This is a genomic window from Ruficoccus amylovorans (assembly GCF_014230085.1).
GTDB lineage: Bacteria > Verrucomicrobiota > Verrucomicrobiia > Opitutales > Cerasicoccaceae > Ruficoccus > Ruficoccus amylovorans.
In genome coordinates this window covers 1-55,624 of the sequence record NZ_JACHVB010000013.1, presented here as the reverse complement: position 1 = coordinate 55,624, position 55,624 = coordinate 1, and the positions used below count along the sequence as shown (strand labels likewise).

General features: G+C 60.0%; 56 protein-coding genes (1 of these 56 cut by a window edge). 37 read left to right on the top strand and 19 right to left on the bottom strand.

Translation table 11 applies throughout. The annotated features are described in order from the left end of the window. From rpsE to H5P28_RS03340, 19 genes are all read left to right on the top strand, one after another. On the top strand, window positions 1–319 hold the 3' portion of the coding sequence (gene rpsE / locus H5P28_RS03430; protein WP_185674315.1) for a 30S ribosomal protein S5. It extends 308 nt beyond the left edge of the window; only the last 319 of its 627 coding nucleotides appear in the window; its start codon lies off the left edge, out of view; it ends in the stop codon at window positions 317–319. A 33-nt stretch (window positions 320–352) separates the two neighbouring features. Further along, a complete protein-coding gene (rplO, locus tag H5P28_RS03425) occupies window positions 353–826 on the top strand; it encodes a 50S ribosomal protein L15 (RefSeq protein WP_185674314.1) in 474 nt (157 codons plus the stop codon). Between the two features lie 45 nt (window positions 827–871). Continuing rightward, window positions 872–2,374: a preprotein translocase subunit SecY gene (secY, locus tag H5P28_RS03420; RefSeq protein WP_185674313.1), complete on the top strand. Its 1,503-nt coding sequence runs from the start codon at window positions 872–874 to the stop codon at window positions 2,372–2,374. Between the two features lie 36 nt (window positions 2,375–2,410). Then, window positions 2,411–3,169 (top strand): type I methionyl aminopeptidase, encoded by a 759-nt coding sequence (gene map / locus H5P28_RS03415; RefSeq protein WP_343075466.1) that lies wholly within the window; start codon window positions 2,411–2,413, stop codon window positions 3,167–3,169. 72 nt (window positions 3,170–3,241) lie between these two features. Next, window positions 3,242–3,616, top strand: a complete 375-nt coding sequence (gene rpsM / locus H5P28_RS03410; protein ID WP_185674311.1) for a 30S ribosomal protein S13 — start codon at window positions 3,242–3,244, stop codon at window positions 3,614–3,616. A gap of 16 nt (window positions 3,617–3,632) precedes the next feature. Continuing rightward, window positions 3,633–4,172 carry a 30S ribosomal protein S11 gene (gene rpsK / locus H5P28_RS03405; RefSeq protein WP_185674310.1) on the top strand — a complete coding sequence of 180 codons (540 nt, stop codon included), beginning with the start codon at window positions 3,633–3,635 and terminating at the stop codon, window positions 4,170–4,172. A gap of 80 nt (window positions 4,173–4,252) precedes the next feature. After that, entirely contained in the window at window positions 4,253–4,861 is a 609-nt protein-coding gene (gene rpsD / locus H5P28_RS03400) for a 30S ribosomal protein S4 (RefSeq protein ID WP_185674309.1), read from the top strand. Window positions 4,862–4,927: 66 nt separating this feature from the next. Beyond that, window positions 4,928–5,983 carry a DNA-directed RNA polymerase subunit alpha gene (locus H5P28_RS03395; RefSeq protein ID WP_185674308.1) on the top strand — a complete coding sequence of 352 codons (1,056 nt, stop codon included), beginning with the start codon at window positions 4,928–4,930 and terminating at the stop codon, window positions 5,981–5,983. A gap of 23 nt (window positions 5,984–6,006) precedes the next feature. After that, the gene (gene rplQ, locus H5P28_RS03390) at window positions 6,007–6,564 is read left to right on the top strand and encodes a 50S ribosomal protein L17 (RefSeq protein ID WP_185674307.1); all 558 of its coding nucleotides are present in this window, start codon (window positions 6,007–6,009) and stop codon (window positions 6,562–6,564) included. Window positions 6,565–6,646: 82 nt separating this feature from the next. After that, the gene (locus tag H5P28_RS03385; protein ID WP_221773347.1) at window positions 6,647–6,880 is read left to right on the top strand and encodes a hypothetical protein; all 234 of its coding nucleotides are present in this window, start codon (window positions 6,647–6,649) and stop codon (window positions 6,878–6,880) included. Window positions 6,881–6,894: 14 nt separating this feature from the next. Further along, the gene (gene guaA / locus H5P28_RS03380) at window positions 6,895–8,433 is read left to right on the top strand and encodes a glutamine-hydrolyzing GMP synthase (protein ID WP_185674306.1); all 1,539 of its coding nucleotides are present in this window, start codon (window positions 6,895–6,897) and stop codon (window positions 8,431–8,433) included. 79 nt (window positions 8,434–8,512) lie between these two features. Then, window positions 8,513–9,256: a LolA family protein gene (locus H5P28_RS03375; protein ID WP_185674305.1), complete on the top strand. Its 744-nt coding sequence runs from the start codon at window positions 8,513–8,515 to the stop codon at window positions 9,254–9,256. Continuing rightward, entirely contained in the window at window positions 9,256–10,560 is a 1,305-nt protein-coding gene (gene hisD, locus H5P28_RS03370) for a histidinol dehydrogenase (protein WP_185674304.1), read from the top strand. Before H5P28_RS03375 ends, hisD begins: the two co-directional genes overlap by 1 nt. Further along, window positions 10,557–11,663, top strand: a complete 1,107-nt coding sequence (hisC, locus tag H5P28_RS03365) for a histidinol-phosphate transaminase (protein WP_185674303.1) — start codon at window positions 10,557–10,559, stop codon at window positions 11,661–11,663. The genes hisD and hisC overlap by 4 nt, the downstream gene beginning before the upstream one ends. After that, the gene (hisB, locus tag H5P28_RS03360; RefSeq protein WP_185674302.1) at window positions 11,645–12,253 is read left to right on the top strand and encodes an imidazoleglycerol-phosphate dehydratase HisB; all 609 of its coding nucleotides are present in this window, start codon (window positions 11,645–11,647) and stop codon (window positions 12,251–12,253) included. Before hisC ends, hisB begins: the two co-directional genes overlap by 19 nt. A 146-nt stretch (window positions 12,254–12,399) precedes the next feature. Further along, on the top strand, window positions 12,400–12,927 hold the full coding sequence (locus H5P28_RS03355) for a hypothetical protein (RefSeq protein ID WP_185674301.1): 528 nt from the start codon (window positions 12,400–12,402) through the stop codon (window positions 12,925–12,927). Window positions 12,928–13,007: 80 nt separating this feature from the next. After that, window positions 13,008–13,637 (top strand): imidazole glycerol phosphate synthase subunit HisH, encoded by a 630-nt coding sequence (gene hisH / locus H5P28_RS03350; protein WP_185674300.1) that lies wholly within the window; start codon window positions 13,008–13,010, stop codon window positions 13,635–13,637. A 54-nt stretch (window positions 13,638–13,691) separates the two neighbouring features. Further along, window positions 13,692–14,993, top strand: a complete 1,302-nt coding sequence (locus H5P28_RS03345) for a citrate synthase (protein WP_185674299.1) — start codon at window positions 13,692–13,694, stop codon at window positions 14,991–14,993. 148 nt (window positions 14,994–15,141) lie between these two features. Continuing rightward, on the top strand, window positions 15,142–15,549 hold the full coding sequence (locus tag H5P28_RS03340; protein WP_185674298.1) for a GFA family protein: 408 nt from the start codon (window positions 15,142–15,144) through the stop codon (window positions 15,547–15,549). Between the two features lie 9 nt (window positions 15,550–15,558). Here the strand turns inward: H5P28_RS03340 and H5P28_RS03335 are convergent, their stop codons facing one another. Next, window positions 15,559–16,320, bottom strand: coding sequence for a VC0807 family protein (locus tag H5P28_RS03335; RefSeq protein ID WP_185674297.1), 762 nt, complete (start codon window positions 16,318–16,320; stop codon window positions 15,559–15,561). A 29-nt stretch (window positions 16,321–16,349) separates the two neighbouring features. Here H5P28_RS03335 and H5P28_RS03330 point away from each other — a divergent pair, with 29 nt between their 5' ends. Beyond that, complete coding sequence (locus tag H5P28_RS03330) at window positions 16,350–17,006, top strand: phosphopantothenoylcysteine decarboxylase domain-containing protein (RefSeq protein ID WP_185674296.1); 657 nt, start codon at window positions 16,350–16,352, stop codon at window positions 17,004–17,006. A gap of 4 nt (window positions 17,007–17,010) precedes the next feature. After that, entirely contained in the window at window positions 17,011–18,189 is a 1,179-nt protein-coding gene (locus tag H5P28_RS03325; RefSeq protein WP_185674295.1) for a sensor histidine kinase, read from the top strand. Here the strand turns inward: H5P28_RS03325 and H5P28_RS03320 are convergent. From H5P28_RS03320 to H5P28_RS03310, 3 genes are all read right to left on the bottom strand, one after another. Next, entirely contained in the window at window positions 18,186–18,326 is a 141-nt protein-coding gene (locus H5P28_RS03320; protein ID WP_185674294.1) for a hypothetical protein, read from the bottom strand. The two genes, H5P28_RS03325 and H5P28_RS03320, sit on opposite strands and share 4 nt — an antisense overlap. A 39-nt stretch (window positions 18,327–18,365) precedes the next feature. Further along, window positions 18,366–19,985: a S8 family peptidase gene (locus H5P28_RS03315; RefSeq protein WP_185674293.1), complete on the bottom strand. Its 1,620-nt coding sequence runs from the start codon at window positions 19,983–19,985 to the stop codon at window positions 18,366–18,368. Window positions 19,986–20,111: 126 nt separating this feature from the next. Continuing rightward, on the bottom strand, window positions 20,112–20,657 hold the full coding sequence (locus H5P28_RS03310) for a lytic transglycosylase domain-containing protein (RefSeq protein WP_185674292.1): 546 nt from the start codon (window positions 20,655–20,657) through the stop codon (window positions 20,112–20,114). Between the two features lie 200 nt (window positions 20,658–20,857). On the opposite strand from H5P28_RS03310, the gene H5P28_RS03305 reads away from it, so the two are divergent. Then, a complete protein-coding gene (locus H5P28_RS03305) occupies window positions 20,858–21,652 on the top strand; it encodes a TatD family hydrolase (protein WP_185674291.1) in 795 nt (264 codons plus the stop codon). Between the two features lie 37 nt (window positions 21,653–21,689). On the opposite strand, the gene H5P28_RS03300 is transcribed toward H5P28_RS03305, so the two are convergent. The 3 genes from H5P28_RS03300 to H5P28_RS03290 form a co-directional block, all read right to left on the bottom strand. Next, window positions 21,690–22,328, bottom strand: coding sequence for a hypothetical protein (locus H5P28_RS03300; protein ID WP_185674290.1), 639 nt, complete (start codon window positions 22,326–22,328; stop codon window positions 21,690–21,692). Window positions 22,329–22,752: 424 nt separating this feature from the next. Then, complete coding sequence (locus H5P28_RS03295) at window positions 22,753–23,994, bottom strand: DUF1501 domain-containing protein (protein ID WP_185674289.1); 1,242 nt, start codon at window positions 23,992–23,994, stop codon at window positions 22,753–22,755. Window positions 23,995–24,003: 9 nt separating this feature from the next. After that, window positions 24,004–25,494, bottom strand: a complete 1,491-nt coding sequence (locus tag H5P28_RS03290) for a DUF1800 family protein (protein WP_185674288.1) — start codon at window positions 25,492–25,494, stop codon at window positions 24,004–24,006. Between the two features lie 98 nt (window positions 25,495–25,592). Between H5P28_RS03290 and H5P28_RS03285 the strand changes: the two genes are divergently transcribed. Next, a complete protein-coding gene (locus tag H5P28_RS03285) occupies window positions 25,593–26,183 on the top strand; it encodes a DUF4136 domain-containing protein (RefSeq protein WP_185674287.1) in 591 nt (196 codons plus the stop codon). Between the two features lie 127 nt (window positions 26,184–26,310). Here H5P28_RS03285 and alr read toward each other — a convergent pair whose 3' ends face one another. Continuing rightward, a complete protein-coding gene (gene alr, locus H5P28_RS03280) occupies window positions 26,311–27,444 on the bottom strand; it encodes an alanine racemase (protein WP_185674286.1) in 1,134 nt (377 codons plus the stop codon). A 181-nt stretch (window positions 27,445–27,625) separates the two neighbouring features. Then, window positions 27,626–29,020, bottom strand: coding sequence for a signal recognition particle protein (ffh, locus tag H5P28_RS03275; RefSeq protein ID WP_185674519.1), 1,395 nt, complete (start codon window positions 29,018–29,020; stop codon window positions 27,626–27,628). A 336-nt stretch (window positions 29,021–29,356) separates the two neighbouring features. Here ffh and serA point away from each other — a divergent pair, with 336 nt between their 5' ends. After that, on the top strand, window positions 29,357–30,961 hold the full coding sequence (serA, locus tag H5P28_RS03270) for a phosphoglycerate dehydrogenase (protein ID WP_185674285.1): 1,605 nt from the start codon (window positions 29,357–29,359) through the stop codon (window positions 30,959–30,961). Between the two features lie 30 nt (window positions 30,962–30,991). Next, window positions 30,992–31,600, top strand: coding sequence for a glycerol-3-phosphate 1-O-acyltransferase PlsY (gene plsY, locus H5P28_RS03265; RefSeq protein ID WP_185674284.1), 609 nt, complete (start codon window positions 30,992–30,994; stop codon window positions 31,598–31,600). A gap of 482 nt (window positions 31,601–32,082) precedes the next feature. Here the strand turns inward: plsY and H5P28_RS03260 are convergent, their stop codons facing one another. From H5P28_RS03260 to H5P28_RS03235, 6 genes are all read right to left on the bottom strand, one after another. Then, entirely contained in the window at window positions 32,083–32,517 is a 435-nt protein-coding gene (locus H5P28_RS03260) for a 6-pyruvoyl trahydropterin synthase family protein (protein ID WP_185674283.1), read from the bottom strand. Beyond that, a complete protein-coding gene (queC, locus tag H5P28_RS03255; protein WP_185674282.1) occupies window positions 32,511–33,221 on the bottom strand; it encodes a 7-cyano-7-deazaguanine synthase QueC in 711 nt (236 codons plus the stop codon). The genes H5P28_RS03260 and queC overlap by 7 nt, the downstream gene beginning before the upstream one ends. 135 nt (window positions 33,222–33,356) lie before the next feature. Then, the gene (locus H5P28_RS03250; RefSeq protein WP_185674281.1) at window positions 33,357–33,569 is read right to left on the bottom strand and encodes a hypothetical protein; all 213 of its coding nucleotides are present in this window, start codon (window positions 33,567–33,569) and stop codon (window positions 33,357–33,359) included. Between the two features lie 219 nt (window positions 33,570–33,788). Beyond that, the gene (trxB, locus tag H5P28_RS03245; protein WP_185674280.1) at window positions 33,789–34,730 is read right to left on the bottom strand and encodes a thioredoxin-disulfide reductase; all 942 of its coding nucleotides are present in this window, start codon (window positions 34,728–34,730) and stop codon (window positions 33,789–33,791) included. A gap of 95 nt (window positions 34,731–34,825) precedes the next feature. Continuing rightward, a complete protein-coding gene (locus tag H5P28_RS03240; RefSeq protein ID WP_185674279.1) occupies window positions 34,826–35,452 on the bottom strand; it encodes a peroxiredoxin in 627 nt (208 codons plus the stop codon). 222 nt (window positions 35,453–35,674) lie between these two features. Further along, complete coding sequence (locus H5P28_RS03235) at window positions 35,675–38,359, bottom strand: MGH1-like glycoside hydrolase domain-containing protein (RefSeq protein ID WP_185674278.1); 2,685 nt, start codon at window positions 38,357–38,359, stop codon at window positions 35,675–35,677. A gap of 178 nt (window positions 38,360–38,537) precedes the next feature. Here H5P28_RS03235 and H5P28_RS03230 point away from each other — a divergent pair, with 178 nt between their 5' ends. Beyond that, entirely contained in the window at window positions 38,538–39,932 is a 1,395-nt protein-coding gene (locus H5P28_RS03230; protein WP_246455699.1) for a replication-associated recombination protein A, read from the top strand. Between the two features lie 247 nt (window positions 39,933–40,179). On the opposite strand, the gene H5P28_RS03225 is transcribed toward H5P28_RS03230, so the two are convergent. The 3 genes from H5P28_RS03225 to H5P28_RS03215 form a co-directional block, all read right to left on the bottom strand. Beyond that, on the bottom strand, window positions 40,180–40,896 hold the full coding sequence (locus tag H5P28_RS03225) for an anti-sigma factor (protein WP_185674277.1): 717 nt from the start codon (window positions 40,894–40,896) through the stop codon (window positions 40,180–40,182). Continuing rightward, the gene (locus H5P28_RS03220; RefSeq protein WP_185674276.1) at window positions 40,893–41,483 is read right to left on the bottom strand and encodes an RNA polymerase sigma factor; all 591 of its coding nucleotides are present in this window, start codon (window positions 41,481–41,483) and stop codon (window positions 40,893–40,895) included. The genes H5P28_RS03225 and H5P28_RS03220 overlap by 4 nt, the downstream gene beginning before the upstream one ends. Window positions 41,484–41,685: 202 nt before the next feature. Continuing rightward, window positions 41,686–42,618 (bottom strand): cation diffusion facilitator family transporter, encoded by a 933-nt coding sequence (locus H5P28_RS03215; RefSeq protein ID WP_185674275.1) that lies wholly within the window; start codon window positions 42,616–42,618, stop codon window positions 41,686–41,688. Window positions 42,619–42,755: 137 nt separating this feature from the next. Here H5P28_RS03215 and H5P28_RS03210 point away from each other — a divergent pair, with 137 nt between their 5' ends. The 4 genes from H5P28_RS03210 (at window position 42,756) to H5P28_RS03195 (ending at window position 48,918) form a co-directional block, all read left to right on the top strand. Beyond that, complete coding sequence (locus H5P28_RS03210) at window positions 42,756–43,553, top strand: thiazole synthase (RefSeq protein ID WP_185674274.1); 798 nt, start codon at window positions 42,756–42,758, stop codon at window positions 43,551–43,553. Between the two features lie 404 nt (window positions 43,554–43,957). Beyond that, window positions 43,958–45,310, top strand: coding sequence for a sigma-54-dependent transcriptional regulator (locus H5P28_RS03205; protein WP_185674273.1), 1,353 nt, complete (start codon window positions 43,958–43,960; stop codon window positions 45,308–45,310). A gap of 28 nt (window positions 45,311–45,338) precedes the next feature. Further along, the gene (locus H5P28_RS03200) at window positions 45,339–47,171 is read left to right on the top strand and encodes a GspE/PulE family protein (protein WP_185674272.1); all 1,833 of its coding nucleotides are present in this window, start codon (window positions 45,339–45,341) and stop codon (window positions 47,169–47,171) included. 790 nt (window positions 47,172–47,961) lie between these two features. After that, window positions 47,962–48,918, top strand: a complete 957-nt coding sequence (locus H5P28_RS03195) for a rolling circle replication-associated protein (RefSeq protein ID WP_185674271.1) — start codon at window positions 47,962–47,964, stop codon at window positions 48,916–48,918. A gap of 145 nt (window positions 48,919–49,063) precedes the next feature. Here H5P28_RS03195 and H5P28_RS03190 read toward each other — a convergent pair whose 3' ends face one another. After that, on the bottom strand, window positions 49,064–49,336 hold the full coding sequence (locus H5P28_RS03190; RefSeq protein WP_185674270.1) for a BrnT family toxin: 273 nt from the start codon (window positions 49,334–49,336) through the stop codon (window positions 49,064–49,066). A 136-nt stretch (window positions 49,337–49,472) separates the two neighbouring features. Between H5P28_RS03190 and H5P28_RS19685 the strand changes: the two genes are divergently transcribed. From H5P28_RS19685 to H5P28_RS03155, 7 genes are all read left to right on the top strand, one after another. Continuing rightward, the gene (locus tag H5P28_RS19685) at window positions 49,473–50,093 is read left to right on the top strand and encodes a hypothetical protein (protein WP_246455694.1); all 621 of its coding nucleotides are present in this window, start codon (window positions 49,473–49,475) and stop codon (window positions 50,091–50,093) included. Between the two features lie 295 nt (window positions 50,094–50,388). Next, window positions 50,389–50,988, top strand: a complete 600-nt coding sequence (locus H5P28_RS03180) for a DOMON domain-containing protein (protein WP_185674268.1) — start codon at window positions 50,389–50,391, stop codon at window positions 50,986–50,988. 254 nt (window positions 50,989–51,242) lie between these two features. Beyond that, complete coding sequence (locus H5P28_RS03175; RefSeq protein WP_185674267.1) at window positions 51,243–51,911, top strand: type II secretion system protein; 669 nt, start codon at window positions 51,243–51,245, stop codon at window positions 51,909–51,911. Next, window positions 51,883–53,040 carry an SGNH/GDSL hydrolase family protein gene (locus H5P28_RS03170; protein ID WP_185674266.1) on the top strand — a complete coding sequence of 386 codons (1,158 nt, stop codon included), beginning with the start codon at window positions 51,883–51,885 and terminating at the stop codon, window positions 53,038–53,040. The genes H5P28_RS03175 and H5P28_RS03170 overlap by 29 nt, the downstream gene beginning before the upstream one ends. Before the next feature lie 203 nt (window positions 53,041–53,243). Beyond that, window positions 53,244–54,248: a LacI family DNA-binding transcriptional regulator gene (locus H5P28_RS03165; RefSeq protein WP_185674265.1), complete on the top strand. Its 1,005-nt coding sequence runs from the start codon at window positions 53,244–53,246 to the stop codon at window positions 54,246–54,248. Window positions 54,249–54,397: 149 nt separating this feature from the next. Continuing rightward, window positions 54,398–54,664 (top strand): transposase, encoded by a 267-nt coding sequence (locus H5P28_RS03160; RefSeq protein WP_185673679.1) that lies wholly within the window; start codon window positions 54,398–54,400, stop codon window positions 54,662–54,664. Beyond that, on the top strand, window positions 54,658–55,572 hold the full coding sequence (locus tag H5P28_RS03155; RefSeq protein WP_185673678.1) for an IS3 family transposase: 915 nt from the start codon (window positions 54,658–54,660) through the stop codon (window positions 55,570–55,572). Before H5P28_RS03160 ends, H5P28_RS03155 begins: the two co-directional genes overlap by 7 nt. Window positions 55,573–55,624: the final 52 nt, after the last annotated feature.

The following is a 55,624-nucleotide window of genomic DNA, read 5'->3' as shown; positions in this document are numbered from 1 at the left end:
TGCCCGCGCCAACCAGGAAGACATTTGCCTGAAGGGCCGCACCATCCCGCACGAAGTGCGCGGTGAGCATGACGGCGGTCTCGTTATCCTGCGCCCGGCCTCCGAAGGTACCGGTGTCATCGCCGGTGGCGGTATCCGTGCCGTGCTCGAAGCTGTCGGCATTCAGGACGTGCTGTCCAAGTCGCTCGGGTCGAACAACCCCGGCGCTATGGTTAATGCCACCCTGGAGGGTCTTCGCCAACTGCGCAGTGCCGAGCAGATCGCCCGGATCAAGCAGGCTGGCACCAAGAAGGAAGAGCCGGCTGCAACGCTGGCTTAATATCCATTCGTCTACGAGAGGAAATCCCTTATCATGAAACTTCATTCCCTGAGCAACAATCCCGGCGCTACCCATCGCAAGAAGCGCAAGGGCATCGGCCCCGGCACCGGTCTGGGCAAGACCTCCGGTCGTGGCCAAAAAGGTCAAAAGGCCCGTTCGGGCGCGAGCATTCGCCCCGGTTTTGAGGGTGGCCAGATCCCGTTGTACCGGACGCTTCCGCACCGCGGCTTCAACAACTACAAGTTCCGCAAGGAATACGAAGCTGTGAACGTCAGCGTGCTCGAAAAGCTCGACGCGACCGAGATCACCGTCGAAAGCCTGAAGAAGGCTGGTATCGTCGCCCGCAAGTCGAAGCTGGTCAAGGTGCTTGGCCACGGTGAGCTGACCCGCGCCATCACGGTGACGGCGGACAAGTTCTCCGAAAGCGCCAAGCAGAAGATCGAAGCCGCCGGCGGCAAGGTCATCCTGACCCAGCCCGCCGAGGAAGCGCCTGCGAAGGGGGAGTAAACTCCCTCCGGGCCTTCGGCCTGTGACCTCAACACTGCTGCACCGATGCTTAACGCTTTCCTCAACTGTTTAAAGATCCCCGAACTGCGGAGCCGGATTCTCTTCACCTTCGGCATGGTGTTCGTTGCCCGCGTGGGCGCGGCCATTCCATTGCCCGGGTTTAATCCGAAGCCGCTTCAGAACTTCTTCGAGTTCCAGGCCTCCGCCACTGACGGGGTCTTGGGACTTTATAACATGTTCACGGGGGGCGCTCTGCTAAACGGGGCCGTGTTTGCCCTGGGCATCATGCCGTACATTAGCGCGTCGATCATCTTGCAGTTGATGGCGGCGGTGGTTCCGACCCTCGCCCGCCTCCAGCAGGAGGGCGAAATCGGGCGGCAAAAAATCACCCAGTACACCCGCTACCTCACTATTGGTATCGCGGTTGTGCAGGGCCTGCTGCTGAACCTCGCGCTGATCCGCTATCCGGACCGCGTTTTCCAGGGCTTCGATGTCAACCAGTGGGGGGCGATTGTGATGATCGACCCGACCTGGTTCCTCATCACCTCTACGATCTTCCTGACCGCCGGCACCATTCTGCTGATGTGGATCGGGGAACAGATTACCCAGAACGGGATTGGCAACGGTATTTCACTGCTGATCACGATCGGTATTCTGGCCCGCTTCCCGAGCGCGGTGGTGTCGGCCTGGCGTCTGGTCACGGCGAAGGCCGGGGCCGAAGCCAGTATGAGTGTGCCCAAGGCAGTATTGATGCTTATCCTGTTTGTGGCCGTAGTAGCCGGTATCGTGGCCGTCACACAGGCGGTACGAAAAATACCGGTCCAGTACGCCAAACGTGTCGTGGGCCGAAAGGTCTTCGGCGGGCAAAGCTCGTTCCTGCCGCTGAAGGTGAACTACTCCGGTGTTATGCCGGTCATCTTCGCCAGCGCCATCATGCTATTCCCGGCTCAAATCCTGAGCAGCCTGGCGGGTGTCTTCAACAGCGCCTTTCTCGAAAACCTGGCCAACACTTTCAGCATGACCGGGGTGGGGTATTACATCACCGAGGCTGTGCTGATCATGGGCTTTAGCTATTTCTGGGTCTCGATCATGTTCAAACCGATCCAGATCGCCGACGACCTGAAGAAAAACGGCGGCTACATCCCCGGCGTACGCCCCGGTGAGCCGACGGCCCGCTTCCTCGACTTCGTCATGACCCGCCTGACCCTGGCCGGTGCTATTTTCCTGACCGTGATCGCCCTGTTCCCGAACCTGATCATGGCGACCCAGCGGATTCCGCAGGACATCGCCCTGTTCTTCGGTGGTACCGGTACGCTGATCGCCGTGGGTGTCATGCTCGACACCATGCGTCAGGTCGAAACCTATTTGCTCCAGCGCCATTACGACGGCTTCCTCAAGAAGGGCCGTAGCCGTTCGCGCTCCAGCTCACGCACCCGCCAGATGGTGGATTCCTCCGAACTCAAGAACCTGGGCACCTTCTGGATCATGCTCGGCATACTCTTCGTGGTCGGTATTGTGTGCTGGGTGCTGCGTACCCAGGCGCTCTAATTTATCATGTTGCGCCGAGCCGGATACCAGCCCCCCGTGAAGACCGCGGCCGAGATTCTCGCCATGCGCGAGGTCTGTGCCGTAGCCGCCACGGTGCTGGACAAGCTCTGTCAGTTGGTCAAACCCGGCGTCAACACCTACGATCTCGACCAGGAAGGCCGTCGCCTGATGGATGAGATGGGTGCCGAGAGTGCGTGCTACAACTACACGCTCGGGCACAAAGTTTTTCCCGCCTACACCTGCCTGTCGGTTAACGACGAGGTGGTGCATGGCATCGGATCGCTCAAAACCGTTCTGGCCGAGGGGGACAACATCACCGTCGATGTTGTCGTCCGTTTCAACGGCTGGATCGGTGACAACGCCCGCACGGTCATCGTGGGGGAGGGGAGCGACGAAATGAAGCGCCTCGTGCGCACAACCGAAGAGTCCTTTTACAAGGGCTTGGAAATGGCCCGGCCCGGCAAGCGGGTGGGGGACATTTCCAACGCCGTCCAACGCTACGTCGAGGGACAGGGGTATTCGGTGGTGCGCGACTTTGTCGGCCACGGCGTCGGTACCGGCATGCATGAGGAGCCTCAGATTCCGAACTACGGACGCCGCAACACCGGAGAGCGTCTGCGCCCCGGCATGACTCTGGCCATAGAGCCAATGGTCAACGCCGGCAAGCCCGCCATCCGTATGTCCAATAACGGCTGGACCGCCCTCACCAAGGACGGCGAACCGGCTGCTCACTACGAGCACACCGTGCTCATCACTGAAAACGAACCGGAAATCTTAACAATTCCGAAAAAATAACTTTGCAATCCGGAAATTTTTGTTAGTCTTCCCGTTTTCCCAAATTCCAGGATCCATCAACTTTAGCATTTTATGCCGCGTTTACTAGGTGTAGATATCCCTGCCAACAAAAAGATCGAGTACTCACTCCAATACATTTATGGAGTGGGCCCTCGTCGCGCCCGCCTGCTGTGCGAGGAAGCCGGCATCGATCCGAACGTCCGCGCCCATGAGCTGAGCGAAGAAGACCTTAACAAGGTCGTCAACCTCATCACTCAGAAGGGCTTCAAGGTCGAGGGTGACCTGCGTCGTGAAGTCACCGGCAACCTGAAGCGCCTCCAGGCCATCCGCTGCTACCGCGGCATCCGCCACCAGCGCGGTCTGCCTGTCCGTGGCCAGCGTACCCAAACCAACGCCCGTACCCGTAAGGGCGCCCGCCGCACCGTTGGCGTGATTAAGAAGAAATAACTTTTCTGGTCCATCCATGAGCGAAGAAGAAAACAAAAAGGCCGCCGCGGCGGAAGAAGTCTCCCAACAGGCGGAAGCCTCCAAGCCTGAGGCTGCTGAAACCGAAGCCGCCAAGGTCGAGGAATCCAAGTCCTCGCAGCCGACCGCCCAGGATCTCCTGAGCGAAGGCCTCGGTGATATCAAAATCCGCAAGGCCAAGGGCAGCAAGAACATCCACAGCGGTGTCTGCCACATCCTGGCTACCTTCAACAACACGAAGGTGACCTTCTCCGACGGCGCCGGTAACGTGATCTCCTGGTCCAGCTCAGGCAAGTGCAACTTCCGCGGCTCCCGTAAGTCCACCGCTTACGCCGCTCAGGTCGTGACGCAGGACGCCGGCCGCGTCGCTATGTCGCACGGACTGAAGGAAGTGACCGTCAAGGTCAAGGGTCCCGGCATGGGCCGCGACTCGGCCATCCGAGCTCTCCAGTCCCTCGGGCTGAACGTCCTCACCATTGTTGACGTGACCCCGATCCCCCACAACGGTTGCCGCGCTCCGAAGCGTCGCCGCGTCTAATTCATTTCTTTTCACACTTTCCGCCGGGGATGGCAAGCCGGCGGGCTTAACCCGACTGCCAATCAGATAGATTACACCACATGGCTCGTTATACCGGACCTACCACCCGCATCAATCGCCGCTTCGGTCAGGCGATCTTCGCGCCCAGCAAGGCGTTCGAACGCAAGCCGCACCCTCCCGGCATCCACGGCCCGCGCCTGCGCCGCAAGACCTCGGACTTTTCGACCGGTCTGAACGAAAAGCAGAAGTTGCGCTACATGTACGGCCTGACGGAAAAGCAGTTCCGCCGCACCTTCGACAAGGCCAAGGCCCAGCGCGGTGTGACCGGTGAAATTTTCCTCCAACTGCTCGAAACGCGCCTCGACAATGTGATCTACCAGCTTGGGCTGGCCCGTTCACGCCAGGCTGCCCGTCAGTTCGTCTGCCACGGTCACATTCAGGTCAACGGCCACAAGGTTGACATCGCCAGCTACGAAGTGAAGCCGGGCGACATCATCGAAGTGCGCGACCGTACTTCTTCGCGCCAGCTTGCCACCCGCAATCTGGAAGACAGCCAGTACCGCACGATCCCGGCTTGGCTCGCTCTCGACCACGACGCGCTTCGCGCCACGGCCAACCGCCTCCCCGTCGCCGAGGAGATGGAGCAGGGCATCAACCTGCAGGTCATCGTTGAGTTCTACAGCCGCTAAACCGTACCGTAACTGGTGCGGTTTACCGCTGTTTCTCCTTAAAAAATCACCCATTCCTTTATACCTATGAGCACTGTCGAAGAAGCCACCGTCGCCGACCAGAATTCCGCTCCCGCCAACTCGCTCAAACGCCTGGGCAAGTTTGAGCTTCCCAAGCGGCTGGTCAAGGATGAGGCCACCGCCACCGACACGTATGCCGCCTTCACCGCCGAGCCGTTTGAAACCGGCTACGGGCACACCATCGGCAACTCCCTTCGCCGCGTCCTGCTTAGCTCGATCGAAGGTGCCGCCATCAGCAGCATCAAGATTGACGGCGTCGATCACGAGTTCCAGAGCATCGACGGCGTGGTCGAAGATGTCACCGACATCGTCCTGAACCTGAAGAAAGTCCTCCTGCTTTGCCATCGTCGCGAAGGCGCCCGCCTTCTTATTGACGTGGACAAGGAAGGCCCCGTCACTGCCGGTGACATCCGTGAAGACTCGAACGTCAAGGTCCTCAATCCCGATCACGTCATTTGCCATCTCGACAAGAAGCGCCGCTTCCTGGCCGAGATCGAAGTCAAGGTTGGTCGCGGTTTCTGCACCGCCGACGAAAACAAGCGCGAAGAGCAGATCATCGGCCTGATTCCGATTGACTCGCTTTTCAGCCCGGTTCGCCTGGTCAAGTACTCGGTGGAAAACACCCGTGTGGGCCAGATGACCGACTACGACCGGCTCATCCTCGAAGTGCAGACCGATGGGCGCATCAGCCCGGACGACGCGCTCAAGGAAGCCGCAGCCATTCTGCGTCACCACCTAGACGTCTTCGACGAGGTCAGCCAGGAGCGGGTCGAGTTCGAAAGCGAAAGCAAGCAGATCAGCGAAGAGCAGAACCGCCTGCGCAAGCTGCTTAACATGAGCGTCAACGAAATCGAGCTCTCCGTTCGTGCGGCTAATTGCCTGAACAACGCCAACATCACCACCGTCGGCGAACTGGCAATGAAGACCGAGCAGGAAATGCTCAAGTACCGTAATTTCGGTAAGAAGTCCCTCAACGAGATCAAGGCCAAGCTCGAGCAGCTCGGTCTGTCCCTCGGGATGAAGCTCGACGAGCGTCTTCTGGAAAAAACCATCAGCGAATAACCTTACTCATACATCTTTAAGTCATGCGCCATAACAAACACCGGCACGTCCTCGGGGTCAAAACGGCCCACCGCAGCGCGCTCATGGCAAATCTCGCGACGGCTCTGTTCACGCACGGCCGCATCAAGACGACCTTGTCCAAGGCCAAGGCCCTGCGCCCCTTCGCCGAAAAGCTGATCACGCTGGCCTGCAAAGCAGCCGCCACCGAAGATCCGGCCCGTAAGCTTCACTACCGCCGCCTGGCCATCGCTCGCATCCGCGACGTGGACGCTGTCAAGAAGCTCTTCGACGAGCGCGCCAGCGAATTCGCCAGCCGCAACGGCGGCTACATCCGCATCTATAAGCTCATCCCCCGTATCGGTGACGCCGCCGACATGGCCCTGATTGAGCTGATCGCCGCTGACGACGAGGGCTACGCCAAGAAGTCCAAGCGCAAGAGCGGTGCCAAGAAGGCGCCTGCCAAGGGCAAGAAGGCTGCCGCCAAGGAAGCCAAGGCCGAAGAAGCCGCCGTTGAGGAGGCTCCTGCCGAAGAGGCCGAAGCTGCCGAAGCCAAAGCCGAAGACAGCGAGGAAAAGAAGTAACGCCGCTTTCGTGCCGGGCATGAAACCTTTCCACTGCGACGCGCCTCCCTGCCGGAGCGCGTCGCTTTGCTTTTAGCCGGACGTGATCGACATTGATTTCTCTGTATTCACATTTCTCTACGTCAGCGCTGGCATGGCGGTCATCCTCGGCCTGTGGTTCTACTACGACCGCCGGGATGTTCGGCTATACGAGCGCATTCGCGTCCGGCATACCTTTCATTGTATCAAGTGTGGCACGCTCTACTCGGAGCGCGGCACGCGCGAAGTCTCTCGCTGCCCGCATTGCGGGTTTGAAAACGCCAAATTGAAATTCTGAGTTAAGAAGCATCCATGTCTCAGATCATCGCAGTCCTCGATTTCGGTTCGCAGTACACGCAGGTCATCGCCCGCCGCATCCGCGAATGTAACGTCTATTCCAAAATCTATCCTTTCGGTGTCAGTACCGCTGAGCTGAAGAAGGACGGGGTTCAGGGTATCATCCTCTCAGGCGGTCCCAGCAGTGTTCTCCTGCCGAAGTCGCCCCGCCCGGACCCGAAGATTTTCGAGCTCGGCGTCCCGGTGCTGGGCATCTGTTACGGGCTCCAGTTGATCGGCCACCTCCTCGGCGGGAAGGTCGAAAAGAGCCGCCAGCGCGAGTTCGGGAAGGGCACGCTCAAAATCCGCAAAAAGGGCAAGCTCCTGGCCGGACTGCCCGCCAGCCTCCAGGTCTGGAATTCGCACGGCGACCGCGTGATCGAGCTGCCGAAGGGCTTCGAGGCCATCGCCTCCACGGAAAACTCCGACGTGGCCGTGGTCCAGGACGCCAAGCGCCAGATTTACGGGATGCAGTTCCACCCCGAGGTGGTGCACTCCGAGCGCGGGATTGAGATTATCCGCAACTTCCTGACGCGTATCTGCGGATGCAAGGGCGACTGGCAGATGTCCGACTACGTTGAGACTGCCGTCCAGGCGATCCGTGAGCAGGTCGGTGACAAGCGCGTCATTCTCGGCCTCAGTGGCGGTGTGGACTCGTCGGTGGCCGCCGCGCTCATCCACAAGGCCATCGGCAAGCAGCTCACCTGCGTGTTCGTTGACAACGGCCTGCTGCGCAAGGGCGAACGCGAAAAGGTCGAGCGCATCTTCCGCGAGCATTTCAAGATCAACCTCAAAGTCGCCAAATCCGGCTCGCGCTTCCTCAAGAAGCTCAAGGGCGTGACCGATCCCGAGCGCAAGCGCAAGATCATCGGCCGCGAGTTCGTCAAGGTCTTCGACGAGGAGGTCACGAAAATCGGCCAGGTGGACTTCCTGGCGCAGGGTACGCTCTATCCGGACGTGATTGAGAGCGTCGCCATCGGGGGCAACCCGGCTGCGCTTATCAAGAGCCACCACAACGTCGGCGGCCTGCCCAAGCGCATGAAGCTGAAGCTGTTGGAGCCGCTACGCGAGCTTTTCAAGGACGAGGTCCGAGCCCTGGGCGAGGAACTCGGCCTGTCGAAGGAAATGGTCTGGCGTCACCCGTTCCCCGGCCCCGGTCTGGGCGTGCGCGTGATCGGCGAGATCAAGTCCTCGTACCTGAAAATCCTGCGCGAGGCCGATGCCATCCTGCTGGAGGAGATGAAGCGTACCGGCTACTACGAAAAGGTCTGGCAGGCGTTCTGCGTGTTTCTGCCGGTCCAGACCGTGGGGGTGATGGGCGACGAGCGCACCTACGACTACGTCATCGCCGTGCGCGTGGTGGAGAGCCAGGATGCCATGACAGCAGACTGGGCGCACATCCCGCACGACATCCTGCAGACGATCTCCTCGCGCATCATCAACGAGGTCAAGGGCGTCAATCGCGTCGTGCTCGATATCAGTTCCAAGCCGCCGAGCACGATTGAGTGGGAGTAGGAAGGGGCTGCTCCGGTAAAACGGAGGGCACTTTTTGTTTCACACATTGTCAGTATAGGCCTATTGGATTGAATTCACCATGACCCGTTACCATACCCTCCTCATTTTTGCCTTCGTATTCACCTCAGCCGCTTTCGGGGGCGAGGTGGAAAATATTCTAACCAAGGCGCGTGAGCGGCTCGGGCCGGAGAAGAAGCTGGAGGCGGTGCAGACGCTGCGCTACGAGGGGCGGGTTTATGGTCCCGATGGCGAAGCGCAGGACTCGCTCGTGCTGACTTTCAAGAAGCCGGACAAGCAACTGTTGGTCGTCGATTCGCCCACCCTGAAGCGTTCGACTGGCGTCAACGGTTTCGAGGGCTTTGTCGAAATCGTCAACAAAGAGGACAAATTCAAGAGCGGAGTTATCGTACTCGACTCCAACCGCGTGCGCCGACTGCTGGCCAACGCGGCCGAAAACCTGTACTTCTTCGAGGGGCCGTTCCACCGCACAGGCGGTGAGATCACACTTGAGGGCACGCAGCAGGTGCGGGGGCGGGATTGCTACAAGATCCGCTTCTCCTACGCCTGCGGCCTGTTCTATATCCGCTACTTTGCCAAGGACAACTACGAGCTCGTCTCCACTATCAACGGCGAGAGCAATCAGGAGATGATCGAGAGCGACAGCGTAACCGTGGACGGCATTGTTTTCCCGAGAAAAGTCGATACCTACGACGAGGAGGGGGATTTGATTCGCTCGGTGGTCTTTGAAAAGATTCTGATAAACGAGCCGGTTGATGATTCTATCTTTGATTTTCCCGCCATACCCGCTTCACTGAAGCCCTAATGGCAGGAAAATTTCTTAACTATGACGCGCCGGGGGTTCCGGCCCGGCTGATCAAGGAGCGCGAAAAGGCGCTCAGCGACACCTCCGTCGCCTCCACGGTCCGCGAGATCCTCGACGCCGTCAGCAAGCTGGGCGACAAGGCCGTGCTGCGCTACACCGAGAAGTTCGACCGGGCGCAGCTTAAGGCGTCCGAGCTGCGAGTTGACCCCGCAGAAATCAAGGCCGCGCCAAAGACCCTGACACCCGCCCGCCGCAAGGCCATCCGCGAGTCCATCGCCGGGGTGAGCGATTTCCACCGGCGCACGCTGCCCAAAGCCTGGCGCGCCAAGAACCGCCACGGCGCCACCGTGGGGGAGGAGTTTTACCCGATTGAGCGGGCCGGTCTCTACATCCCCGGCGGGCAGGTGCCGCTGGTCTCGACTGTCATCATGTCGGCCATCCCCGCCAAGCTCGCGGGTGTCCCGAATATGGTCGTGTGTACACCGCCTCAGGCCGATGGTTCGGTGAACCCTGGCCTGCTGGCCGCGCTGCACTACTGCGGGGTGAAGGAAGTTTACAAGGTCGGCGGCGTCCAGGCGATGGCCGCGATGGCCTTCGGCACGAAGACCATCCCGCGCGTGGATAAGGTTTACGGCCCCGGCAATGCCTACGTGATGGAGGCCAAGCGCCAGCTTTTTGGGCAGGTCGGGGTGGACCTGCTACCCGGCCCGAGCGAGATCCTGGTCGTGGCCGACGCCTCCGCCAACCCGGCCTTTATCGCTTCTGACCTGCTGGCCCAGGCCGAGCACGGCACGGGCAAGGAAAAGGTTTACCTCGTCTCGACCTCGGAAAAGGTTATCAACGCCGTTGAGACCGAGATGAAGAAACAGGTCGTTTCGCTTTCGCACGCCGAGAAGATCAAGGCCGTATTGAAAAAGCACTACACGGCGGTCAAGGTCAGCTCGCTGGAGCAGGCCGCCGAGGCTGCCAACCTCATCGCCCCCGAGCACCTGGAACTCCAGGTGGAGAAGGGCAAGGAACGCAAGCTGATCCGCTCGATCACCACGGCAGGGGCCATGCTCCTGGGCGGGTACACACCGACCGTGCTGGGCGACTTCGTGGCCGGGCCGAGCCACACCCTGCCGACCGACCGCACGGGCCGTTTCTTCAGCGGTCTCCAGGTTTGGGATTTCATGCGGCGCACGAGCATCGTCTGCTACGACCAGCGCAGCGGGGCCAAGGCCTGGCCGACGGTCGAGGCCTTCGGCGAGATGGAGCAGCTTGACGCGCACAGCCGTTCGCTCAAGATACGCCTTGAGTCATGAGCAAGGGCTATAATCCTCTTTCCCGCGCCAATCCCCACATCCGGCGCCTGCACGCGTATGTACCCGGTCAGCAGCCTTCGGGCGGCGACTGGGTCAAGCTCAACACCAATGAGAACCCGTATCCGCCCAGCCCGAAGGTGCTGGAGGCGATCCGGGGCGAGCTGGACGGGGAGGGCACGCGCCTGCGGCTTTATCCGAACCCCTTGTCGATCCCGCTGCGCCAGGCGCTGGCGGCGCACCACGGGCTCAAGCCCGACCAGGTGCTGGCCGGTAACGGGGCGGACGACGTGCTCAACCTGCTCATGCGCGCCTTTGCCGGGCCGGAGCGCGCGGCCGGGATGACGGTGCCGAGCTATTCGCTCTACGAGGTGCTGGCCGAGGTCCAGCAGGCGAAAATGATCGAGGTGGCCTTTGACCGCTCGATGAAACTTGACCCCAAAGCCATTGGCGATTGCGGGGCGAACATCTTTTTCCTTACCTCGCCTAACGCGCCCACCGGGGTGGGGTTTACCCGCAAGGAGGTGGAGGCCGCGGCCTCGGCTTTCGAGGGGATCCTTGTCATCGACGAGACCTACGCGCCCTTTGCCGGCGAGGATGCGGTCGCGCTGTTGGCGAGGCACCCGAACGTGGTTATTGTGCGGAGTTTTTCCAAGGCCTTTTCGCTGGCCGGACTGCGCGTCGGCTACGCGCTGGCCTCGGCGGAAATCATTGAGGTGCTCGACCGCGTGCGCGAGAGCTACAACCTCGACCGCCTCGCCCAGGCCGGGGCACTGGCCGCGCTCGGAGACGGTGCGTACTACCGGCAGGTGACGGCGGATATCCTCACCGTGCGCTCGCAGATGGCCGAGTGGTACGCCTTCAAGGGCTGGTTCTGCTACGCCTCCGCGACGAATTTCCACTTCGTGGAGCCCAGGAACAGTGCGGGACAGTCCGGGCCGCAGGTGGCCGAGAGCCTTTACAACGCCCTCTGTGCCCGCCGCGTGCTGGTGCGTTACTTCCCGAAGCATCCCTTGACTCAGAGCTTCCTGCGCGTCACTCTGGGCACCGAAAAAGAAATGCAGCGCTACCGCGATGCCGTCGATTCATGGCTGAAAATCAATTAGAACGCCGCTCCGAGCGGAAACGCACGACCAAGGAGACCGACATCTCGCTGAGCCTCTGCCTCGACGGCAGCGGCAAGGCCGAGATCGATACCGGCATCCCGTTCGTGGACCACATGCTCGACCTCTTTGCCCGGCATGGGCTGTTTGACCTCACGGTGACGGCCTCCGGCGACATCGCGGTGGATTACCACCACACGGTGGAAGACCTCGGCATTGTGTTGGGGGAAGCGTTCAAGGAAGCCCTTGGCGATAAGAAGGGCATCGTGCGCTACGGGTTTTTCCTCCTGCCGATGGACGAAACGCTGGTGCGCGTCGCGCTCGATTTGAGCAACCGCCCGCTGTTCGTCTATAAGGTGGAGGCGCCCGTGCTCTTTGTCCGCGACTTCAACATCGCGCTCTTCAAGGAGTTTTTCCAGGCCTTCGCCAACAGTTGCGGCGCGAACCTGCACCTCTGCCTCGAGTACGGCGAGGAGCCGCACCACGTGGCCGAAGCGCTCTTCAAGGGCTTTGCACGCGCGCTCGATATGGCTACGCGGGTTGACCCGCGCCAGGCCGACAGCCTCCCCAGCACCAAGGGCCTCCTCACCTAGGCCGGGTTGCACCCGGTGGCTATGAGGGGGACGGGGTCCCCCTACGCCGCCAGAAAGGCGGCTACCCCGGAGGAAGGCGGGTTGGAGCGACTATGCCCCACGCGTGGTGAGCGGACTGTACGGGCAGCTTTTTATCTATAAGCGGCATGCGTCTCATCCTCAAAGCTGAGTATCCGGCGTTTTTCAAGATTGTCCTGGGAACGGCGGCGATGGTGGTGGCGTACGGGATTTTGCATGACCAATACCTGATACGGGTCAGCGCGCGGCATTTTACGGAATTCCATCCCGCGATCTTCGACACGGAGAACATCACCCTGCTGGCCCTTGGGTTTGCCGTGATGGCGACGTTTGGACCGGGACTGGTGCTGGGGTATTTGATGTACGCGGCGGCTCGCCTGGGACAACGGGTAAGGGCGGAGCCTGGCGGGGTTTTCCTGACCGTTCTCGTTCTGCTCCTGTTGCTGGAGTTGATAGCGGTTTCGACCGGGCAACTCGCTCCTTTGCTGAACGAACATGATTTGCTGCCGTTTCCGCCGGAATTGTATCCTGACTCGACACCTGAAATCCTGATCACCCAGACGACGCAACTGGTTGCTTATCTGTTGGCTCCGGTTTTGAGCGGGTTGGGCTTGGCATGGGTTTACTTTAGGCGGGCGAAAGCAGGGGTGAACTGACGCCGGGTTAGCCACCGGAGCGGCTTTCGCGTGAACCCGGATTTGACAAAGTCGTTGCGGGCGCGCAGGTTGGAGGGCTCATGAGGGATAAAGCCCCAATCGTTACAGTGATCGACCCCGAGATGGGAAACCTGCGCAGCGTCTGCCGCGCCTGGGAATGCGCTGGTGCGCAAATCCGTCTGGCGGCCACGCCGGACGGGGTGGAGGAGAGCGCCGCCGTGGTTTTCCCGGGGCAGGGAGCCATCCCGCACTGCATGGCCCGTCTGGAGAAGACCGGCTGGGCTCAGACAATCCGCGAATGGATCGCGCAGGACCGGCCCTTTTTCGGCATCTGCCTGGGGCTGCAAACGCTTTTCGAGCACTCGGAGGAGGGTGACACGGCGGGGCTGGGCATCTTTCCGGGGCGGGTGAAACGCTTCCGGCTCGGCCCCGAGTACAAAATCCCGCACATGGGCTGGAACGCCGTGCGTTTTCGGGGCAGTCCGCCCCCGTTGACCGACGGGATCGATCTTGAGCGCGACCAGTTTTACTTCGTGCACAGCTACCATGTCGAGACCGCGGAGCAGGGGCTGGTCTGGGGAGAAACTGCGTATGGCTACCCCTTTGTCAGCGCCATCGCGCATGGGAACTGCTATGCAACCCAGTTTCACCCGGAAAAAAGTCAGGCCAAAGGCTTGCAAATGTATGCCAATTTCGTGAAATCTCTCTAAAGAGACGTATTACTTTACCTACGTTATCAACCCAGTTACTAACAAGAATTGCTCATGGAAGACACCGCCACTATTCGTATCGCTAATGAGAATTACACCTTCCCCCTGATGGAAGGAACCGAAGGCGAGAAGGCGATTGACACGCGAACCCTGCGCTCGAAGAGCGGATACATCACCTATGACGAAGGCTATGGCAATACGGGCTCCTGCGAAAGCTCGATCACCTTCATCAACGGTGAAAAAGGCATCCTGCGCTACCGCGGCTATCCCATCGAGCAATTGGCGGAAAGCTCGACCTTCATTGAGGCGGCCTACCTGATCATTTACGGCGAACTGCCCCAGCGCCGCCAGATGACGGAATTCTCCGGCCGGGTCTTGCGCAACGCCCGCATCGATGTCGGCATGCACCGCATCTTCGAAGGCTTCCCGCACAGTTCGCATCCGATGGCCATGCTTTCGGCCATGCTGAACTCCCTGGGCTGCTACTACCCCGAGATGGCGACCAACAACCGTGAGCGCGACCTGGAGTGCTTCGACGAGGCCGCCTCGCTCCTGCTTTCCAAGGTCCGCACCCTCGCGGCCATGTCCTACCGCATGAAGAGCGGCCTGCCCTTCGTTTACCCGAAGCACAGCATGGGCTACTGCCAGAACTTCCTGCACATGCTCTTCTCCGAGCCCTACCACGACTACGTCCCGCACGACGACGTGGTCAAGGCGCTCGACCTGATCCTCCTCCTCCACGCCGACCACGAGCAGAATTGCAGCACCTCGACCGTGCGCATGGTCGCCAGCGGCGGGGCCAACCTTTTTGCCTCGGTCTCGGCCGGGGTCTGCGCCCTGTGGGGTCCGCTCCACGGTGGGGCCAACATGGCCGTGGTCAGCATGCTCCAGAAGATCCACGAATCCGGGGATGACGGCAGCCGCTTCATCGAGGCCGCCAAGCGCGGCGAAGCCCGCCTGATGGGCTTCGGGCACCGTGTTTACAAAAACTACGACCCGCGCGCCCGCATTCTTGGCGAAATCTGCGAAAAGGTCTTCGCCGCCCTGAACAAGAAAAACCCGCTGCTGGACATCGCCCGCCGCCTCGAAGAAAAGGCCCTCAACGACTCTTACTTCGTGGACCGCAAGCTGTACCCGAACGTGGACTTCTACAGCGGTATCATCCTTGAGGCCATCGGCATCCCGCTGGACATGTTCACGGTCATCTTCTCCATCGGGCGCATGCCGGGCTGGATCGCCAACTGGAAGGAAATCGCCGAAGGCACAGGCCGTATCCACCGTCCGCGCCAGATCTACATCGGCAAGAACAAGCGCGACTACATCATGATGAAGGATCGCGCCAAGGTCGCCGAGTAAGCCTCGCCGCGCCCATTCCGATACACGGATTTTTCTCATGCTCCGGTCCGCCTGCCCCGCAGGATGGCCGGAGCATTTTTGTTTCCGCGGTTGAAAATTCCAATTCTGCTCCTGTTCTTTTCAGGCGGATTGCTGTAGAATCGTGGGCATGACAACGTTGCCGTTGACGGGATCGTGCCTGTGCGGGGGAGTGGCCTTTTCCGTGAGGTCGGAGCCGCTGGACTTCCGCTACTGCTTCTGTGAAAGCTGCCGCAAAGCGACCGGAAGCGCCCATGCCTCAAACTTGATTGTCCCGCTCGACGGGCTGATCTGGACACGGGGTGAGTCCTTGATCGGGCGCTTCGTCGAGCAGCGGGCGAACCCGGGCTTTCCGGTCTGGTTTTGTCGTAGCTGCGGGTCGTTCCTGCCCCATATCGGGCGCTCGGGGAAGGTTTATGTCGTTCCCGCCGGATTGATCGACTCGCCGCCAGGCCTGCGGCCCCGGCTCGTCATGTGCCGGGACGAAGCCCCGGACTGGTATCTGCCCGCCGGGGAGTTGCCGGACGCGGAGGGGTAGGGCGGGAACTCAGCTTCCGGCTTTGACGGCGGCCTGTTTTTTGGGGTCCACCAGGAGGTCTTCCATGCCGAGGCCGGTCAGCTCGCGGATGCGCTTGAACAAGTACCACATGGCCAGGAACATCAGCGGCAGGGTGAGCACGGTCATGACGACCCAGGTGATCCAGGTCTGGGTGCCCAGTTCGGCGTTGTAGGCGGCCTGGTCGATGTTCGGGTCGGTCTTGACCACCAGACGTGTGACGGTGAAGTTGACCGCCGCGCTGACCAGAAACGACGAGGCGAAAATCCAGGTGCAGCGCACGAGGATGTCCTGAAAGACGGACTGCTTTTCAGGGGTGTCCAGATGGGCTTCGAGCTTCTCGGTCTCCATCACGGTCGGGTTGAGCAGGAACATCCGGATGACGGGCTTTTTCGTCTTGAGCGAGGCGACGACGGCCACGCCGAAGATCAGCGGCAGGAGTGTTTCCTTGACCGCGAAGACCATCGGGCTGAGCTTGAGCAGGCCGATGCCGCCGGTCAGCAGCACGCTGATAAAGCCGAGGATGGAGAGGCCGTTGACCTTTTTGCGGATCTTCAGATCGTACAGAAAGTAGCCGATGGGGAAGGCCAGCGCCGCGATCAGCACCTGCGAGTCGCTGAGGAAGCCGAACCACTTGTCGCCCTTGGTCAGTAGCAGGATGGGGGCGGCGAGGTTGAAAATGAGGTTCAGCCAGGGGTTTTCCCTGCGCTCGGAGGCTGGCTTTGGAGTGGACTCTTGGGCGGTGTCGCTCATGCTTGGGGACAACCTTCCTGCTGCCTCGTATGAACGCAAGCCCTATCCGTTGCCTGATCACCGCCGGCCCCACTCGTGAGTACTTCGACCCGGTCCGCTTTATCAGTAATCCTTCCAGTGGAAAAATGGGCTACGCCCTCGCCGCTGCCGCCCGTGACGCCGGTTGGCGGGTGGACCTGGTCAGCGGGCCGGTGGCCCTGCCCGCACCCGAAGGGGTGGAAGTCGTGCCGGTGGTCACGGGACGAGAAATGCTCGCCGCCGTGCAGGAGCTTTTTCCGCTCTGCAATATCCTGATCAAAGTGGCGGCGGTTTGCGACATGCGTCCGAAACGGCGTTTCCCCGACAAGGTGAAAAAGGACGAGCTCGCGCTCACGGTGGAGTTCGAGCCGGTCGAGGACATTCTCAAAACCGTGGCCGCCGGGAAACAACCGGGGCAGATCGTGATCGGCTTCGCGGCCGAGACACAGAATGTCGAGGCCTACGCGCGTCGTAAGCTGGCCGAGAAAAAACTCGACTGGATCGTGGCCAATCGGGTTGGCGGGGCCAGGAGCGCCTTCGAGTCCGACCGCAACGATGTGCTGCTCATTGGCAGCGACGGCGAGAAGCTCGCCTTCGGTCCCGGAGCCAAGACCGACATTGCCCACCAGTTGATCGGCTACCTCAACGCCTACCACTTTGTTCACTGAGCCGATGCCAGAGAAAAGCACCCACCTTGACCGCATTCTTGGCCGGATTGACGACTTGGATTCGGACAATCTGGCTACCCTCGTGCGCCGCCTCGTCCGCGAACGCGGCTTGCTGGAGACAGTTTTCAACACCATTCAGGAGGGCATCCTCGTGGTGGACCAATCGGGGCGAGTCGAGTACGCCAACGCCGCCGCCGCGCACCTCATCGGGCTGAAGGAGAAAGACCTCGGGCACGCCGTGCTTTGGAAGGTCATGCCCGATTTGAGCCAGATCCTCGATTTCGACCGTGAGGCCAGCCCGGCCATGATGCCCGCCTCCTCGCGCGAACTTGAGATCACCTATCCGGAGCCGCGTTTCGTGCGGCTCTACGTGGTGCCCTTCGAGACCGAGGAGGAGGAGGAGCGCCAACTGCGTTACGCGATCATCATTTCCGACATCACCGAGGAGAAGACAACCACGGAGGAGCGCATCGCCAACGAGCGCATCTCGTCTATCTTCGATCTCGCCGCGGGAGTCGCCCATGAACTGGGCAACCCGCTTAACTCAATCAACATTCACCTCCAGCTCATGCGTCGCCAGCTCTCCCGGTTGGGGCGCGAGCCCGCTACGGAAAAAATCAAATCCTCGCTCGAAGCCTGCACCAACGAGGTGCAGCGGCTGGACGGGATCATCACGCACTTTCTCCAGGCCATCCGCCCGCAGCCGCCGGACCTGCGCGAGACGGACCTGATCGAAACCCTCTACGACGTGCTCAATCTCCAGGGCCCCGAATTACACAATCTCAACATCCACGTCGATGTCGAGGTACGGGCAGACCTGCCGCCGGTCATGGCCGACCCCGAGCAGCTCAAGCAGGTGTTTTTCAACATCACCAAAAACGCGATGGAGGCGATGGACGCCGGAGGCGATCTCAAGATCACCGCCCACGCCGACGACGATTACGTGACGCTCATTTTCGCCGACACCGGGGTCGGGATCTCGCAGCAGGATTTGCCCCGGGTTTTCCAGCCCTACTACACGAGCAAATCCGGCGGCCACGGCCTGGGGATGATGGTCGTCCAGCGCATCATGCGCGATCACGGCGGCCAGATCGGCATCGACAGCAAGCCCGGCACGGGAACTGTCATCAGCCTGCGCTTCCCGCAGCGCCACCGCCGCATGCGCATGCTCGAGTCCCGCTAACAGGAGATAGCGGCCAGGCTGAGGGGGGCGAGCGCTTCGGACCAGGGCCCGCCGTAGATGTTGTTGCCAAGGTGCTTGGAGAATTTGCCAAAGAGCCAGGGCGAAACCGGTTGGGAGGCGCTACGGCTTATATCCACGGTCAGGCCGGTCTGAGAATTGGGATGGGGAAAAAGGACTTATTCCGCGGTTTGCAGCAGAAGAGTCTCCGTGCGTGAGTCGTTGGCGGGGTGGGAGTCCTCGCCGTTGATGCTGACGGAGGCCCGGATCTCGACACCAGTCCCGGCGGAGAGCAGTTTGGTGCTGACCGGGACCGGCTGGGTGGCGATCTCGCCCGGCTTGAGCGCCCCGAGAAAGTAGCTTTCGCGCTGCTCGCCGACCTGGACATTCAACTGAACCTGACTGAGGTACTCGGTGCCGCGATTTTCCACCGTGATGTCGATCTGGTTGTCCGCTCCGGCCAGCGGTTCGGTCGGGAGGTTGTAGCTGGCCACGGCGGCATCGAATACGCCGCGCCGGTTGCGCTCGAGGATGCGCTCAATGTTGAGCACACCCTCGCCGGTGAACTCGTCCTTGCCAGGCAGGGCGGCATCGTTGGCGTTGTCGAGGACGACACGAACGGCTTCGGGACCGCTCAGGCGGGGGTCTTGCTGGAGCACGAGCGCGACGGCGGCCGCCACGAGCGGGGTGCTGAACGAGGTGCCCGAGACGCTGGCAAAGCGATCGCCGGTCCACGCCACCGGCACCTGCACGCCGGGCGCGGCGATGTCCACTTGCGGGCCGTAGTTGGAGAAGGAGGCAGGCTGCGAAAGCGCGTCAACCGCCGCCACCGCGAGCACCCCGTCGTAGGCGGCGGGGTAGGCGACCTGCCCGGCTCCGTCGTTGCCGACCGAGGCAACGAGTACGACCCCGTGTTCGCGGGCATACTTGATCGCTTGTCTCAGGACCGCGCTGTCGCCATAGGCACCGAGGCTCATGCTGATGACCCGCGCCCCCAGATCGACCGCCTGAACCACTGCCGCCGAGACGCGAAAGGTGTCACTGAGGCCGTCGTCATTGAGCACGGGCAGGCTTAGGATGGTCGTGCCCGCGGCCAGCCCGAGGACGGGGGAGTCCTGCCCGGCGATCAGTGAGGCCACCGCCGTTCCGTGCCCGACGGGATCGCTCTGGCCGACGCGCTCGGGAGAAAGGATGCGGGCGTCCTCCAGGTTGACATGGTCGCTCATCACGCCGGAGTCGAGCACGGCCACGGTCACCCCTTGGCCCCAGCGCGGGTCTGGCTCGGGCACGCCGAGAAAGCTCAGCACGGTCTCGCCGAAGCCGAGGTTGGCCGCGTTGAGGTAGGGCGAGTCGCCGACCGGTGGAGGCGGCGCGATGGGGAAATTATACCCCACCTGGCCGGGGCTGGCGCCGAGGCGTTTCCAGGCCGGGTCGGTGGTGCCGATGCGGATGGCGTTGAGGCCGGGCAGGGTGTTGAGGATGTCGATCCCCTGTTCGCGCAGCCAGGCCAGGGCCTGCTGATACTCGGCCTGGCTGTCAAAAACCAGCGCCACCTCGCCGCGAATCGCCCCGGGCGGCGGTGGCGGATAATCGGGGGTGGCGAGTCCGGCGGGTGTTGAGGGGGCGGTGGAAACAGCGGGCGAGAAACCGGTGTCCGCGTTCGGAGTGAAAACTGCTTCCGGCTGTAAAGCGGACGGGCCGGACGGTGCTTCACGCGAGGAGCGTCCCAGCGACCAGGCCACCCACGCGCTGAGAGTGAGCAGGAGGAGGGCGGCGGTGAGAGAAAGCGCTTTTTTCATGGTGATCGCGCAGGGGTCTAACACCGCATGGTGGCGAAAGTTCGCCCGGCTGGCGACTGAATTTGCCGCTCGCTTTTCGCCGGCAGCGGGGGGCTGCCGGAGGCGTTGTTCACTGAGGAGGCTCGGCTACGGAGTCTTGACCGGCGCGGTGTTACCGGCGAAGAGCTGCTGGTAAATCCTGTTGGAGGGGGCGGGGAGCTGGCTCAGCGAGTAGTTGGCGGCCTTGACCTTGTAGGGGCCGTAGCGGTAGCAGGCAGCCAGCAGGGGATAGGAGAAGTGCCCGTTTTGCTCCAGAAAGTTTTTGCAGAAAGCGAGGTAGTCAATGGCGACATAGACATTGGTGTGCCAGTTCCAGGCCAGTTGGTAGGAGGTGTTGCTGACTTCGTCCCAGGCGATTTCGCTGAGCTGCATCATCCCGTTGGCGTAGCCGGAACTGGCCCGCGGGTTGAGGCTGCTCTCGGCCCAGGCGATGGCGTACACGAACTGAGGGTCGATCCCGCGCTTGGGCGCTTCTTGGGCAATGTACCTCCAGACGCGTTCCGGTGTCGCGGGGCGGGGGGCGGAGGGCCGGGAGGAGAGACCGTTGAGCAGGCCAGTGAGGGAGCCCAGGGTGAGGCAGGTTAGGCAGAACCAGGTGGGGTGGTTAATCAGTTTCTTTAGAAATTGCTTCATGCGCTTGGTCGGAGGCTCAGGGAGAGCATTCGATGAGGGTGTGACGCGCATTGAAGAGAAGGCCCCGCGCTTTGTCAGCGAAATAGCGTTTCTTAAACCGCGCACTCGGGCTGGCTCGTCCAGAGAGGACAGTGAAAACTGTCCGGCGGAGACGCGATTCAGGCTTGGAATGCCGGGGGTGAATGCCAATGGTCGGGGCAATGGAATTGATCGACAGCCATTGCCACCTGGAGCGTTTTTACCGGCAGGGAGAGCTGGATGCCGTGCTCGCCCGTGCGGCCGAGGCCGGGGTTGGCCGGCTGATCGCGATTGGAACCGGCAAGGACGACTGGCCGCTCTACCAGCAATTGGCGGCGGAGCACCCCGGCCGGATTTACTGGGCCGCCGGGCTGCATCCCTCCGATGTGGGCGCGGATTGGGAGGAGCAGGTCGAAATGCTCCCGCAGTACTGGAAAAATGGCCCCCGCCCGGTGGCGGTAGGCGAGATCGGGCTGGACCGCTTCCGCCTGCCCGGCAATGCCGAGGAGGCCGCCGCCGTCATGGTCTGGCAGGACAAGGCTTTCCGGCGGCAGCTCCAGTTGGCGAAGGAGCTGGACATGCCGGTGGTTGTCCACTCGCGCCATGCCTTCGAGGCCAGCCTCGCCGTGATCGACGAGTGCGGCTTTCCGTGGGAGCGCGTGGTTTTTCACTGCTTTGTGGACGGGGCCGGGCCGATGCGGATGCTCAACGAGCGCGGCGGGCGCGGCTCCTTTACCGGGATCGTCACTTACAAGAATGCTCCCGAGGTGCGCGAAGCGTGCCGCGGGCAGGGGCTGGACCGACTGATGGTGGAGACGGACGCGCCCTACCTGGCGCCGGTGCCTCATCGAGGAAAACCCTGCGAACCCTTTATGGTGCGCGATACGGCGGCGTTCATCGCCGGGGAATTGGGCGTGTCGCCGGAGGAACTCGCCGCTATCGCTACGGCCAACACCGAGGCGTTCTTTAATCTTTAGGCCGTGTCTTCAGATTATCTCACGTCGCCCACACAGCCTAGCGCTGAGGCATGGCCAGGGGGCCGTGGCTCATATCGCCGGCGCGCTTGAGTTCGCCGCGCATGGTGAGCAGGGCACGGTTGTCGCCGACCGGGACTTCCTCGTAGCCCTCAACCGTGAGGACGGGGCCTTCCGGGCCGTCCGAAAACGTGTCGGTCACTTTGCGCGCGAGCGGGTCGGCGTCGTCTGCCGGGAGCCAACTGATTTTGCGCCCGTCGTCGCTGACTTTGCCGATAAAGAAGTGCTGGCGTCCCTCCTGGTCGGTTTCCGAATAAATGTTTCCAGCCTCAATATAGGTACGAGATTCGGAAGCGGAGAGTGTGCCCATCGAGGCGAGCACGGCCTGGCCCTTGAGCACTTTGATACCGTCGATCTCGTCCCACCAGTATTGTTGCTCAATCTGGATGGTCTGGATGACGCGGGTCAGGCTGCGGATTTCAATCGTGCCCACCCAACGGCCCTGGTAGCGGTCGAGCACGGCGTTGAGTCGGGCCGTCCGCTCGGCGGGAGACTCGTCCTGAGTCACCGGGGAGGACACAAGGGCGCTGTTTTCCTGCGCGGTGGCGTCGGTCTGGGCGTGAAGCGGTGCGAGGGCGCAAGCGGAGGCCAGCAGGGCGAAAAGGGAGCGGGTGAGCATAGCCCATAAGCATGGTGGAAACTGTCCGCTTGGCAAGCGTCGCCGAAGGTCTACAGAAATGATCACGGAACTCTGGCGGCATTGCCCCATCGAGTACACTCAGGGTTCGATGGGCCTATCTCATTCCTCACCCAGTTTGACATTTAGGAGATTTAACAGGAAGGCCGGAAAGTAAGGAAGGCGATGCTTCCAGTCCTTTGCGACTTTGTGCCTTTGCGGTTTTAAAAAAAAGAACCGGTCAATCCGCAAAGCAAAGTCGTGCCGTCGTCGCATTGCGAGGAGGCTTTATTTCCGACCGCTTTAAAACACAAGCGCGGCCACCAGGCCGAGGCCGAGCAGCAGGACGAGCACACTGAGGGCGGCGGCTTCGCGGCGGGTGAGTTTGAGGAGCATACCGGAAAACTGGCCGAAACGGCGGGCAGGCTCAAACGAAATTCATCGACTTGAAGGGGCGTTCGATCACCTTGGACGGGTCGGCCTGCATCCAGTTTTTCAACACCGTGGAATAGACCTGCCGGAAGTCGGTCGTGTAGGTGAGGTCCTGATTCTTCTTCACGTTGAGATCGGGTCGGGTGCCGACGAGGGGGTTTTTGACGCCCGCGCCCATGACAAAGAGCGGCGCGGCGGTCCCGTGATCGGTCCCGATGCTGGCATTTTCACTCGGGCGGCGTCCGAACTCGGAAAAAGTCATGGTCAGGACCTGGTCCTGCAACTTGTGCCGCTCCAGGTCGAACTGGAATGCCGCCAGCGCAGCGGAGAGGTCGCCGAGGAGCTGCTGGTGGCGTCCGGACTGGTTGGCGTGGGTATCGTAGCTGCCCTGGCGCACGAAGTAAACGCGGGTCTCCAGCCCGGCGGCAATGAGCGCGGCCACGCGCTGGAGCGACTGGCCGAGGCTGCTGCCGGGGTACTTGGCGAGGGGCTTGTATTTACCCAGCACGTCGTTGACCTGGCGCTGCGTCACGATGGTGTCCATCAGGGTGTGCTGGAGGTAGCCGGCGTTGCCGGAGTTGGAGGATGCCTCGATGACGTCTTCGAGCAGGTCGATCTCGCGGTCGGCGGCCTTGCCGACGGAGCCGTTGGCGGGCATGCCGAAAATATTGTGCGGGACGGAGGACTGGCAGGACTGCGGCATCTCGTCGCCTATGTGGACGGCGTTGGGCTCGGAGGAACTGGGCTTACCTGAGCACTCGGCGTCGAAGTAGCGTCCGATCCAGCCGGTCTGGGTGGTCTGGTCGCTGTCCACCGCCGTTTCCCAGATTTCGGTCGAGCGGAAGTGGCTGCGGTTCGGGTTAGGATAGCCGACGTTCTGGACGATGGAGAGTTTGCCGTCCTTCCACAGCTCGCTCATCTTACCCATCGCCGGGTGCAGGCCGGTCAGGTCGTCGAGACGGATAACCTTGTTGGCCGGGATACCGAGCTTGGGCCGCAGGTTGTAATAATGGTCGTCGGCAAAGGGGATGACGGTGTTCAGCCCGTCGTTACCGCCGGCGAGCTGGACGAGCACGAGGATGCTGCGGTCGCGCTCGGCGGCGGGCACCTGGGCGGCGGCGGCGCGGGTCAGAAAGGCCGGGACGAAGCCGCTGAAGGCGAGCAGCCCCAGTCCGCTGGCGGAGGAGCGCAGGAATTCGCGACGGGTCAGCGGCAGGCGGGGGCAGGGATCGTTCATGGCGGACCTTTAACAGAGTTGATACTGGGGGGACTGGAGGATGGCCTGGATGACTTCGCGGACGCACTTGTACTTGCCCCCGGCGTTTTTGGCCAGGTGGTCTTCGAGGTACAGCCGGAATTTCTCGCTCGGCATCTGTGGCAGGTAGGTCTGGCACAGGTGATTGGCAACGTAGCTCGGAGTCTTGTCGTAAAGGTACTTCATGTCCGCGCCAGAGAGATGGAAGTTCTTGTATCCGGCGGCACGGAACTCGTTGAGGTCGGCCAGCGCATCAGCATTGAGCTGGTCCTCGTTTATGCCCCAGAAAATCGTCTGCGCAAGTTGACGGCGGGCCTCCAGAGTGGTGGCGTTGATCCAGTGGCGGCCTCCTACCCAACCGCGGACGTTGGGAGGGTTGAAGAACTCCTGCCCCATGGCGCGGAGGGGGCTGAGGGTACGGTTAATCAGCGGGGGGATGTCCAGCCCGTTGTCCTGATACATGCCCAGGTAATACTGTATGGGGCTTTTGATCAGGTTCATCCGGTACTCGGGGGCGTAAAAGATCCGGCTGGCAAAGAAGGTCTTGAGCAGGAAGCTCATGTCGAATTTTCGAGCGGCCCAGGACTGGCCCAGCTCATTGACGAACGGTTCCGGAAGGGATGCCTCACTGAGGTAGAACTTCACCATCTCGCGCGGAACGAAGGTACGGGCTGCCGGTTGGGTGTACACCAGGTCGATGACCTCGTCGCCGGAAAAATTGCCGGTCTGGCCAAAGACGGTCTTTTCGCCGTTGTCGTGGTACTTCTCGACGAACTTGAAACCCTCCTTGTCAATCCGGTAGCCGGTGAAGGCGCGGGCGGCCTGCTTGATGTCCTGCTCGCTGTAGTTGCCCTCGCCCAGTGTGAACAGCTCGAACAGCTCGCGGGCGAAGTTCTCGTTCGGAGCGCCCTTGGTGCTGCGGTCGAGATTGAGGTACTTGATCATGGCCGGCGAGCGGCTGACCGCCTTGGCCAGGTCGGGGTAGGGGCCGAGCCCCTTGGAGCGCAGGAGCGCCTGATGGTTATAGAGCCGGTCGGATTCCTGAATGCTCTGCCGGTCCACCACGAAAATATCCTGCAGGAAAAGAACGTACTTCTCCTGCACCGAGTGGGCGGGCTCGCGGGCGAACTGGAGCCAGCGCATGCCGAAATCCTGGTAGGCGGCGGTGCGCTGCTGACGCTGTTCGCGTCTGAGTTTGCGCTTTTCTTCCTCGTCTTTGGTTTCACGGATCATGGCCGACATGGCCGGGTTTTGTTCCGTGTAGAGGCGGGTGTCCTCGGGGCGGGGCATGGGGGAGAACTGGCCGAACCACTGGTCCAGGGTAGCCTTGAGCCCCTGCTTGCGCACCCGCTCGACCTCGTCGGTCGTGGAAGAAAAACCGGCCCGCCGCAGCAAATGCCGCGTTTCGTCTTCGCCCCACTCGTCGGGAGGCAATGCCTGCCAAGCCTGGCGCGGCGTGAGGTTTTTTATGCTCGTAGTCACCGCTAGTTAGTATTAACCTCAGTCGTCAGATTTAGTTCCAATAGTCGTCCTGTTATTTTAACCACAAATCTCACAAACGCAAAACGTAAATAATTCTTATGCGCAACCCCATCCGCTCTTCGTTCCTTTCCCTGACTGCCGCCTTGATCGCTGTTTTCGCCTTCAACGGCTGCGATACTGTCAACACCTCCGAGAACGCCGGAGTAATCGCCTCAATGGAAACCTTCCACATGGGGGATGTCAGCGGCTCGCTCAGCCACTTCGGTTCACGCAACCAGCAGGATGCAGTCGTGCTGACTCAGGAGATGGTGGCCCGCCGGCTCGAAGCCCTCGGCTACCGGGAAGTTCCCACTTCGGAACCGGCCGATATGACCATTCTGCCCGGCTGGAGCTTCTACGAGCAGCGCAACCCGGCCCTGAAGAACTCCGAACCGGTCAGCTATGAGCAGTCCCTTTACCAGTCCGGCAGCCAAATGATGGGCCGTCTGGGGGTGGAAGTGCTCGGTGGCAGCGGTCAAGTCCTGTGGAGCTCGATGTCGAGCTGGAGCGTGCAAGCCTCGACCAGCACGACTTCGGATTTCTCCTACGCCGCGGAAATGGCCCTGCGCGGTTTCCCCGAAGCAGTGCGTGACGAAACCGTTAAGGCAACGGCCAGCCCCATCGGGAGTGCCGGTGACGGCGGTTTCTGAAAATAACGCAGGTTATTTATTAACCACAGAGAGCACAAAGGGCACAGAGCTTTTTTAAAGGGATAAGCCCCTGGATCGTTTTCGTGTCTTCTTGTGTTTTTGTGGCGATAGGATTTTTTTACGGCCCTCAAATCTCGCGCGAGGTGCGGTAGAGGCGGGGAACCCGTTTGGTGATGGAGCAGAAGGCTTCCCACGGGACGCAGTCGGCCCAGTTGCTGAATTCCTGCACATCGATGGATTCGTCCCCCTGCCGCCCAATCAGCGTGACTTTGTCGCCGGGGGCGGCCTCAGGGTTGTCGGTCAGGTCAACAATGGTCTGGTCCATCGTCACCCGGCCCAATACCGGGCAGCGTTTCCCCTGAATGATGACCTGAGCCCGGTTGCTGGCGGTGGTCGGCAGGCCGTCGCCGTAACCGGCGGTGATGACGCCGAGGCGGGAGTCACGCTGCAGGTGGAAGGTCTGCCCGTAGCTGATCCCGGTTCCGGCGGGCAGATGCTTGATGATGCCGATGCGGGTGTGAAAGCCCAGCACCGGTTCGGGCTTGAGGGAGGCGAGGATGGAGTTCGGGCTGGGCAGGCAGCCGAATTGCAGCAGCCCGACGCGGACCGCGTTGAAGGGCGAGTCCGGGCTCAGCGTTTCCAGACCGGCGCTGTTGTGGGCGTGGATGAGCAGCGGGCGCGTATCGAGATCAGGGAGGGACTTGAGCGCCTGCAGAAAGCGGCGGCTCTGCAAGCCGGTGAAGTCCGGGTCGGTATCGGCACTGGCAAAATGGGTAAAAATCCCGGCCAATCGCAGGTGGGGCGAGTCCATGATTTGCCGGTAAAGCTCGACCACCTGCTCATGCCACACGCCGAGACGGCCCATCCCGGTGTCGATGACCATGTGGACGGGGAGCCGGGTACGGGCGCGCTCTCCGGCGGCACTGAGACGGGAGACTTCCTCGGCAGTGGAGACGGTGGCGGTTAGCTCGTACTCGGCCAGGTGGTCCTCCTCTTCGGGCAGGACAGGCCCGAGAACGAGGATCGGCCACCCGCGTCCGATTTCGCGCAACTCGGCGGCCTCGTAGACGTTGGCCACGGCAAACATGCTGGCCCCGCTCTGCATCAACCGGGTGACCATTCGGGGCATGCCGTGCCCGTAGGCGTCGGCTTTGACCACGGCCACATACTGCATGTGTGGCGGCAGTGCCGCCCTGATCCGTCCGAGGTTGCGCTCCAGCGCTCCCATGTCGATTTCCGCCCAGCAACGATATTTTTTCATGCGTGGACATAAGCAGAACACGCCCGCCCTCGCCACGCAACGAAGCAATGAAAACGCCTCGTTATTTTCGCTCCCGGCTTGTTTTTTTATTTAACCACAGAGGACACAGGGGGCACAGAGCGCTGCCGCTATGGATGGAGGGCGCTCACTTGAGTTATTCTAGATCCTAACCGGCAGACGCCTACAGACCAAGGCCGGGAGGCAGGCCCTTACCTCCGCCTCCGAGGCCGGAGAGGTCGGGCATGCCGCCTTTGCCGCCGCCCATACCGCCGAACTTTTTCATCAACTTGCGTCCCTTGGAACCGCCCATCATTTTCATCATCTTGCGCATCTGGCCAAACTGCTTGATGAGCTGGTTGACATCGCGCACCGAGGTGCCGGAGCCGTCAGCGATACGCTTGCGGCGGCTGGCGTTGAGGATCATCGGTTTGCGGCGCTCCTGCACGGTCATGGACAGGATGATGGCCTCGGTCTGTTTGAGCCGGTTCTCCTCGGCGTCGCCGATTTCGATCCCGCTCATGCCGGGCATCATTTTCATCAGGGAACCGATGGAGCCCATCTTTTTGACCTGGCGCATCTGCGCGAGGAAGTCCTCGAAGTCGAACTCCGCGCGCTGCATTTTCTCGGCCAGGCGCTGGGCTTCTTTCTCGTCGATGTTTTCCTGTGCCTTTTCAACCAGCGAGACGACATCGCCCATCCCGAGGATGCGCTGGGCCATGCGGTCGGCGTGGAAGATCTCAAAGTCGTCCATCTTCTCGCCCGTACCCATGAACTTGATGGGCACGCCAGTGATGGTCTTCATGGAGAGGGCCGCGCCCCCGCGGGCGTCGCCGTCGAGCTTGGTCAGAACGATGCCGGTCAGGTGGACCGCGTCGTTGAAGTGCTGGGCGACGTTGACGGCCTCCTGACCGAGCGCGGCGTCGGCCACGAGCAGCACCTCGTCGGGGACGATCTTGTCGCGTAGCTTTTTGACTTCCTCGATCAGGTCGTGGTCGATCTGGAGCCGCCCGGCGGTGTCGAAAATGATCAGGTTTGCGTCCTGTTCCTTGGCCCACTCCATCCCGGCGCGGCCGATCTTAGGCACGTCTTTGGAGTTGCGGTCGGTGTAGCAGCGAAAGTTCTCCTGACGGCAAAGGGTCTCAAGCTGGTCGATGGCGGCGGGGCGGTAGATGTCGCAACCGACGAGGGCGGGACGGTAGCCTTCCTTGGCCAGGCGCTTGGCGAGCTTGGCCGAGGTGGTGGTCTTGCCGGAGCCGTGGAGGCCGACGAGCATGATGCGCAGAGGCTTCTTGTCCAGCAGTTGGCCCGCGCCTTCGCCGAGCAGTTTGACCAGTTCGTCATTGATGATTTTGACGATCTGCTGTCCGGGGGTGACGCTGGCCAGCACCTCCTGCCCCATGGCGGCGGCCTTGACATCCTCCACGAACTGCCGCGCGACCTTGAAGTGCACATCAGCCGAGAGCAGGGCGGTGCGCACCTCCTTGAGGGCTTCTGCCATGTTCTCTTCGGTCAGTTTGCCGATGCCGCGCAGGTTGCGCAGGGCTTTCGACATGCGGTCGGTCAGGTTTTCGAGCATGAACCCTTCAGGGTAGGACTCTGGCGGCTTCTGCAAAGGGAAAAATGCGTCCCGGCAGCGAAACTTTCACCCGGTGGACGAGGGCTATCGTATTGAATGGTACAAATTTCCCGCCGACATCTTTGCGCTGGCCGGATAAAAGGTAAAAAGCCCCCGGACCGCCCGCCCCGGGCTTTTTCGTCGTCAACCGTACAATCCTGCCAGCCCATCCCGCCACAGAAAAGCACTCCGCGCAGGAATTTCGACGTCTGGCCGCCGTGAAAACAGGCGATTTTTGCCCGCGCCCTCTCAGGGGTTGCATTTTTCGGGAGCCACGATTAACTCCCACCCTTTGCCATGAAAATACTGGTAGCCGACAAAATATCGTCCATCGGGATCGAATACCTGAAACAGCAGCCTGGCTTCGAGGTCGTCGTGGCCTGGGAGGTCATTCCAGACTGGAAGGCGTCCCCCGAACAAGTCAAGCAGCTCATCGGAGACGTCGAAGGCGTCGCCGTGCGCTCCGAAACAAGGATCTCCGCGGACATCATCGCCGTGGCCCCCAAGCTCAAGGTCGTTGGCCGTGCCGGGGTCGGGGTGGACAACATCGACATCGAGGCCGCCACGGAGCGCGGTATCATCGTCATGAACACGCCCGGCGGCAACACTATCGCCACCGCGGAACTGACCTTTACGCACATGCTTTGCGGCACGCGGCCGATTGCGCAGGCCGCCGCCTCCATGAAGGCGGGCCGCTGGGACCGCAAGCTGTACTCCGGTTGCGAGCTTAACGGCAAGACGCTCGGCGTTTGTGGCTTGGGCCGCATCGGGGCCGAAGTGGCCAAGCGCGCCATCGCCTTTAATATGAAGGTGCTGGCTTTCGACCCGTACCTGACCGAGTCCCGCGCCGACGCGTTGGGCATCAAGAAGGTCGAGCTCGACGAGGTGCTGAGCCAGTCGGACTACATCACTGTGCACATGCCGCTGACGGCCGACACCAAGTACATGATCGACGAGTCCGCCTTCGCCAAGATGAAGGACGGCGTGCGCCTCTTCAATGTCGCCCGTGGCGGCATCATCAAGGAGTCGGCGCTGGCCGAGGCCATCAAGAGCGGCAAGGTCGCCGCAGCCGGGCTGGACGTTTACGAGAGCGAACCGCTGGCTGAGGACAGCGAACTGCGCGGCCTCGACAAGCTCGTGCTGACTCCGCACCTGGGCGCCTCCACCAAGGAAGCTCAGGAAAGCGTCGGGGTGGAAATCGCCCACCAGATCGCCGAAGCCCTTCAGGGCGGGATGGTCCGCAACGCCATCAACATGCCCTCGGTGGACTCCAAGAGCCTCGAAGTGCTCCAGCCCTACCTCACGCTGGGGCAGGCTTTGGGCAGCTTTGTGCAGCAGCTTGCTCCGCCCAACGTGGTCAAGCTCCGCATCACCTACACCGGCAAGATCACTTCGCTGGACACACTCCCGCTCGACCGGGCCGTGCTGCGCGGGTTCATGCGTAAGATTTCCGACCACGTTAACGACGTTAACGCCCCGAAGAAGCTTCAGGAACTCGGTATCGAGCTGGAGACGGTCAAGAGCAACCAGGAGGCCGAGTACACCGAACTGGTCGAGGTGCAGGCCCTCTGCGCCGACGGCAAGACCCGGACTGCTTCCGGCACGCTCTTTGGCAAGGTGCAAAATCCGCGCATCGTCAGCATCGACGGACACGGTGTCGAAGCGACCACCAGCGGCATTCTGCTTGTTTTCAAGAACAAGGACGTACCTGGCATCGTGGGCTTCCTCGGCACCGAGCTGGGCAAGGACAATGTCAACATCGCCAGTATGTCCCTGAGCCGCGACCGTGGCGAAGGCTGGGCGATCAGTGTGTTCGAGCTTGACAGCGTGCCCTCGGAAAAGGCGCAGGCCGACATCCTCAAGCACGAGGCGATCCTGAAGTTCAGGATCATCGAGTTGTAGTTGTTTCCGGATACGCAGCGTTCTCTCCCCATGCCCAACCTGATCGAAATCATCGGAGTGGCCCTCGTCGGCTACCTCATCGGATCGGTGTCCTTCGCCGTGATCATCGCCCGTCGCATGGGCGTCGATATTCTTCGGGAGGGCAGTTGCAACCCCGGCGCGACGAACGTCAAGCGTGTGCTGGGCAAGCGGGCCGGGAACCTGTGTTTCGCCCTGGATTTCCTCAAGGGGCTGGTGGCGGCTGGTTGGCCGTTGCTGCCCTTTGTGGGAGCCAGTGAGCCGGTCCACCTCGGCATTGTCGGGCTGATCGCGGCCATTCTCGGGCACAGTTTCTCGCTGTTTCTGGGCTTCAAGGGCGGAAAGGGCGTGGCCACCACCATGGGCGGCCTGCTCGCGCTCGCGCCGATCGTGCTCGGGCTGGGGATCGTGGCCTGGGTCGTGTTTTTCTACACCACCCGCTATGTGTCGCTGGCCTCGCTGGCCTTTGGCATTAGCCTACCGGTCTGCGGGCTGTTCTTTGTCCACGACACCTGGTTGATGGTTTTCCTCGTCGCGCTGGCGGTGCTCATCGTTGTGCGCCACCGCTCAAATATCCAGCGCCTGCTCAAGGGCACGGAAAACCGTTTCGTGAAGAAATAGCGTTGGCGGCTGCTTTGGTCGCGCTCGTTTTTATTGCCCGTTCCGCAGAAGTGGACGGGCTTTTTTTACCGCAGAGACGCAAAGACGCAGAGATTATCTTCAGGGAATGCTACAACCACAATGGCCCTGGGGTTGTATAATAGACCACTTATACCAGCTTCCAAGAGACATTGATAATGTGAGAGTTTTAACGGGAAGGTCGGAAAGAACGCCAAGTGAGCTCGGAAGAGTAGCCTTCCTCACTTCCCGTCCTTCCTGTTAAAAAAAAACAGTCACAACAGGAGGCTTACCGATTTTATCATTTCAGTATACAACGGTCTGAATCAGGGGGTTACGACGGGCTATTGAAATGCGCAACGCACGCGGACAAACAAGCCTCTGTGCCTTTTGTGCCTCTGCGGTGAAAAAAAGGCATCAGCACTCAACGAGACTCACCGGTTTACCCGCCGGGCAGTAACGCCCCCACAGGTATTTCCGCCCGCTCAATCCGCCGCGCGGTAGGTGGCGGAGTTTTTCGAGTCCTCGTCCACGGTGACTTCCGTGACCCAGGCGCGACCACCGGAGTCGGCCCGCACGAGCCGGTCGAAGACACCGTGCAGGTGCATGGCCAGTCCTTCGCAGGAGCAGCTTGCGACCAGATAGACCTTGAACGCCTCGGGGCAGCCGCTGACGAGTTGCTCGCGCAACGGGTCGTCCTCGTTGAGCACGCAGGCGTGGTCGAGGTTTTCGTCGATCCAGGCGCGCAGGTACTTGAGTTTGCCGAAGTCAACCACGAAGCCGTTGGCGTCGGGGGCGGAACAGGCGAAGGTCACGTGGAGCGTCCAATTGTGCCCGTGCAGGAGCGCGCAGTGCCCGTCGTGGCAGTGCTGGCGGTGGGCGAAGGGGATGTCGGTAAAACTTTTGCGGCAGGTCAGCATGGCGGCAGGTTCCAGTCGTTAGCGATAAGGTCGGCGAGGGCGGGGGCGTTGTCGGCGTAGGGGGTGGGGTCTTCGACGCCGGCCAGGTGGAAGGCCTCCCGGCGCTCGATGCAGGTGCCGCAGCGGCCGCAGTGCTTGTCGCCGCCCTGGTAGCAGGACCAGGTTTTTTCAAAAGGCACACCCAGCTCTGCACCCCGGGCGACGATGCCGGCCTTGGTCATCTGGACGTAGGGCCGGTGGACGAAGACCTCGTGCCAGTCGGCCATGCGGATGGTCTTGTCCAGGGCGTCGGTGAACTCTTCCCGGCAGTCGGGATAGATGGCGTGGTCCCCGGCATGGGCGGCGTAGGCGACGCAATCGGCCTTGCGGGAAATGGCCCAGCCCGCCGCGAGGGAAAGCAGGATCATGTTGCGGTTGGGGACGACGGTCTGCTTCATCGACTCCTCCGCATAGTGCCCCTCGGGCACGGCGATGGCCGGATCGGTCAGGCTGGAGCCGCCAAGCAGGCTGACGACGCCGCTCAGGTCGGCCACCCGATGCTCGATCCCGAGCAGCTGGCAGAGGGCGGCGGCGCAGGTGATCTCCTTGTCGTGGCGCTGGCCGTAGTTGACGGAGAGCGCGGCCACCTCGTGGCCGTTTTTCAACAGCTCATATAAAAGTACGGTCGAGTCCAGACCGCCGGAATAAACTACTATCGCATTCATGGTGAAATTCAGTGTGCGGGCGGCATCCGTGCCGCCCGGCCCCTGGGAATTTCCTAGCAGGGAAGAACGTATCGTGCCGGAAATCGCCCCCGAGTCGATGATAAACGCGAGGGCGATCCTGTGGCGCGGCGAAGCTTATTGCCCGCCGTTGATCGACTCCTGCATCTGCTCGGCCTCGTAGGCGTTGATCTGGCCGTTGCCAGCCCAGTCTTCCACTTGCTGCGACTGGTTGGCGTCGAGGGTTTGGACCTTGGGAGCGTTTTCGTCGGCTTCGACGTTTTTTTCAAATTGTGCGCAGCCCGCGAGCAGGCAAACCGGGAAGAGAGCGAGGACCATTTTGTTGAACATGGCGGCGAGCATGGGCAGGCTCTGTCACTGGCACAAACCAAATTTGCGGCGCGTAGCCGCACTGGACATCATCATACCGCTTCTCTCCAGGGTTGAAGCTTTACGGTTCTTGCGAAGGAACGAAGTTCCGTCTCAAACGTTTTGGGTGAGAGCGAGAGAGGGTGTTTTTTGAAAAAACACCCTCTCGTATAACCCTCAAAGCTACTTGGGACCGGTCGCTTACGCGCCGACGCCGAACTTGTCCGTCAGGTAGCGCTCGGCGGAGATGGCGGCGCGGCAGCCCATCCCGGCGGCGGTGATGGCCTGGCGGTAAACGTGGTCCGAGCAATCACCGGCGACATAGACGCCCTCGATCTCGGTGTGCACGCCGCTGGCGTGGTTGGAGACGATGTAGCCGTCTTCGTCGGTGGGGATTTCGTCGCCCAGGAATGCCGTGTTGGGGATGTGCCCGATGGCGATAAAGAAGCCCTTGGCCTCGATCTCGGAGACTGCGCCGCTTTTGACGTCCTTGACGCGCACGGCGCGCATGTTGCCGGACTCATCCGCGAGGACTTCCTCGGGGACCGTGTTCCAGCGGACCTCGATCTTGTCGTGGGCGAGGGTGCGATCGGCCATGATCTTGGAGGCGCGGAACTCGTCGCGGCGGTGCAGGATGGTGACCTTGCTGGCGAAACGGGTGAGGAAAAGTGCCTCTTCACAGGCCGAGTCACCACCGCCAACCACGATCACCTCCATGCCCCGGTAGAAGGCACCGTCGCAGGTGGCACAGGTGGTAACGCCCTTGCCGCCGTACATCTCCTGTTCGCCGGGGATGCCGAGCAGGCGCGGGCGGGCGCCAGTGGCGATGATGAGCGTACGGGTCTCGTAGGTCTTGCCGGAGGACTTGAGGATTTTTACGTCGCCCTTGAGTTCGACGGACCCGATCACGTCGCTGGCAAACTTCGCCCCAAAGCGGGCGGCTTGTTTGCGGATGTTATCGGTCAGGGTGTAGCCGTCGATCCCCTCGGGGAAGCCGGGAAAGTTTTCCACCTCGGAGGTGGTGGTGAGCTGGCCGCCGGGCTGGGTGCCCTCAATCACGAGCGGCTCCAGGTTGGCACGGGCGGCGTAAATGGCGGCGGTCAGGCCGGCGCAGCCGGTCCCGATGATGATGACGTTTTCCATGATGCGAATTTAAGGGCTTTGGGGGAAGAATTGGAAAGGAAAAACGGCCCACCCCGCGGGGCATTAGCGCCGCGTATGGGCGGGCCGTTAAATGGTTATTTGCTGAGGTACTCGGCCACACCTTCGTGGGTGGCGTTCATGGCTTCCTTGCCCTTTTCCCAGTTCATCGGGCAGACTTCGCCGAACTGCTCGAAGTGCTGGAGCGCGTCCACCATGCGGATGGCCTCGGCGATGCTGCGGCCCAGCGGCAGGTCGTTGACGATCTGGTGGCGCACGACGCCTTCCTTGTCGATCAGGAACAGGCCGCGGTAGGCGACAAGTTCGCCGCTGGCCACGAGGCTGCCGTCCACGTCGATGTCGTAGTCGCCGGTGAGCACGTCATAGGCCGAGGAAATGGTCTTGTTGGTGTCGGCCACGATCGGGTACTCGACCCCTTCGATGCCGCCCTGCTTGCGCGGGGTGTTGACCCATGCCCAGTGGCACTGCTCGGTGTCGGTCGAGCAGCCGATGACCTGCACGTTGCGCTCCTCGAATTGGCCGAGCGCGTCCTGGAAAGCAATCAGCTCGGTCGGGCACACGAAGGTGAAGTCCTTCGGGTAGAAGAACAGGACCACGTACTTGTCCCCCAGGAACTGGTCGAGGGTGAAGTTCTCGACGATCTGCCCCTTGACACAGGCGGCGGCGTTAAAGTTCGGAGCTTTTTTTCCTACTAGAACTGACATGTCTATATGCGTATTGGTATGAAGTGGCGGCGGTTGGTGCCGACCGAAGCCCAACATCGAATCCGGCTTGCTCCCGCTGTCAAGCCGGGGAAGACATCTGCCTAGTCTATTCTATTATGACTACGATAGGCGCAGCCTATAGCGAGTCGGCCAAAAGCCTACCGGACGAATCGCGGGCATCGGCATAAAATTCTCCGGTGATAATGCAAGGGACATGGTTACTCAGGGCTGTGGCTGGGCGTCGGCGCGCTTGTGGCGGCACTTATCCTCCAGCAGCTTGGCCACGAGGCCAGTCCAGCCGGTCTGGTGGGAGGCACCGACGCCCCGGCCGTTGTCGCCGTCGAAGTACTCGTTGAAAAGCACCAGGTCGCGGAAGTGCTTGTCACGGTACTGCCCGGCGTGGAGCCGGTGGACGGGCCGGTCGCCGTGCTTGTCGGGCAGGAAGATCGCACACAGGCGGCGGGAGAGTTCGGCGGCGGCCTGTTGGAGGTTGACCCAGTTGCCGGAGCCGGTGGGCAGCTCGACCTTGAGGTCGTCGCCGTAGTAGTGGTGGTACTTTTCCAGCGCCTCGATCAGCAGGTAGTTGACCGGGAACCAGATCGGGCCTCGCCAGTTGGAGTTGCCGCCGAAGAGCGCGCTGTCGGACTCCGCCGGTTGGTAGGAGACGCTGAAGTCCTTCTCGTGGTAGTTAAGCCGGAACGGGTTGTCGCGGTGGACTTTGGAAAGCGAGCGCAGGCCGTAGGGGGAGAGAAACTCGTTCTCGTCGAAGAGGTAGCGCAGCACCCGCTCCAGGCGCGGGCGCGAGGGGATGGCGAGCATGAGCTTGGGGTCCTCGTGCCGCCCGCCCTCGAACTCCAGGCAGGACATTTCCTTGGAGAAAACCTCGTTGTGGGTGAGGAACCATTGCAGGCGCTTCTTGAAGCGGGGGAGCTTTTCGATGGTGTTGACCTGGAGCACTTCGGCCGCGCAGATGGGCAGCAGGCCGACCATCGAGCGGATGGCCATCGGGATGGTGGTGCCGTCGGCCTGGAGCATGTCGTAGTAGAAGCCGTCCTGCTCGTTCCACAGACCGGTGCCGCCGAGGGTGTTCATGGCCTCGGCGATGGCCACAAAGTGCTCGAAGAACTTCGAGGCCACGCCCTCGTAGGCCGGGTCGTTGGCGGCCAGTTCGAGGGAGATCGAGAGCATGGTCGAGCAGAAGAAAGCCATCCACGCGGTGCCGTCGGCCTGCTCCAGGTGGTAGCCGTCGGGCAGGGGCTTGGAGCGGTCGAAGGCCCCGATATTATCCAGCCCGAGGAAGCCCCCGGCGAAGAGATTTTTGCCGTGCGGGTCCTTGCGGTTGACCCACCAGGTGAAGTTGATGAGCAGCTTGTGAAAGCACTGGGCGAGGAAGTCCAGGTCGCGCGCGCCGCGGCGGCCCGTCATCTTGTAAACGCGCCAGACGGCCCAGGCGTGGACGGGCGGGTTCACGTCGGAAAAGTTCCACTCGTAGGCGGGAATCTGGCCGTTGGGGTGCATGTACCACTCGCGTAGCATGAGGATGAGCTGCTTCTTGGCGAAGTCCGGGTCGATCTTGTCGAACGGGATCATGTGGAAGGCCAGGTCCCAGGCCGCGAACCACGGGTACTCCCACTTGTCGGGCATGGAGATGACGTCGCGGCAAAAGATGTTTGTCCACTCGGCGTTGCGCCCGTGTTGCCGCGACTCCGGGGGCGGGGGCTCGCCGGGGTCGCCGTCGAGCCAGTCCTTGACCACATAGTGGTAAAACTGCTTGCTGTGCAACAGCCCGGCGTAGGCCTGCCGGATGACCTGCTCCTCGTGCGGGTGCAGGCCGTCCTCGCCGATGATGGCGCGGTAATACTCGTCGGTCTCGCGGATGCGGGTCTTGAAGGCCCGCTCGAACTCCGGTCCGAAGGGCTTGGGCGGACGCTTGTCTTTCAGGCTGAGGCGCAGGCGCAGGGTGCGGGTTTCCCCGGCCTTGAGCGTGAGCCGGAAGTGCGGGGCGGCCTTGGTGCCGTGGGCGTCGGGGTTGACGGCGTCGGTCTCGCCCGCGCACAGCAGGTGGTGGAAGGCGTCCTTGGTGAAGGGGCTGGCGTTGGACGAGCCGAAGAGCTTTTCGTTGTTAGACTCGTTTTCGGTAAAGAGCCAGTCAGCCGGCTCTTCCTCGGTTTCCAGAATGAAGGACTCTAACTCGTCGTGGTGGGCCTCGGCACAGCGGGGGCCGGACTGCGCGATGCGGGGCTTGGGCGTGCAGCCCTCGTGCGAGCAACCCCAGCTCCAGGTATTACGGAACCACAGGGTTGGCAACAGGTGGAGCGGAGCGGCGTCCGGGCCGCGATTGACCACGGTGATTTTGATCAAAAGGTCATTCGGGGCGGCCTTGGCGTACTCGGCGAAAACGTCAAAGTAGCGGTCGCTCTCGAAAACGCCCGTGTCGAGCAACTCGAACTCGGGCTGGTTGCGGCCCCGGCGGGCGTTCTCGGCCAGCAGGTGCTCGTAGGGGTAGGCGGCTTGCGGGTACTTGTAGAGGCTTTTAAAATAGCTGTGGGTGGGGCTGGAATCCAGGTAGTAGTAAAGCTCCTTACAGTCCTCGCCGTGGTTGCCCTCCTTACCAGTGAGCCCGAAAAGTCGCTCTTTGAGGATGGGGTCTTTCTCATTCCACAGCGCGAGTGCGAAGCACAGGCGGCATTCGCGGTCGGTGATGCCGAGCAGGCCGTCCTCGCCCCAGCGGTAGGCGCGGCTGCGCGCCTGGTCGTGCGTGAAGTAGTCCCAGGCTTCGCCGTCGGCGGAGTAGTCCTCGCGCACGGTGCCCCATTGGCGCTCGGAGAGGTACGGGCCCCAGCGCTTCCAGTTCTTTTCGCGGTCGTGGGCTTCGTCGAGGCGCTGTCTTTCGGGATTATTCGGCATGGCGGGGTGAGGCGTGTGCTTGAAAAGAGAGAAACCCGGGCGGGCATGTGACAAAAGCATGGCAGCGGGAAATTCGCGGGCCAAGGCGAAAGTTTTTTACTCGCGCTTGCCCTTGGGCGAGTTCGGGTCGAATTTTGGCTGGCAAAGTTTTAATACGTGCACAAAGTTTCACGCCAGCTTGAGCGATAATTTCCAGTCCAGTCTCTTTGAAAATTCCGCCTGCGGTGAGGGCGAGGGCGAACCGGGTTCGCCGGTCTCCGCCGTGCAGCGTCGCCGCCCGCTGGCGGTGCGCATGCGTCCGCGCGACCTCTCCGAAGTGCTGGGGCAGGAGCACCTGCTGGGCAAAGGTTCGCTGCTGCCCAAGCTGGTCAAGACCGACACCTTCGGGAGCCTGCTTTTCTACGGCCCGCCCGGCTGTGGCAAGACCACGTTGGCCGAGGTCATCGCGCAGGAAACGGGGGCCAAGTGTGTACGGCTCAACGCCGTCATGTCCAACGTGGCCGAACTGCGCGACGTGCTCCGCATGGCTCGCTACGACAGCGCGCACGAGACGATCCTTTTCATCGACGAGATTCATCGCTTCAACAAGGCACAGCAAGACCTCCTCCTGCCGGACGTGGAGGCGGGCAACATCCGGCTCATCGGCGCGACCACGCACAACCCGGGCTTTTACATCATCGACCCGCTGCTGTCGCGCAGCCACCTTTTCCGGCTGGAGCCTCTGCCCGAGTCGGCCACCGTGGCGCTCCTGCGCCGGGCGTTGGAGGATGGCGAGCGCGGTCTCGGCTCAACGCGCTGCACAGCCGGGGACGCGGTGCTCATCGGGTTGGCCCGGCTCTGCGATGGTGACATGCGCCGTGCGCTCAACGCTTTGGAAACGCTCGTGCTCAGCCAGCCGACCGGGAGCGAGATCACCCCGGCCGAGCTGGAGGTTTTCGCCCGGGAGCGGCAGATCCGCTACGACGCTGACGAGGACGAGCACTACGACACGATTTCCGCCTTTATCAAGAGCGTGCGCGGCTCCGATCCCGACGCCGCTCTCTACTGGCTGGCCAAGATGGTCGAGGGTGGGGAAGACCCGCGCTTCATCGCCCGGCGGCTTATTATCCTCGCCTCCGAGGACATTGGGCTGGCCGATTCACGTGCCCTGCCACTGGCCACCGCCGCGCTCCAGGCGGTCGAGTTCATCGGAATGCCGGAGGCGGCGCTCACCCTGAGCCATTGCACGCTTTTTCTCGCGCTGTGCCCGAAAAGCAACTCCGCCACCGAGGCGATTTTTCGCGCCCGTCGTGCGATCAAGGAAGGCCCCGTCCAGCCCGTGCCGCTCTGGTTGCGCGACAGCCACAGCAAGGTCGGTAAGCAACTCGGCCACGGTGACGCGTATATGTATTCCCATGATAGCCCGGACCACATTTCGGGGCAGGAGTACATGGTCGATCCGCTGCCTTTGTATTTGCCCAGCCACTACGGCGCGGAGGCCGCGCTGGCCGAACGCCTCGAAAAGTGGAAGGCTCTCAAGGCAGAACGCCGCCAGGCCGGGGACGATGCTTCCAAAGCGGACCCGGCTGACTGAGCGACGGATCGGCTGGGCAGGGAAGTTGCCCCGTAAGCCACCGGGTGGTCGAATGAAGAGGCTCACACGGAGGCACAAAGGCACGGAGATAAGTGGTCGTGTCGGTTGGGTGAGTCCACTTCCAAGCAGACTTGATAAATCAGGGATTTAACAAAAAGGCCGGGAAGTCAGGAATGGGATGCCTCCTGTCTTTCTTTGCGTTTTTTCCGAGCTTCCTGTTGAAAAGCTTGATCTGAAAAGCCTTTTATCAGTACCCCTCAGACGAGGCCATGAGTGGCGGATAGTCCATCATCTGTTCCTCGGCGGGGAGGGTGATGGTGGCTGAAGTGCCGGGCAGTTCAGCCATCTGGCGCAGGCAGCTCATGCGCATGGCCATTTCCTCAATGGAAGCCGGCTGGCCGGCTTCGAGCACGGCAAAGGGATTATTTTGCGAGACCACCTCATACTTCATGACGGGGGTCACGACCCAAGCCTGTTGCTCACCTATACGGGTGGCGACGACGGCGTGCGGGTTGCTGTTTTTCAGGCTCATCAGCCGCTGGATGAGCTGCTCACGCGACGGGGCCGACTCCATCACCACGACGATCTGTCGGGCGTCGAGTTTGTCGCGCAGTTGGGAGACGTCGCGGGCGATGGTGTCCAGTTGGAGCGAGTCGCTGCGGGTCACATAAATAAACGCCCCCACGGACAGGGCCACGGCGGCCGCCATCCCCCCGATCTGGGTCAGGTAGGCGAACAGCTTTTGCGAGCGTGAGGGCTCGGGGATGATGTCGTCAGCCGGATCGGGCACATAGCTGTCGCGGATGATCTGGCTTTCGGCGGCGCGGAGGCTGCGGTACTGCTGAAAGGTGGCGCGGCGCTCGGCGCTGCTGGCCAGTTCCTTTTTGAGTGCAGCAAAGCCCTCGGGGGAAATTTCCTTGTCGAGGTAGAGGTTGACTAGCTGCTCAAAGCGGCTGTCGGTCATTTAAAATCACTCCCCATCTGCTCGCGGAGGCTTTCGCGGGCGCGGGCGATGCGACTTTTAACCGTTCCTACGCTGATGCGCAGCTCTTCGGCGATTTCTTCGTAGGAGAGGTTGTGGACGTTGCGCAGGACGAGGATTTCGCGGTGCTTTTCATTAAGCTGCTGCATGCAGCTCGAAACGCGGTCCACGAACTCCTGGGTCAGCGTGGCTTCGCCGGGGTCTTCGCCTTCGGCAGGGAGGACATCGGCCAGGGTGGCGTCGCTGTCCTGAGTCAGATTCTGATCCAGGGAAAAGGACGCGCTGCGCTTGCGCCGCCACCAGTACCAGTAGCGGTTGTGGGCGAGGTTGGTGGCGATCTGGTAAAGCCAGGTCGAAAAGGCGGAATCGCCACGGAAATTTTCGAGCCCTTTCTGGGCACGGATAAAGGTGTCCTGCGTGACCTCTTCGGCGTCTTCGCGGTTTTTGAGGAGCTGGAAGGCGCGGGCGAAAATCCGGTCCCAGTAGAGGGTCACGATTTCACCAAAGGCGCCGTTGTCGCCGTCCTTGACGCGGGCAACCAGAACCTGATCAGCGGGTGGAGTCTCCATAACAATAGCAATCGGTTAGAGTAAGAGAACCTTAACGAGGGGAGAAAGTTCCATGAGAATGGCATAAAAGCCCGCCTTTGGCAAGTATGCGAAGGCTTCATTCTCCTCCTGAGGTAAAGGCCTCGTTTTGCGCCCGGGAGGTACGCTGAACTTGCCGGATTCAGGACAAAAAGGCACGGAGTGGCGGGTGCCGGGGGACTTCCTATGGCACGGGCTTGTCGGACTGGTCGAGGTCGGAGACTCCGTACTGGCGCAGATGCTCCTCGCTGTCTGGCTCCACATGTATCAGAACGTCAATGACTTCACTGTGGCGGGAAAGGATGTTCTCGCGGACCCGGCGGGCGATTTCATGGCCTTCGTCCACGCTCAGGCTGCCATTGACTTGCAGGTGCAGGTCTACGTCGATCATGTCACCCACCCGGCGTGCCCGGAACTGGTGGTAGCCGACCGCGCCCGGTACGGGCAGGATGTGCTCGCGAATGTCGTTGATAACTTCACGGGAGGGGGCGGCGTCGAGCAGGTCATTGCAGGTCTGGGCGATGATTTTTACCGCCTCCACGCCGAGCCAGCCGCCGAGGATGATCCCGACGAGCTTGTCAAGGAAGGCCAACTGCGGTCCGGCGATGAGAATCGCGATCAGCGCGACGAGCACGAGGGCCGAGGAAAGCGAGTCTGTGCGGTGGTGCAGGGCGTTGGCCATGAGCAGGCGGGACTTTTCCCTGCGGGCGATGCTGCGGGTGCGCAGAAAGAGCCACTCCTTGGCCGCGAGCGAGGCTGCTGCCGCCGCCAAAGCGGGCCAGGTCGGGTCGGTGGCGTCACCGTCGATCAGTTCGTGGACAGAGCTGATAATCAACCCCGCGCAGAAGCCCAGTAGAGCCAGCCCGATGAAAAGCGAGCACAGGCTGGAAAAGCGGTGGTGGCCGTAGGGGTGGTTGTCGTCGCGGGGTTTGGCCGCCATTTTCAGGCCGAAGAGGGCCACCACGTCGGTCGAGAGGTCCACCAGCGAATGCAGGCCGTCGGCGATGAGCGCGGAGGAGTGCGCGAAAAAGCCGACTACACACTTGAGTGCCCCCAGCGAGATATTCATCCAGACGCTGAGCCAGGTTATGCGCAGACCCTCTTGCTTTTTCTCCATGAGAGTCTAATCTTTCACGGATCTGGCAGCCCGAGACAAGGCTGGGATAACAGACCTGCGGATTATTTTTTGCAGGCTTGAATGTTTGTTTTTCCGGTCCGAACATGCCCTGAGCTGCCCATCGAAGGCCATTAGCAATGACAAAAGAATCCTTATCCTGCCAACCGCTTGAGATCGCGGGCCGGAGCTTTAACTCCCGCCTGCTGGTCGGCACCGGCAAATTCTCCTCCAACACGGCCATGCGCGACGCGCTGCGGGCCTGCGGGTCCGAACTGGTCACCGTCGCCCTCAAGCGAGCCAACCTTGAAGCCAAGGCCGATCCCTTCGCGGACATCCTCGATTTTCTGGAGCCCGACCGCTACCTGCTCCTGCCCAACACGGCCGGGGCAATGGACGCCGACGAGGCCCTGCGCCTGGCGCGGCTGTCGCTGGCGGCGGGCCTGCCGCAGTGGATCAAGCTGGAGATCCACCCCGACCCAAACTACCTGCTGCCTGACCCGGTCGAGACCTACAAGGCGGCCAAGGTGCTGGTGGACGAGGGCTGGACCGTGTTGCCTTACATCAACGCCGACCCCGTGCTGGCCGCCCGCCTGCAGGACATCGGCTGTGCGGCGGTCATGCCGCTGGGCTCGCCCATTGGCTCGAACCGGGGGCTGGAAACCCGTGCGCAGATCGAGATCATCATTGAGCAGGCCCGCGTGCCCGTCGTGGTGGACGCCGGACTGGGCGCACCTTCCCACGCCGCCGCCGCTCTCGAAATGGGGGCCGACGCCGTACTGGTCAACACCGCCATTGCGGTGGCTTCGGACCCGTGCCGCATGGGACGGGCCTTTGCCGACGCCGTCGAGGCCGGTCGGGCCGCCTATGAGATGGGTCTCGGACCACAGTCGGGCAAGGCTGTCCCCACCAGCCCGCTGACGGCCTTCCTCGGCTAGTGTTCCGTAGCAAGTTCATGCATTAAATTTGGGGGCTGTGCGCCCCAAACCCCGCAGCAGACGAAGTCTGCACTTTCGATGCTGCCGCATCGCGTCTGGGATTACTGCCTTCAGCGTCGCTGAAGGCAGTAATCCCAGAGGAGCATCCAAACTGAGTTGGCACCCCCAAATTATACCAGGAACTTGACTAATGATACTCTCGGGAGCGTTGCGAGAAAAGTTGTGCGAGCAGCGTGGTTCGGTCATGGCCTGTTTCCGTCGTGCCTTTTCCCGCGACGAAAGTCTCCCTGCAGTGACTTTCGTCGTGTCCCGAAGCCAGATTGACGGTTTCGGGACATTGGGCACTTGCCACGCGGGAAAGACAGCGTAAGATACCTCTCTATCCCGCGACACACGGTTTTCTTATGCCGCAGAAGATACTCGTACTCGACGACGAAGAAAATTACGCAAAAATGCTGCATTCCCTATTGGAGCAGCATCACTTTCTCGTCGATTCCGCGACCAAGCCAGAGGTGGCTCTGCGGGCCTTGCAGGAACATGGTTACGACCTGGTGATTTCCGATTACAAGATGCCGGTCATGGACGGAGCGGACTTCCTCCAGAAGGCCCGCCAGATCAATCCCGACCTGCCCGTGATCCTCGTCTCCGGCCTGATGAACACACCCGAACTGGTCAAGGTCGCCAATATGAGCGTGACCCTGGTGCTGGAAAAACCCATCGACATCCAGCACTTCCTCGGGCACGTGAAGCGTTTCGTTCAGCCTTTGGCGGAAGAGGAATTTCACCGCCAAAAAAGCCTCCAGGCCGCACAGCAGGACGCTGTGGCCGACCGCGAAGGGCGCAGCTACGTGCGCAGTTACCCCAATGACAGCCGCTATGTGGCGGACGAGTCCGCGGGTATGCAGATGTTTCTGGATGAGATCTGGCTCTCGTCCCGCGAGCAGGCCCATGTCTTTATCCAGGCCCCGTCCGGAGTCGAGTTTGAGCTGCTGCTGCGAGAGATTTCCCGCTGGCAGGAGCAGCCGGCGGACCGCCTCATCCTCGTCGATGTCGCCTCCGATGTTTCCGTGCGCACGCGGGATTACCTGCGCGGACTGCAACCGGGCTTCAGTCCGGTGGTAGGCGTGTCCGGCTATGCGCAGGCCAGCTTCGAACGGCAGGAGGCCTGGGTAGATGTCTTTCGCGAAGTGCCCGAGCCCTTCCTTTTCGTCCATTTGATCGATGAATCGCTTTTCTTCGAGGGATCGCCCAGGATCAACCCCGAGCTGAAAGAGCTTTTACTGGAAAAGCACAGTGTTTGGCCCCCGCTGAAAGAGCGCCTGAGCGACCTGGCCGTTTACACGCAGTACCTGCTGCGCACGCACGCTGAGAAGTCCGCTCGTCCGGGGCGCGCGAATCTCTCCGGCAACGCCTTGGCATGCCTGCTCGGCTATGATTGGCCGGGTAACTACCGTGAGCTTTCGGATGTGATCCGGCGCACGGTTGCCCTGGCCGAGGAAGGCCCGGTAACGGGCGCTCAGCTTGCGGCTATCCTGACCCGACTGGGGCGTACAGCTCCGGACGGCGATATACTGACGCTGAAGCAATACCTGCGCCGCGAGCAGAATGCGCTTTTGACGCTCATGCTTCAGGACTCCGACGAGGATTTGGGCAAGCTCCTCCAGCGTCTCGGTGTCGAGCCCGCCCTGGCCTCCGCCGCGCGCAAGCCCCATGAGCTCGGTTTGCTTTATCCCGAATTACTGAGCCCGTCCGCCTAGGCCTCCAACCTCTTCAACCCCGCATCTCATGGCTCTTGCACGCATCCAGGCCGCGATCGTCAACAATCTCAAGGACCTGAATCGCCTGACCCAGCAGCAGGCCGACCAGATCATCCATACCGACAAGGAGCTCTCCGGCGACGAAGTCGAAAAGCTCCTGATGAAGGACTTTGAGATCAGCGAGTTCCAATTACTGGTGGCCAAGAGCCAGGCCTGCGGGCTGAGCCCCTTTAACGCTCACCATTACCGGCGTGATGATCGGACCTTCGAAAGGCTCGATCAGGACTTTTGTAAGGAGAACAAAATCCTCCCCGTCGGTGTGGTCGGCGACTACATGGTCATCGCTCTGGCCAACCCTTTCGACCTCTCCGTTCGCAACCGGGTGCAGGAAATCACACGGCGCAAGGTACACGCCCTGCTGGCCATTGAGCGCGACATCCTGCACCACCTAAAATCAGACGACACGCCCGAAATCCACGTAGCCGAGGGCTTCGGTGATGTGGTCGAGGCGCTCGACATCGAGTTCTCGATGGCCGAGTCCGAGATCGACGACGATGCCGACGCCGAGGAGTCCGCCCCCATCATCCAGCTCGCCAACCGCATCATCGAGGATGCCTACTACTCCGGTGGCAGTGACATCCACATTGAGCCTTCGGAAAAAAGCTGCCGCGTGCGCGTGCGGGTGGACGGCGTACTCAACGAAAAACTCACCCTCCCGCCCAAAGTGGCCGGGGCGCTGCTGGCCCGCCTCAAGGTCATGTCCAACCTCGACATTGCCGAAAAACGCCTCCCCCAGGACGGGCGTATCGTTTTCCAGCAGTTTACCAAGAAGCCGATCAATATCGACCTTCGCGTCTCGACCGCCCCGCTCAACCACGGCGAGGGCGCGGTCATGCGTATCCTTGACAAGACCAAATCGACTTTGCCGCTGACGGCGCTCGGCTTTGAGCAGGAAAACCTCACCATTTACCGCGACCTGATTACGCGCCCCTACGGGATGATCCTGCATTGCGGCCCCACCGGTTCGGGTAAGTCGATGACGCTCTATTCCGCGCTCAACGAGATCAACTCGCCCGAAATCTGCATCCGCACCGCCGAGGACCCGATCGAGTACACGCTCAATGGGCTCTGCCAGATGCAGATGCAGCGCAAGATCGGGCTCACCTTTGCCAACGCGCTGCGCTCTTTCCTGCGTCAGGACCCAGATGTCATCCTGGTCGGGGAAATCCGCGACAAGGAAACCGCCGGGATCGCGGTCGAGGCCGCGCTGACCGGACACATGCTTTTCAGCACGCTTCACACGAACGACGCCCCGAGCACCATTGCCCGTCTGACGGACATGGGTATCGAGCCTTTCATGCTCTCGGCCTCGCTGGTCTGCGTCTGCGCCCAGCGGCTCATGCGCCGGGTCTGCAAAACCTGCCGCCAGTCCTACGAGCCGGTCGGGCGAGAGCTGGACATCCTCGGCAAGGCGCTTGGCTGGAAGGAGGGCGACGGCAACATCTACCGCGCCAACCGCACCGGCTGCCCGAGTTGCAACGGCAAGGGCTACCGTGGCCGAATCGGCATCCACGAGCTGATGCAGACAACCGAACTGCTCATTGAGGCGATCAACAAGGAAGTCGAAACCGCCGAGATCAAGCGCATCGCCATGTACACGGGCATGTACACGCTGCATCAGGACAGCCTGAAAAAAGTCCGCTCTGGCATCACCACGATGGAGGAAGCCATCGCCACCGTCCCGCCCGACCTCGAAGACCTCGAAGCCATGGCCGAGGAGTTCCAGCTCAAGGACCAGCTCAAGGCCAAAGCCCGCGCCGACCGCAAACTTCAGCTCGGCCAGGGGGCGGAGTCTCCATAGCCCGCACCTTCTGGCGGTAAGCGAGCTGCCTGCTTCTAGCTGATTACCCTATCTTTCTTTGGATACAAGGGGCGGGATTAGGCCCGCCTGACACATCTTACGATCAAGGATGAGAGCCGCATAACTGAACTGCCGCATTTTCCGGCCCCGAGGCTATCCACCAAAATGGTGGTCGTTACTGGACTCGAACCCACGCCCGTGGTTCCGCAAGCCATTCGAGGGTAGGGGATAACAAAAATTCGGGAAATGCGTTAACTCCCGAAGCCGCTCCCGGCATATTCGACGGAGGTAAATTCTTCGGTGAGCTGGCCGAGGTCCTGAACGCATGGCCGGACCTACCGGCACACATACGGCGGTCGATTCTCGCGCTGGTCGAGGTTGGTCGGGCCGAGGGGGAGCCGCCCCGTGTAGAGCAAGACAGCGTGCCTCAAGGCTCGCTTGCTCAAGCGCGGAAACAGGCGGCGGGACTGGCTCTAGGCCCAGCCTGTGACGATCACCCGCCAACCGGGGGAGGTGCCCATTGAGCCCCCACAAAAAAGCCCCCGCCATGCGGCAACACGGCGAAGGGCAAACATCGGAAGTGGAAAACCTCTCGAATGGTGCTGATTACATTGAGCAGGGGAATCGCTGTCAAGCTCCCGCGGGGACCGACGGGGCAGTGCGGAGCACGCCGGAGGGCGTGCCCGCACTGCCCGGCGGCCCCGAGGGCGGCGCAGCCGCCCTTCCTTGTCTAAAGAAAAACAACTCAATAACAGAGGTAGCCCATGCGCTGAGACCGCACCCGCCGGAAATGATCCACAAGTTTGACGGGCAACGGATCTGGCTCAACCTGCCGGACGGGACACAGCAGCGCTTTGGTCCCCCCACTCAGGGTGAACTCAAAAAGAACTTCGCGCTGGAAAAGAATATCGAGTACATGGCCAATCACTTCAGGCTCGAACGGTTGGGCTTCCTGACCCTGACCTTTGCCGACAACGTGACAGACTTTCGCGAAGCGCAACGCCACTTCAATTCGTTCCGCTCAAACATCCTTGGCAAGAACTTCGAGGCCTCGGTTGTCGTGGTCGAACCCCAGAAACGCGGGGCTGTGCATTACCATCTGGTGGTTGTCTGCCAGACGGATATTCGCACAGGCTTTGATTTTACGGCTTTTCGGGAGTGTCAGAACGAATACCGCACCAACGGCAAGGCTGCCCGTTTTTATGCGCTGCTTAAGCAATACGCCTCCACGGCTTCCCCTGAACTGCGTCACCTTTGGGCACACCTGCGAGAAGTGGCCGGACACTACGGCTTTGGCCGGTGCGAACTCCTGCCCATCCGCTCCAACGCCGAAGGCATTGCCAAGTACGTCGGCAAATACCTGGAGAAGGGCAGCCAGTTCCGGGGCGAGCAATTCAAGGGTGCTCGCATGGTCCGCTATTCGCGGGGCTGGCGTGCCGTCTCACAAAGTTTCGCATGGCTCGATACCGGCAGGGAGTGGCGTAAGCTCGTCGCCCAGCTCGCTCACATCCTCGGGTGCGAGTCAATGGATGCCCTCTGCCTTCGCCTCGGCAAGAAATGGGCCTATCACGCCCTGAATCTCCTCAAGTCGTTCCCCGATGCCACACCGCTGGAGCTGGCGATTGTCTTGGGAGGGCAGGCGAAAGCATTACGCAACAGCCGCAAGGTGAAAGCGCCTCAAAGCTTTAATCAGGGCAGTAGTTTCCTTACCGCTGAGGGGAGTATTGCGCTTAATTTTGGTCTGTAGGGTGTGCACGTTGATCCCCGCTTCCCGCGCCAGAGCGGAAAGGTTCACGATAGCAGACAACTCCTTAAGTCGGTGAATGTTCAAGACGCTCTCGGTCTCGAAATAGCCGAGCACGTCCTCGCCATCGTCAAAGCGTTCTTCGAGATTATCGCGGTTGGTGCTGCTCATAGAGGTCCCTTTCGTTCTGGCGGGCACGACGCACGCTGATAATGCGTATGTCTTCCCCGCGTTCGGTAAAAATTGCTGTCCAGTGTTTTGAATCAATGGCTCCGATGGCCAAAAAGCGGTCTTCGTCCGGGAAGCGCGAAGGCAACACAATCAGTCCGGCATCGTCCCAAAGCTGTTGGGCTTCCTGAAAGCTGATGCCGTGCTTTGCCTGATTGATCGCGTTCTTGTTCTCATCCCATTCAAAGGCCACTACTACACGATGAGCAAAATTTTGTTCAAGTCAAGATTGTGCCGTGAAATGTTGAGCCGTGGGGGTACGCTTTTTAGGGTCAGTAACTCGAACCCGCCGGTTGACAGCGATTTATGGGATTGATACAAGTGCGGCCTTGAATAGGCAACTGACAACGTTTCTAGGCTTCATGGCGGGCTGGATTGGCCGTCGCCAGCAATTGGTGATCGACTACCTGCTGGAAGAAAACCGTGTTTTGAAGGAGCAGTTCGACGCGACGGGTAAGAAGCTTCGGTTGACCAACGCCCAGCGCCGGAATCTGGCCATCAAGGGCAGAAAGCTCCGTTGGGCGCAGTTGATGCAGTACGCCAGCCTCGTGAAGCCCGAGACCCTTTATGCGTGGTACCGCCGGTTCGTGCAGCTCAAATACACGGCCAAGACGAGGGTAAAGACCGCCGGGCAGAGCCGCATGGAGGCGATTCGAGAGCTTTGCTTGAAATTCGCGGTCGAAAACACCAGATGGGGCTATGGCCGGATTCAGGGGGCACGTCGCCCATACTTAGACTTCCAACGATGGAAGTTCGCTTTACTCACATTGTGTTCGCGGCACACATCATCCACGTTACGGCCTTCGTCTGCCTCACGCAAGATCGCCACGACCTGCTCTTCGGTATATCTTTTTCGCTTCATGTTCTGGTCGGGTTCTACCCGCCAGGGGCTCAAACGCAATGGTACGGTTCTAGGAGGTCACGCCACCCTTGGAATAACTTTCCGATAGACCCAATTTTCTTTTTCGATTCGTAGGCTACGTGGCATAAATCAGAGAGTTGAGAACAATGTACTATGTCCTTGTGCCGAACCACACATATACGTGAAACTCATATTTGCATCACACCCTTGCGTATTAGAGTTGGATTCTCCCCCTGACTTAAACAGGGGGCAGATTGAGACTGTCTAAGCTATTTATAAAATTAAAAACAACCTGCATGGTCAGAATTAATCATCTTTCAACTGGTTTTTGTATCGTAGCATTTTTTCTAGGAGCGTGCTCCATACTGCCTAGTAACCATTACATGGCTTTGTCGATTCCACAAAACTCGTCCGTTTTTTTAAATCTCGCTCAGCCATGGAACAATGAGTTAGACGCGAATTTTAAACCCACTATAGTGGAGCTGAGTTGGCGTTCTGACGCCCTGATTGTCAATGCGCAGCTAACTGATTCCGACGTGATGAGTGCCGCGACTGCAGACAACCAGAGGATGTGGGAACTCGGGGATGTTTTTGAAGCTTTCCTCATGATCGAGGGCCGAGACGATTATGTTGAATTGCACGTTACCCCTAATCACTTTCGGATGCATGTTGCCAAGCCAAATGTCCAAGGTCAACTCTCGCCAGAAGCGGACCCCTTGGCCTTTGAGGAGATGCTCGTTGCCCCTGTGGGATTTTCAAGCCATGTAACGCGGTCAGAGAACGGATGGAAAGTCTCGATGGCAATACCTCCGGAGGTTCTTGGATTGGAGAGGTTTTCAGAGGGGCTGCGCCTAAGAGGAAGTTTTTGTCGTTATGATGCTGCTAGTGATCATGCGCTTATCCTTTCGACTAGTGCTTCTCATCCTGTCATCGCATTCCATCGTCCTGATGAATGGGCGGAACTGGTGTTGGAAATAGAGTGATTGAAATCTCAGGATATTTACCAATTCACAATATCTGCTTGGAACTCTTGAATTGAGAGATAAGCCGCAGTTACTCCGGATATTCGAGCTACCTGCGCTCAGTTGACGAGGTCTCGTCGCAGGGTCTGCTTTTTTCAAATCTAATTCTGCGGGAGATCGTCTTTCTTCGGAGAGTCCCATTAAGTTAAATGTTTAACTCGCTGGCGACTTGTGAGTGGCTGTTGTACTCCACATAGTTACATGCACGACATTTTATGAGAACGTACACCATCAGTCGTCATCGTTATTCAGCTTTTACGCTTTTAGAACTGCTCGTTTCAATTGCAGTTATAGCGATTCTAGCAGCAATCATCATCTCAGCTATGGGTAAAGTCTCCAGTCGAGCACGTAGTGTGAAGTGTCAAAACAATCTTAGGCAGGTTGCTTTAGCAACGTTAACTTATTCTAACGAGAGTGGCGGATCACTCGCACCAATGATGTCGCAGGACTGGGCATCTTATGGCGGTGAGAAGTACCCTGATGCGCCTCTGAATAGATACCTGGATCTACATTCAGACGTATTCTTATGCGACGGTGACATAGAATGGCAGACTGGAATTTATGATTACCAGAAAACGAGTTATGCGGTAAACCAAGCATTATATTTTAATGGTGATGCTGGTTTTATTGTCGGGGAGGGTCCTAAGCTTATTAACATTGAGTATCCATCCAGAACTATTCTGTATGGCGAGACTCTAATGTATCAGGATCCTCGCGGCTTTACGTGGAACACGACATCATGGCATGGCGATCACGGCTCACACCTCGTAAATGTTGTTATGGTAGATGCTTCTGTTGCTACGTTTGTGCCAGAGTCCAGTCCTAGGTCTGGAGTGTTCTCAGATGGTTGGGCAGATGCAGATCGAAGGTATCGCTGGAAGTGAATCTGATGAACGACCTATGTATAAATATAATTTAACATTTATTGCTGTTATGCTAAGTATGTTTTCTATAAGCTCTGCTTTGGACGTTAGATCAAGTCTTTGCGATAATGGTCAATCGCTGCCAGTGTGGGAGCAAGGCTCCTTAATCCAAAACGAAACCGTCCTGTTTCGAGAAGATACCAGCGGGGGATATTATGCAAATTTGCTATTTGAACCTGATGAAATTATCTCTGTTCGTGCAGTAAATGGCACAGTTGAGTATGACGTCGGTATGTTTACAATTAATGGTCGTTCAATTTCGATTAAAGGCAAAATTCTGCACCTCGACGAGTCTGAGGTTTACCCCACTGATTCTGCAAGTGGTACTCAGCCTCATATTGAAGTAGGTCGACTTATAAAATACGGAGAGAGGGATACGTTTCATTCAAAGCAAGTAAATGTGACGTATACCACTTCGAGCGATTGGGATGGTCCGTTGCCGAGTTCACAGTGTAAATATCTCCAGCGGTTTAATCAACGATTGGCGGAGTCTTCGACTGTCAAAATTGTCCTACTAGGTGACAGTATATCCCATGGTGCGAATGCTTCGGCAACGACTCCCGTTTTCCCGAACCAGCCTCCGTATATAGAACTTGTTGCCAATCGTTTGGGTTCGCAATGCAAGTCAAGTATTGAAGTGGCGAACTTGTCGGTAGGCGGAAAAAATATTTTTTGGGCTGAATCCCAAGTCGGTTCTGTTGTGAAAGAGAACCCAGATTTAGTTATCATTGCATTCGGAATGAACGATGCCTCAAGCGATATGTCTGTACGCGACTTTGTGATTACATTATCGAGGATTATTGATGCTATCAAAACATCGGACTCCGATGCTGAGTTTTTGGTCGTATCAGGTATCACTCCTAACCCTGATTGGTCTATGAGTAAAATGGATAGGCGCCAGCCATTTCACCAAGCAATGAGGGTCTACTGCGATGAGAATGATGTCGCGTTCTGTGACGTTTATTCTGTGTGGAATTACCTCGTTGATCGGAAAGGTTACCTTTCTCTTTCAGGTAATGGTGTAAATCATCCAAATGATTATGGTCATCGTCTTTACGCGGATATTATCCTGAAGGCGATAACCAAATGAACGTTGTAAAGCTTTGATTCGCAGTTACCCCTGCCTTTAATCGCTTAGATGACGAGCTTGTCGAGAAACGTCGAACTACGTCATGTGTAGATTGCAAGACTGCTCGGCATTGTGCTTTCAATGTCGTTGATCCCGGGGCATTTTAGTCTGCACGCGCAAAAGCTTCTTGAGTATACGCCTTCGTTACATATTGATTGTGAGGTATGCGTGTAACTCTTTTAGATATTGCAAAAGCTGCAGGAGTGAGTGTCGCTTCGGTTTCCATGGCTTTGAGGGGGCGAGGCAATCTCTCTTCAGCCACACGCGAAAGAATCAAGGCGTTAGCTGAGGAGATGGGATATGTGCCAGATCCAGCTTTATCGTCATTGAGTAATTATCGAAAAGGAAATCATGTCGTAAAAGCAGCTATCGGATTTGTCACTTCTTGGCCTACGCGTGATGGTTGGAAGGAGTCATTTTTTTTGCAAAAAATGCACAAAGGTTTGGTGGATGAGGGGCTTCGGTTTGGTTACAATATTGAAGATTTTTGGCTAGGAGAGAAGCAGATGACTGCAAAGCGCATGTCTCAAATTATTTTTACTAGAGGCATTCGAGGTATTGTGTTACCGCATCAGCGTAAACCTAGAACGCGCATAAAACTTGAGTGGGATAAGTTCGCTGTTGTGGCTCATCGTTCTGCATTAATCTTGCCTAGATTTAATTATGTAAGTGCGGATGAATATCAAGGTGTGAGACTGGCATTTCATCACCTAAGGCATCACGGCTATCGTGTACCTGGACTGATTATGAGCCGTACTTATGATGTACTCTCTGCGAATCTTTGGCGTGCGGGTTATCTTGTCGAGGTTCAAGCTTATCATCCCAAGAGTGTTGGAATTCCAGTTTTCTATTTGGAGCAAGATTCTGATTTGAACGAGTTGAAGAAATGGTTGTTTACTTATAAACCGGATGTTTTGTTGGGCGCAAATTATGTATTCAGCTTGCTTCTGCAATGTGGCGTTTCCATCCCTGATGAGCTTGGTTTTATCTCGTTGGATTTGGTAAATGCAGATGGAACAATAGCAGGTATTGATTCTAATGCGGAATTATTAGGTAGGCATGCGGTGCATATGCTTCATCTTGATATGCAAACTTCTAATTTTGGAGTCCCGGAAGTTGTTCGTGGATTAAATGTTGATGGTAGTTGGGTTGATGGGGCGACTCTTTAATATTCGATTTCAAGAGTTATTACCACTGGTTGCAAGAACACCTGGCCTAGTCCACCCGCCGATAACCGTAGCGTGGGTTGATCTGGCGTGACCTCCTAGAATCGTACCATTGCGTTTGAGACCCTGGCGGGTAGAACCCGACCAGAAGTATGAAACGAAAGAGATACACCGAAGAGCAAATCGTGGCGCTCCTGCGCGAGGCAGACGAAGGCCGCAGCGTGGACGATGTTTGCCGCGAGCACAATGTGAGCAAAGCGAGCTTCCATCGTTGGAAGAGCAAGTACGGACAGATGGAGCTGCGCGATGTGAAGCGTCTGAAGGAGCTTGAGCGCGAGAACGCCGAGCTGAAGAAACTGGTGGCCGACCAGCTTTTGAACATCAAAGTACTGGAGCAGGTAAACGCAAAAAAATGGTAAGCCCGGGGCACAAGCGCGAAGCGGTGCGCGAGGTGGCCGAGTCGGGAACGTGCTCGTTACGGGCCGCCTGTCGGTATCTTCGTCTGCACTGGTCGAGCTTCTGCTACCGGGCTAAAACCGCCACCGACAAGATGGTTCGCCTCGTGCGTGCGATCATCGCGGTGAGCCGGACCAACCCGCGCTACGGTTATCGTCGCGTACGAGCGCTGCTGGCCAACGAAGGCTGGCAGGTCAGCCGCAAGCTGGTACAAAAGGTACGCCGGGCTGAAGGGCTGGGCGTGAAGCCGCCGCGCCCCCGGCAACGGCGTCAGGGCAAGTCCACCGGCAAGATCCCGACCGCGGCGACGCATCCGCGGCACGTGTGGAGTTGGGACTTCGTGGCGGATCGCACCGACAATGGAGCGCCTCTGCGGGTGCTCAGTCTGATCGACGAGTTTACCCGCCAGTGCATCAGCCTGACGGTGGCTCGCGGGCTGAAGTCAGCCGACATCGTCGCGGCCTTGGACAAAGCCATCGCCAAGCACGGTGCTCCCGAGCACATCCGTTCCGACAACGGGCCGGAGTTTATCGCTACGGCGACCAAGGACTACCTGGAATCCAAACGCATCAAAACCCTCTACATCGAGCCGGGCTCGCCCTGGCAAAACCCTCACGTGGAGAGCTTCCACAACCGCCTGCAGGACGAGTGCCTCAAGCAGGAGTGGTTCCTCTCCCTGACCGAAGCGCGCGTCGTCATCGAAAACTGGCGACGCAAATACAACAGCCAGCATCCGCACAGCCGTTTGGGCTTTATATCCCCCGACGCCTTTGCCAAACTCTGGCATCAAACCAAGGCAGTGCTTGGCTCCGTTCGCCCTACGGGCTCACTGCACCAAGCACTCCCGCAAACCATAACCCAACCAACATAATCCTACCCAGCCAGCGTCTCATCGCTCTGGTACGAAAAGTGGGGGCCGACCA

Bases quoted from the DNA above. Each gene is read 5' to 3' on its own strand.
- H5P28_RS03305 (WP_185674291.1), top strand. From the start codon at position 20,858: ATGGAATTGATCGACAGCCATTGCCACCTGGAGCGTTTTTACCGGCAG.
- H5P28_RS03295 (WP_185674289.1), bottom strand. From the start codon at position 23,994: ATGAACGATCCCTGCCCCCGCCTGCCGCTGACCCGTCGCGAATTCCTG.
- H5P28_RS03160 (WP_185673679.1), top strand. From the start codon at position 54,398: ATGAAACGAAAGAGATACACCGAAGAGCAAATCGTGGCGCTCCTGCGC.
- hisH (WP_185674300.1), top strand. From the start codon at position 13,008: ATGAGGGATAAAGCCCCAATCGTTACAGTGATCGACCCCGAGATGGGA.
- H5P28_RS03355 (WP_185674301.1), top strand. From the start codon at position 12,400: ATGCGTCTCATCCTCAAAGCTGAGTATCCGGCGTTTTTCAAGATTGTC.
- plsY (WP_185674284.1), top strand. From the start codon at position 30,992: ATGCCCAACCTGATCGAAATCATCGGAGTGGCCCTCGTCGGCTACCTC.
- H5P28_RS03180 (WP_185674268.1), top strand. From the start codon at position 50,389: ATGGCTTTGTCGATTCCACAAAACTCGTCCGTTTTTTTAAATCTCGCT.
- H5P28_RS03315 (WP_185674293.1), bottom strand. From the start codon at position 19,985: ATGAAAAAAGCGCTTTCTCTCACCGCCGCCCTCCTCCTGCTCACTCTC.
- H5P28_RS03210 (WP_185674274.1), top strand. From the start codon at position 42,756: ATGACAAAAGAATCCTTATCCTGCCAACCGCTTGAGATCGCGGGCCGG.
- H5P28_RS03235 (WP_185674278.1), bottom strand. From the start codon at position 38,359: ATGCCGAATAATCCCGAAAGACAGCGCCTCGACGAAGCCCACGACCGC.
- H5P28_RS03335 (WP_185674297.1), bottom strand. From the start codon at position 16,320: ATGAGCGACACCGCCCAAGAGTCCACTCCAAAGCCAGCCTCCGAGCGC.
- H5P28_RS03345 (WP_185674299.1), top strand. From the start codon at position 13,692: ATGGAAGACACCGCCACTATTCGTATCGCTAATGAGAATTACACCTTC.
- H5P28_RS03325 (WP_185674295.1), top strand. From the start codon at position 17,011: ATGCCAGAGAAAAGCACCCACCTTGACCGCATTCTTGGCCGGATTGAC.
- H5P28_RS03330 (WP_185674296.1), top strand. From the start codon at position 16,350: ATGAACGCAAGCCCTATCCGTTGCCTGATCACCGCCGGCCCCACTCGT.
- serA (WP_185674285.1), top strand. From the start codon at position 29,357: ATGAAAATACTGGTAGCCGACAAAATATCGTCCATCGGGATCGAATAC.
- H5P28_RS03170 (WP_185674266.1), top strand. From the start codon at position 51,883: ATGCAGATCGAAGGTATCGCTGGAAGTGAATCTGATGAACGACCTATG.
- H5P28_RS03285 (WP_185674287.1), top strand. From the start codon at position 25,593: ATGCGCAACCCCATCCGCTCTTCGTTCCTTTCCCTGACTGCCGCCTTG.
- H5P28_RS03200 (WP_185674272.1), top strand. From the start codon at position 45,339: ATGGCTCTTGCACGCATCCAGGCCGCGATCGTCAACAATCTCAAGGAC.
- H5P28_RS03155 (WP_185673678.1), top strand. From the start codon at position 54,658: ATGGTAAGCCCGGGGCACAAGCGCGAAGCGGTGCGCGAGGTGGCCGAG.
- H5P28_RS03300 (WP_185674290.1), bottom strand. From the start codon at position 22,328: ATGCTCACCCGCTCCCTTTTCGCCCTGCTGGCCTCCGCTTGCGCCCTC.
- H5P28_RS03225 (WP_185674277.1), bottom strand. From the start codon at position 40,896: ATGACCGACAGCCGCTTTGAGCAGCTAGTCAACCTCTACCTCGACAAG.
- H5P28_RS03340 (WP_185674298.1), top strand. From the start codon at position 15,142: ATGACAACGTTGCCGTTGACGGGATCGTGCCTGTGCGGGGGAGTGGCC.
- H5P28_RS03195 (WP_185674271.1), top strand. From the start codon at position 47,962: ATGATCCACAAGTTTGACGGGCAACGGATCTGGCTCAACCTGCCGGAC.
- guaA (WP_185674306.1), top strand. From the start codon at position 6,895: ATGTCTCAGATCATCGCAGTCCTCGATTTCGGTTCGCAGTACACGCAG.
- H5P28_RS03175 (WP_185674267.1), top strand. From the start codon at position 51,243: ATGAGAACGTACACCATCAGTCGTCATCGTTATTCAGCTTTTACGCTT.
- hisC (WP_185674303.1), top strand. From the start codon at position 10,557: ATGAGCAAGGGCTATAATCCTCTTTCCCGCGCCAATCCCCACATCCGG.
- rplQ (WP_185674307.1), top strand. From the start codon at position 6,007: ATGCGCCATAACAAACACCGGCACGTCCTCGGGGTCAAAACGGCCCAC.
- secY (WP_185674313.1), top strand. From the start codon at position 872: ATGCTTAACGCTTTCCTCAACTGTTTAAAGATCCCCGAACTGCGGAGC.
- rpsK (WP_185674310.1), top strand. From the start codon at position 3,633: ATGAGCGAAGAAGAAAACAAAAAGGCCGCCGCGGCGGAAGAAGTCTCC.
- H5P28_RS03260 (WP_185674283.1), bottom strand. From the start codon at position 32,517: ATGCTGACCTGCCGCAAAAGTTTTACCGACATCCCCTTCGCCCACCGC.
- rpsM (WP_185674311.1), top strand. From the start codon at position 3,242: ATGCCGCGTTTACTAGGTGTAGATATCCCTGCCAACAAAAAGATCGAG.
- hisB (WP_185674302.1), top strand. From the start codon at position 11,645: ATGGCTGAAAATCAATTAGAACGCCGCTCCGAGCGGAAACGCACGACC.
- H5P28_RS03205 (WP_185674273.1), top strand. From the start codon at position 43,958: ATGCCGCAGAAGATACTCGTACTCGACGACGAAGAAAATTACGCAAAA.
- H5P28_RS03215 (WP_185674275.1), bottom strand. From the start codon at position 42,618: ATGGAGAAAAAGCAAGAGGGTCTGCGCATAACCTGGCTCAGCGTCTGG.
- H5P28_RS03250 (WP_185674281.1), bottom strand. From the start codon at position 33,569: ATGTTCAACAAAATGGTCCTCGCTCTCTTCCCGGTTTGCCTGCTCGCG.
- trxB (WP_185674280.1), bottom strand. From the start codon at position 34,730: ATGGAAAACGTCATCATCATCGGGACCGGCTGCGCCGGCCTGACCGCC.
- rplO (WP_185674314.1), top strand. From the start codon at position 353: ATGAAACTTCATTCCCTGAGCAACAATCCCGGCGCTACCCATCGCAAG.
- queC (WP_185674282.1), bottom strand. From the start codon at position 33,221: ATGAATGCGATAGTAGTTTATTCCGGCGGTCTGGACTCGACCGTACTT.
- H5P28_RS03395 (WP_185674308.1), top strand. From the start codon at position 4,928: ATGAGCACTGTCGAAGAAGCCACCGTCGCCGACCAGAATTCCGCTCCC.
- H5P28_RS03375 (WP_185674305.1), top strand. From the start codon at position 8,513: ATGACCCGTTACCATACCCTCCTCATTTTTGCCTTCGTATTCACCTCA.
- H5P28_RS03240 (WP_185674279.1), bottom strand. From the start codon at position 35,452: ATGTCAGTTCTAGTAGGAAAAAAAGCTCCGAACTTTAACGCCGCCGCC.
- rpsD (WP_185674309.1), top strand. From the start codon at position 4,253: ATGGCTCGTTATACCGGACCTACCACCCGCATCAATCGCCGCTTCGGT.
- alr (WP_185674286.1), bottom strand. From the start codon at position 27,444: ATGAAAAAATATCGTTGCTGGGCGGAAATCGACATGGGAGCGCTGGAG.
- H5P28_RS03220 (WP_185674276.1), bottom strand. From the start codon at position 41,483: ATGGAGACTCCACCCGCTGATCAGGTTCTGGTTGCCCGCGTCAAGGAC.
- H5P28_RS03310 (WP_185674292.1), bottom strand. From the start codon at position 20,657: ATGAAGCAATTTCTAAAGAAACTGATTAACCACCCCACCTGGTTCTGC.
- hisD (WP_185674304.1), top strand. From the start codon at position 9,256: ATGGCAGGAAAATTTCTTAACTATGACGCGCCGGGGGTTCCGGCCCGG.
- H5P28_RS03165 (WP_185674265.1), top strand. From the start codon at position 53,244: ATGCGTGTAACTCTTTTAGATATTGCAAAAGCTGCAGGAGTGAGTGTC.
- ffh (WP_185674519.1), bottom strand. From the start codon at position 29,020: ATGCTCGAAAACCTGACCGACCGCATGTCGAAAGCCCTGCGCAACCTG.